The sequence below is a fragment of the Burkholderia sp. Ac-20365 genome, from assembly GCF_017104715.1.
Lineage (GTDB): Bacteria > Pseudomonadota > Gammaproteobacteria > Burkholderiales > Burkholderiaceae > Paraburkholderia.
On sequence record NZ_JAAGPI010000060.1, the window covers coordinates 1 to 41950 of the forward strand.

The following is a 41950-nucleotide window of genomic DNA, read 5'->3' on the forward strand; positions in this document are numbered from 1 at the left end:
GAGCGTGCGCAGCGCAACCGCGCGCACGTTGCAGGGCGCGGCCAGCAGCGCCAGCGGCAGCGGCTCGCCCGAGCGCGATTGCCATGCGGGCGTCGCGAGCCACGACAGCGGCTCCGTATAGAGCAACTGGCCGTCTTCGCGCGGCATATCGTCGGGTTCCGAGCGCACGACGACGGCATCGAGCCGCCTTTCGTCGAACTGCTGCAACAGCGTCGACGACAAACCCATATGCAGTTCCAGCACCAGCCCCGGATCGTGCGCATTGACGCGCGAGAGCAGCGCCGCGAGATCGGTGCCTGCCACATGCTCGCTCAAACCCAGCGCTAGCCGCCGCCGGTCGGCCGACAGCGTGCCGAGCGCGCGGTCGTGCGCGCTCAGTAACTCGCGCGCGCCATCGAGAAACGCCTGGCCATGTTCCGACAGCCGCACGACGCGCGGCGTGCGCTCCAGCAAAGGCTTGCCCACGTGCGCCTCGAGCCGTTTCAGTTTCAGGCTGACGGCGGATTGCGTGGTGTCGAGCGCGTCGGCGGCGCGCGTGAAGCTGCGCAGGTCGGCGACCAGCACGAACGCACGTACTGCATCGAGATCGAGCACTTTCATTTCAAATGTAAATGGATGATATATCCAGCTATGTCTGTTCAATATGATAGGCCGGATCTAATCTGAATGCACTTTCTGTTCATTCATAGGAGTTCGACATGCCTTTCACCCGCATCGCACTTCGCGCCGGCAAGTCCGCTGAATATCGCCAGGCGCTCACGCAAGGCATCCAGCGCGCGCTCGTTGCAGAATTCAATGTGCCCGAAGACGACGTCTTCATGGTCATCACCGAGCACGACGACAGCAACCTCGTCTATGACCGCAACTATCTCGGCAAACGCAGCGACGATCTCGTGCTGATCCAGCTGACCGTGACCAACAGCCGGAATCAGGAGCAGAAGAAGGCGCTCTATAAACGTATCGCCGATAACCTCGCTGAGAATCCAGGCGTGCGGCGCGAGGACGTGTTCATCAATCTCGTCGAAGTGCTGAAGGAGAACTGGTCGTTCGGCAACGGCGTCGCGCAGTACGCGCTCTGAGCTTGTCGGCCGCGAGGCTCGCGAGCGATTCGCGAAAGGTGCATCGCTATAATGGATTGCACCTTCCTTCGTTCTTCAGCCAACGCGCACGCGAGCCATGACACCTGATAACAACGGCACATCCCACGACTCTTTGCAATTTGGCGGTTCCGTCTGGTTCCAGTCCGGCGAGCGGGCGCTCGGCGGCGCGCAGCGCATCGCGTTGCTGGCGGCGATCGGCGAAACGGGGTCGATCACGAGTGGGGCGAAAGCGGTTGGCATCAGCTACAAGGCCGCATGGGATGCCGTCGACGCAATGAACAACCTCGCGGGCGAAACGCTCGTGATCCGCTCGACGGGCGGCAAGGGCGGCGGCGGCACGCGGCTCACACCGCGGGCGCTGACGCTGATCGAGACGTTCCGCGCCGTCGACCGCGAGCATCGGCTGTTTCTGGAGCGCGCGGGCGCGGCGATCGCCGGTTTCCCGGAAGACTGGCAACTGATCGGGCGCATCGGCATGAAGACGAGCGCGCGCAACCAGTGGTACGGCAAGGTCAGCGCGATCCAGCGCGGCACGGTCAACGACGAAATTTCGCTGGCGTTGCCAGGCGGACAAACGGTCGTCGCCGTCGTCACGCACGAAAGTACCGAAACGCTCGGTCTTGCCGTTGACGCGGAAGCTGTGGCGCTCGTGAAGGCATCATCGGTATTGCTCGTTGCCGATGACGGCGCGGCAGAGCGGTTGTCGACGCGCAACCGCCTGCGCGGCACGGTGTCGGCCGTGCAGCGCGGCGCGGTGAATGCCGAGGTGTCGCTGACGCTCGATGGCGGCGCGGTCGTAACGGCCGTGGTCACGAACGAAAGCGTCGATGAACTGGGAATCGCCGAAGGTCAGACGCTCGTGGCCGCGTTCAAGGCATCGAGCGTGATTCTGGGCGTGACGGCCTGAGACCTGAGCGCGATTTTGCCGCGCCTCTGCCGCGCTTCAGGAAACCGTGCGCGGATAGTCCTTGAATGGCGCGTTCTCGCGCACGCTGCCGTCGTACACCTGCACGACCTGATCGCCGAATGCGGCGACATCGTCGGGATCGTGCGTGATCAACAGCATGGGAATGTCCAGGCGCGTCTGCAGGTCCGACAGCTCTTGCCGCATGCGCGCGCGCAGCGCGTGATCGAGCGCGGAAAACGGCTCGTCGAGCAGCAGCAGCCGCGGATGCGCGACGAGCGCGCGCGCCAGCGCCACACGCTGTTTTTGCCCGCCCGACAACTGCGCCGGATGCTGACCGGCGACTGACTTCAGATCGAGCGCGTCGAGCCAATAGTCGATCTGCGGATGCGAAAAGCGCCGCCCCGGATTCAGCCAGCCTGTGTGCATCCCGAAACCGATGTTCTGCCGCACGTTCAGATGAGGAAACAGCGCGTAGTCCTGAAACAGATACGCGAGACGACGCGCCTGCGGCTTCTGGTCGATACCGCGCGTGCTGTCGAAAAGCGCGTCGCCGTGCAGCACGATCGAGCCTTCGTCGGGACGCAGCAGCCCGGCGATCGCCTGCAAGGTCAGACTTTTGCCCGCACCCGACGGCCCGAACAGCACCATCCGCTGCGCGCTCGCGGTGAACGACACGTCGAGCGTGAATTCGCGCTCGGCGGTGCGTAGCGTTTTGCGGATATCGACGGTGAGCGGCATGTCAGCGGGACGTCATCAGCGAGTGCTGCGGCACGAGGCGCCCCGCGAGCACGAGAATCACGACGCAGGTGACGGACGTCACGAGCACGAGGAAATTGGCCGTGTTGTCGTCGCCCGCCTGCACGGCGGCGTAGACGGCCACCGACAGCGTCTGCGTGCGGCCCGGCAGATTGCCCGCGATCATCAGCGTCGCGCCGAACTCGCCGAGCGCGCGAGCGAACGCGAGCAACGCGCCGGCGAGAATGCCGCGCGACGCGAGCGGCAGCGTCACGCGAAAGAAGATCGCCGTTTCGCTGATGCCGAGCGTGCGCGCGGCGCGCTCGAGTTGCGGCTCGACGGATTCGAACGCGGCCCGCGCGGATTTCAGCACGAGCGGAAACGCGACCACCATCGACGCGATCACCGCGCCCTGCCACGTGAACACCAGCTGGATATCGAAGCGCTCGAGCCAGGCGCCGAACACGCCGCGCCGGCCGAGCAGCACGAGCAGGTAATAGCCGAGCACGGTCGGCGGCATCACGAGCGGCAGCGTCAGCAGCGAATCGATCAGGTCGCGCGCGCCCGAGCGCCAGCGCGCCAGACCGTAGCCGGCCGCGACGCCGAACACGATGTTCAGCGCCGTCGCCCAGCCCGCGACCTTCAGCGACAGCATCAGCGGAATCCAGGCCTGTTCCATGATTTCAGCGTCGGGCGTTGTTGAGAGCGCAGCGGCTTAGTGCGCCGGCTTGAAGCCGTACTTCGCGAGCACAGCCTGGCCAGCCGGCGACAGCACGTAGGTGATGAACGACTGCGCGTCGGCCGCGTGCTTGCTGCCTTCGACCTGCGCGATCGGATAGCTGATCGGCGTGGTGGTGGGCACGGTGAGCGCGACCTTGACCTTGTCGGCCATCACGGCAGCGTCGGTGCCGAACACGAAGCCGGCGTCGACTTCGCCGCGCGCCACGTAATCGAGGCTCTGGCGCACGTTCGACGCGAGCACGCCCTTCGCGCTGACGGCATCCCACACGCCCGCTGCCTTCAGCGCGCCTTCCGTGTAGCGGCCGACCGGCACGGATGCCGGGTCACCGTAGGCGATGCGCTTGACGCTGGCTGCTGTCAGTTCGTTCAGATTCGACGGCGCGAGCTTGCTGTCCGTCGGCACGATCAGCACCAGCGAGTTCGCCGCAAAATCCTTGCGCGTGGACGGCACGATCACTTTTTGTTCGGCGGCCTTGTCCATCGCCTTCTGATCGGCGGAGGCGAACACGTCGGCGGGCGCGCCCTTGACGATCTGCTGCATCAGCACGTCGGACGCGCCGAAGTTGAACAGCACCTTGGTGCCCGGATGCTCCTTCTCGTACGCGTCGCCGACGGCCTTGAACGCGTTGGTCAGGCTGGCGGCCGCCGACACGACGAGTTCGTCGGCGCGCGCCTGCGCGCTGAAGGCAAACGAAATCGCGCTCGCGACGAGCAGGGCAGGTTTCAGAAAGCGGATCATCGACGGAAGGGACATGGGAAAGTGGCGCCGGGTCGGCTGGAAGGAAGTTGAAAACGCCATCGTAATATATGTAGGGTTACAGCGGTCGATATGTTGAACATGCTGCACGAAAGATGGCAGTTTTCGTGTGATTTATGCGTCGGAATCGGGCAAGGGCACAGCGACGTTGCGTGTTTTCTGCAACGGCGCGACAGGCGTGACAGGCGCGGCGGGGGAATCGGGTGTGATGGCGTCGCGTAGCGCCTTCCAGCGGGCGCGTACGAACGGATGGTCATGACCTGAGACTTTCAGCGCGATATGCGTGACCCAGCGCTGCGTCGGCAGATGAACGCGATGCAGGCCGAACGTGAGCACCATCAGGCTCAACACGACGGGCAGGACGGGCAGGCGTCCCGGCGGCGTCACGTTCCACGCGACGCGCACGAACACCAGCGCCGTCAACGCGCCGACGACACAGCCCGTGATCGCTTCAGACGGCGAATGCGCCTCGATGACCACGCGGGAAAAACCGACCAGCGCGCCGCCGAGCAGCGCGAGCGTCACGCCAGCGACGCGCACGGCGGGCGGCGCGGGCAGCAGCACCAGCAAGGCAGCGACGGGGAACACGGCGGTGGCGAGCATCGCGTGTCCGCTCAGACCCGTGAAATCCCAGACGCGCACGCCGACCCCCCAGCCGAGAAACGCGATCTTCGTCGCCGTCACCAGCGCGATAGCCACGCCGAGCAGTGCCAGCCAGCCGGCTGCGAGCCGCCACGAATAGCCGAAGGCGAGCCACAGCGCGATGGCGAAGGCGAGCGGCAGCGTGAGGCCGGCGCCGCCGAAGTTCGTGATCGTTAGCCAGAGGTGGTAGGGCAGGTAAGGCATGAGCAATTCGCTTTGACGACGTGTGCTGGGCGCGAACGAGCCTGCGGCCAGAGAATTCGGGACAGCGGACGACTGTGCCGGATCGGAAGTACATGATCGGTCCGCGCGTATTCTATAAGTATAGAGGGAGCCGTTCTGCCGCAGATCGTAAGGAAAAGCGCGAAAACTGCCAGACATTAGGACAATTCGGAAATGATCTGAAGTAAAGCGCGGGGCGACGGGCTTTTTCCTAAAACGGGCTTGATCAACGTCAGCATCGCACCAAGATTGATGTTATTGTGCATTGCACAAGTCTGCCGTCAGGCAGAAAGCATTGGTCCCTATTTGCGAGAAAATCCTATGCCAAAAAGCCTCACCAAGATCTGGCTAGGCGGCCTGAAACGCCTGTTTGCAATCCAGACGGAACACGCACGCGCGACGCTGAAGCGCACCGGCAAGCGGCCGGCGACCAAGAGCGCGACGCGGCCGGCGGCCACCGTCGCCAAACCGTCGGCGAAAGTCCGTAAAACCACCACACGCGACGTGCCGCAGCGCGGCGCGCGCGAATCGCGCGTACGCCCGCGCGCCGCTGCCTGGGCGAGCGGCTCGTGGACGCGCTCGTTCCATTCCGCGCCGGCCGCGCCCGGCAGCCTCGTCAATCATTTGCAATACGGGCTCTATCTGCCTGCGGGCAAGCCGGTCAAGCAGGCGCCGCTGGTCGTGATGCTGCACGGCTGTCAGCAGTCCATCGACGAATTTGCCGAAGGTACGCGCATGAACCTGCTGGCCGACCGCTACGGTTTTGCTGTCGTGTATCCGGAGCAGTCGAAGCATGCGCATTCGCATCGTTGCTGGCATTGGTATGACGATACGGACCGCGCGGGCCGCGCCGAAGCGCGTGCCGTCGTTTCGCTGGTCGACGCGCTCGTCGAGGCGCATGGCTTCGATCCCGAGCGTGTCTATGTCGCGGGGATTTCGGCGGGTGCCGGGCTGACGTCGCTGCTGGCGTTGCACTTCCCGGAGCATTTCGCCGCTGTCGCGCTGCATTCCGGTCCGGCGCTCGGCGAAGCGCATTCCGGCATCACCGCGATGGACGTGATGCGTCGCGGCACGCGCCAGGATCCCGTCGCGCTCGTCGACGCCGTGGCGGACGTCACCACCTATCCGGGCATGCCCGCGATCATCATTCAGGGCGAGGCCGACCACGTCGTCGCGTCGATCAACGCCGAGCAGTTGACCGAACAGTTTCTGCGGCTCAACGGCATCGTCGATGCGCAAGGCGTGCGCAAGGTCGGCGACGTCAAGGAAGACCGCAAGGCCACCGTGACGACCCGCGACTACACGCGCGGCGGGCGGCGAGTCGTGCGCCTGTGCCGTGTGCAGGGCCTCGGCCACGCATGGAGCGGCGGCGACGATGCGGTGCCGTTCCATTCGTCGAAGGGGCCGGATGCGTCCAGTTTATTGTGGGACTTTTTCCGGCATCAACGGCGAACCGAGGCTGCGCGCCCCGCCCGCCGTGCCACGGACGGCGCCCGGCAGCGCGCGAGTTGACAAATTGCCACACTTCGAATTTGGCGCTGGTGTAATCCTAGGGTTTTCCCTATAATAGGGGTTATCCCTAGGTGTCAGTCACCTAACGCCAAATCCGAGGTTCACCATGTATCTGATCAGCCGCTTCTTCCTGTTCCTGACCAAGTCCTACGACGCACGCGTCAAAGAAGAAAACGACGCCTTCCTGGCGGAAGCTACGGATCTGTACGACCTCGAGTTCCGCATGCGCAAGATCGACCGCGAAGCGCAACTGCGTCATCCGTCGTGGATGAGCCAGCACTGAGCAGCGTGCATGGGCCGGCGCGTCAGCCGGCCATCAACGCGCAGTAACGCGCTCAACGCGAGCGCAGAACGCCATAGCGTTCCAGCGTCTGCTGGCGCGCTTTCGCGTGGTCGACTACCGGCTGCGGATAATCTTTCCCCAGCACCACGCCCCATTCGTTCAGATCGTCGGGATCCGCCTGCCACGGCGCGTGAATCCATTTCGCGGGCACTTTCTCCAGCTCCGGCAGAAAGCGCTTGATGAACAGTCCCTGCGGATCGAATTTCTCCGATTGCGTCACCGGGTTGAATATCCGGAACCACGGCTGTGCGTCGCAGCCCGTCGATGCCGCCCATTGCCAGCCGCCGTTGTTCGCTGAAAAGTCGAAGTCGTTGAGCTTTTCCTCGAAATAGCGCTCGCCGCGCCGCCAGTCGATACCCAGATCTTTTGCGAGAAAACTCGCCGTCACCATCCGCAGACGGTTGTGCATGAAGCCCGTCTGGTTCAGTTGCAGCATCGCGGCGTCGACGAGCGGATAGCCGGTGCGGCCTTCGCACCAGGCCGCGAACAGCGCGTCGGCGTGTTTGCCCGTTTCCCAGCGAACCGAGTCGAACTCGCGCTTGAAAGACGCGTGCTTCGCGATGTGCGGATGATGCGCGAGGATCATGAAGTAGAAATCCCGCCAGACCAGTTCCGATAACCATGTGGCCGCGCCCTGGCCGTCGGGTTGCAGCGACATCTCGTGCGCGAGCCGCGCAAGCGTGCGGATCGACACCGTGCCGAAACGCAGATGCACCGACAGATGGCTCGTGCCGCGCGCAGCGGGAAAGTCGCGCCGGTCGGCGTAACTGTCGATGCGTGTCACGAAGTCTTCGAGCAGCTTTTGCGCGCCGCTCATCCCGGCCGGAATGTCGATCTCCGAGAGCTTGCCGGCCGCGAAGCCCATTTTTCCGAGCGTCGGCCATGCGTGGTCGAGCCTGGTCGGCGGCTTTGCGAGACTTTGCGCGTATTGTTCGACGGGATAGGGCTTCAGATCGAACGGCGTCAGTTTCCTGAGCCACGCATTCTTGTACGGCGTGAACACGGCGAAGGGCTTGCCTTGTCCGTTGAGCAGTTCGTCGCGCTCGAAAATCACCTGATCCTTGAACGTGAACAACTGACGTTTTTCTTCACCCAGCCGTTCGGCCACCGTCTCATCGCGTCCGATCGCGACGGGCTCGTAATCGTGGTTGGTGAAAACGGCTTCGACTTCGAGCTGCGCAGCGAGCTTCGGTATTTCATCGGCCGGATCGCCGTGCAGCACGATCAATCCGCCGCCGCCTTCCTTCAGCGACCTATCCAGTTCTTCAAGCGACGCAAGAATGAATTCGATCCGCCGATCCTGCACCTTGCCCTTCGTGTCATCGCGCTCGTGCGCCCAATCGATCAACGGTTGAAGAATGGTCGTATCGAACACGAACACGCACCACACGCGCTCGCAATGCTTGAGCGCGTAATACAGCGCCGCGTTGTCGCCGGTTCGCAGGTCGCGGCGAAACCAGACGAGTCCGTTCTGAAAGTGTGAGTCGAGCTGGTAGGCGCGGGTCATGGTTGGTCGAGTTGTTGTGCGTCAGCGGAAAAAAGCCACCGCCGATGATAGTGTCCACGAGGTGCAAACCCAATGCCCGCGTCATCAGGATCCGACGCAAAAATGAAGCAGCGCCCGCCTTTCGCACAAAAGGCGGGCGCTGCTCAACAAGCGTTGCTCAATTCAGATCAGGCGACCTTCACGCGCACATCCACATTGCCGCGCGTCGCGTTCGAGTACGGGCAAACCTGATGCGCTGCATCGACGAGGTCTTGCGCTGCCTTCGCATCGAGACCCGGCAGCGACACGCGCAGTTCGATATCCAGCGCGAAGCCGCCCTTGTCGTTCGGACCGACGCCGACGTCGGCCGTCACAGTCGTTTCAGCCGGCACGGCCTGCTTGCGCTGGCCGGCGACGAACTTCATCGCGCTCAGGAAACACGCCGAGTAGCCGGCCGCGAACAGTTGTTCCGGGTTCGTGCCTTGCGCGCCGTTGCCGCCGAGTTCGCGCGGCGCGGCCAGCTTCACGTCGAGCGCGTTGTCCGACGAGACTGCGCGACCATCGCGACCGCCATTGCTCGTTGCCGTTGCCTTGTACAGTACGTTCATGTTGACGCTCCTTGATCGATTCCAGTGATTGGGTCAGTGCTTGCCAGTGCTTCGCGTTGTCGCTGTCGAACTGGCATGGACAGAAATATATCGTGCAAATTATTAGCGTGCAAACTAAATTGCCTATCGATGCGATAGGCACAACTGTGCGTGTCGTCAGTAGCGTTCGAGATAGTCGTTCAGCGTGCCGCGCAATTGCTGCAGATCGCTGCGCAGGCGCATGAGAAATTCAGGCGTCTGCTGGGTCGCACAGAAAATTTCTTCCGGCACGTCGCGCGCCGAGCGCTTGAGCGCAACGCCGGATTTCGTCAGCCGGATGAAAACGAGCCGTTCATCTTCGGTGCCGCGCACGCGTTCGATAAAACCCTGTGATTCGAGCCGCTTGAGCAGCGGCGTGACGGTGGCCGAATCGAGATTCAGGCGCGCGGCGATATCCTTCACGGTGACGTCGTCGCTTTCCCATAGGATCAGCATGGTCAGATACTGCGGATACGTGAGGCCCAGCCGGTCGAGGATCGGCTTGTAGGCTTTCGTCATCGCGAGCGACGTCGAGTAGAGCGCGAAGCAGAGTTGCTCGTCGAGCGTAACGGGAAAGGCGGTGCGCTGGGTCATGGGCGTTCCCCTGGAAGCGAAGCGTGCGAATGGATTGCGTGCAAACTATTGTGCCGCAAAACCGCGGCGCGTTGCATCGATGCTTCGGGCGTGAGCGCAGAAAATCCGCGCCGCATGGGCGGCGCGGACTCGCAAGGGAAAATCGCTCAGGAAGACGGCGTGGAGGACGCCGGCGGCAGCGGCTGGTTGGGCGTTTGCACGCCGAAGCAGCCGCGATAGGTCGCGTAGAACGAGCAGTAGAGCATCGTGGTCACGATGATCGACGCGGGCATCAGGATCACCAGCGCGAGATCGCCGGCGCCAAGCGCCTGCAACAGCGCGGACAGGCCGATCGACACCGTGGTCGCGACGGCGAACCACAACGCGCCATACACGACGAACGCGCCGCGATTGCGCCAGCAACTGACGATGCTGAAGAACATCGCCTTGATGGTCGGCACATCGTGCCAGGCGGCGAGGACGGGCGCGAACCAGAACAGCATCGCGACGGGCACATAGAACGCGAGCGCCGTCACCACCGCAAGCAGAACGTCGCTATTGGCGGCGGCTTCTGCCTGCATCGACTCGCCGCTGATCATCAGATGCAGCAGTGTGCCGCCGTCCGCAAGCGCGGACCCCGTCAGCACGACGGCCATCGCGATGATGTACAGCACGCCGAGCAGCAGCAGGCGCTTTGCGACCTGACTGCCGTACGAGCGAAAGCCGTCGACGAGAATGGTGGGCAGCACTGGTTTGCCCGCAATCGTGTCGCGGCATGCCGCCATGAAGCCGACGGCAACGCCTGGAATCAGCATGAGCGGCAGCACGCCGCCGATGATAGGAATCAGCGAGATCGCCGTCATCGCGAGCAGATACGCGAAGAACAGCGTTAGAAACGCAAGCGGATTCCTGCGAAACAGCCAGATGCCTTGCCGGAACCACACATAGCCGGTTTTCGCCGGAACTTCGATCAGTTGCATGAGGTATGAATGCCTGGGAGTGCGGCGCCCGCGAGGCGCTCGCGAAGAATGCGCTCGAAATGGCCGGGGTCGTGCGGCTTGAGTAGTTCGGCGGCGCGCGGCATGTGGAAATCATACAGGCGCGACACCCAGAAGCGATACGCGCCCGCGCGCAACATGTCGCCCCAGTGCCGGTTTTCGGCGGGCGTGAACGGACGCACGGTCTGATAGGCGCGCAACATGGCTTCGACGCGAGCGTCGTCGAGCTTGCCTGTCGTGAGGTCGACGCACCAGTCGTTAACGGTCACGGCGACGTCGAACAGCCACTTGTCGCAGCCTGCGAAGTAAAAGTCAAAGAAGCCGCCGAGCGCGACATCATGGTGCGTGCCGGGCGCGGCATGCGCGAACAGCACGTTGTCGCGGAACAGATCGCAATGGCACGGGCCTTCGGGCAGCGACGCGTAGTCTTCCGATGCGAAGAACGCCGTTTGATGCGCGAGTTCTTCGGTAATCAGCGTGCGCTGCGCGTCCGTCAGAAACGGCACGACGCCCGGCACGGTTTCCTGCCACCACGGCAGGCTGCGCAGATTCGGCTGATGATGCGCGAAGTCGCGGCCCGCGAGATGCATGCGCGCGAGCATCTGGCCGACTTCGACACAGTGTGCGACGCCGGGCGCGAGTTCCGGTGCGCCGTCGAGCTTCGTGACGATGGTCGCAGGCTTGCCGTTGAGCATGCCGAACAGCGCGCCGTCGTCGCGCGGCATCGGGTCCGGCACGGGGACGCGGTGCGACGCCAGATGACGCATCAGATCGAGATAGAACGGCAGCTGCTGCGCCGTGAGCTTTTCGAAGATCGTGAGGACGTACTCGCCGCGGGTGGTCGTCAGAAAGAAATTGCTGTTCTCGATACCGGATGTAATGCCGCGAAATTCGACGACATCGCCGAGATCGTAGTGGCGCATCCAGTCTGCGAGTTGGGCTTCGGTGACAGCGGTGAAAACGGCCATGCGTGGGGCGTCGGATCAGGTTGATTGGCTGGCGCTACGCCAGTGCGAGGTCGGAGCAAGCGGGTTGAAAGCGTCGTGGCGGGCGCTGCGGGCAATGCATGCGGCGCCCGGCCCGTCAGACGCAAAACCGGCGCGCACCTGCAAAGGGAGCGCGCCGGTTGGGTCAATCAGTAATGCAGGTTCACGGACGGCAGGCGCGCGGGCGGCTTGCCCGATTCGTACACCCGGGGCGACGTGTCCGTCGGCGCGCTCATCTGGTAGCGCGTGCCGAAGTTCGAGCGCACGTCGATTTCGACGGGCTTGCCCTTGTCGCGGTATTCGGTGATTTCGGTGCCGTTGCCGCTGCGTTCGTAGAAGCTCGGCTGACGCGGCTGGTTGATCTCGACCTTCGAGCTGACTTCAGCCGCCGGGCGGTTGATCGCTCGGAGATCCGGCAGGCCGGCCCGTTCGTTGGCTGCGGCTTGAGCGTCTGCGGCTGCCTGCGCCTCTTGCGGCGACGGGGCAGGCTGGGCAGCCATCGCGGCGCTGCTGACGGCCAGCATCAGCGCAACGGCGACGGGGAAGAGCGGCTTCATGGTGTTTCTCCGATTAGGTGGCCCAATTCTAGCAAATCCACTGCTGCTCAAGGGCGCGAGCAACGGGCGATAGCCTTATTTTGCGCGCTTCGCCCGCGAACTGCAGAAAGCGCCGCATAGCGTGCGCGACGGCACGCAAACGCACGTCGGGCGGGCAGGTCTTCATGGAAAAGCACGGGTTCCGTGGTAATGTCGTTGCATCAATCGAGGCGAACGAAGATGAACTACGAGACCAATCAACGCGCGGTGCACATGCCCGCCAACGCGTTCCCGACCGAGGCTTTCGACGACGCAGCCGACGCCGTCACGCGCCTCTCCGCCATCTACGAAGCGAACACGTCGTTCCTGCGCGATGCATTCGCCCGCTATCGCCGCAACGAACCGTTCGACCGGCGCGTGCGCGCGTGCTATCCGTTCGTGCGCGTGCGCACCGAGACGAACACGCATGTCGATTCGCGCCGCTCGTATGGTTTTGTCGCAGGTCCAGGCGTGTTCGAAACAACGGTGACGCGGCCCGATCTGTTCGGCAATTACTATCGCGAGCAATTGCGGCTGCTGGTGAAGAACCATCATGTGTCGGTGGAAGTGGGCGTGTCCGATCAGCCTATTCCCATTCATTTCGCGTTCGCCGAAGGCATTCACCTGGAAGGCGATCTGGACCGCGAGCGTCTGCTCGCGATGCGCGACGTGTTCGACGCGCCCGATCTCGCGTTGCTCGACGACCGCATCGTCAACGGCACGTATGAGCCGCTGCCGGGCGAGCCGCATCCGCTCGCGCTGTTCACGGCGGCGCGCGTGGACTTTTCGCTGCATCGTCTGAAGCACTACACGGCGACCTCGCCGACGCATTGCCAGAACTACGTGCTGTATACGAACTACCAGTTCTATATCGACGAGTTCGTGAAGCTCGGCCGCACGATGATGACAAAGACCGACGACGCCGATCTGCGCGCGTATCGCAGCGAGTACACATCGTTCGTCGAACCGGGCGACGTGATCACGTACAACGCGAATCTCGGCGAGCAGGAAGACGAAGGCCACGCGCCGCCGCGCCTGCCGCAGATGCCCGCGTATCATCTGAAGCGCGCGGACGGCAGCGGCATCACGATGGTCAATATTGGCGTCGGGCCGTCGAACGCGAAGACCATTACCGATCACATCGCCGTGCTGCGTCCGCATGCGTGGATCATGCTGGGCCACTGCGCGGGGCTGCGCAACACGCAGCGTCTGGGCGACTACGTGCTCGCGCACGGCTATGTGCGCGAGGATCACGTGCTCGACGACGATCTGCCGCTGTGGGTGCCGATTCCTGCTTTGGCCGAAGTGCAGGTCGCGCTGGAGCGCGCGGTCGCGCAGGTCACGCAACTCGACGGCGCGGAACTCAAGCGCGTGATGCGCACGGGAACGGTGGCAAGCGTCGATAACCGTAACTGGGAACTGCGCGATCATCGCGAGCCGGTGCTGCGCCTGTCGCAAAGCCGCGCGATTGCGCTCGATATGGAAAGCGCGACTATCGCTGCGAATGGTTTCCGGTTCCGTGTGCCTTATGGCACGTTGCTATGCGTGTCGGACAAGCCGTTGCATGGCGAGCTGAAGCTGCCGGGCATGGCCGATCAGTTTTATCGTGCGCAGGTCGATCAGCATTTGCAGATCGGCGTGAAGGCGATGGAGATTTTGCGCACAAACGGTTTGCATAAGTTGCATAGCCGGAAGTTGCGCAGCTTTGCGGAAGTGGCGTTTCAGTAGGGGCTGATGATGGGGTTGCCTGGAGTGCCTGGTTTGTCGCTGGCATCCGCGTGATGTTAGTGGTTTATTGGCGTTGCCCCTGTGCGGGGCGGCACCTACTTTTCTTTGCCGCGGCAAAGAAAAGTAGGCAAAAGAAAGCCGCTGAACACCGCCAGTTCTTGTTCCCGCCTGAGGGCCCCCAACGGGTCCTCCGCTTCACACGGCGTCCTGCCTTTCACTGCCCGTTGCCAACGCTCTTATTGAGTGCCTCACCCGCTTCACACTCCCACGTCGCCGCGGGCGCGATCAAATCTCCCACGTTCTATAGCGGCAAACTGTGTGTAGGCTTTCGCGGCGTATGTGCTTAACTCCGGACTGAAAAGCGAGGTCGCGGCTGGAAAGGAAGATCGGTGTCGTAAGAGCGCCGACGTTTGAAGCACTACGCCCTACACACAGTTTGCCACCTGGGCGGCACAAACCATTCGCTGCCGCTGGCTGCGCTACGGGTGATTGAAGTGGGTGAGGCGCTTCGCCGAAGCGTTGGCAACGGGCGCGGATTGAGCGGTTGCCGTGTGAAGTAGAGGAACCGTCGGGGGCCCTCAGGCGGAGGTCAAGAACGGGCGGTGTTAGCCCGCTTTCTTTGCTTACTTTCTTTGCGGCGGCAAAGAAAGTAAGTGCCGCCCCGCACAGGGGCAACGCCTGAACCAGGCAAAGCAAAACGCGGATGCCAACAACAAACAAAGCGGACCACTTTAAACGTACCCCAACCCCACCAGCCCCACAACCGCACCACCACCCAGCAACCACAACGGATGAACACGCGTCTTGAATGCGAGCACCGCGCATGCACCGGTGATCACCCACGCAAGCCACGACGTATCCGAAGACTGCGCAATCAGCAGCGCGCTCGCCGCGACGAGCCCAGCTGTCACCGGCACCAGACCCTTTTGCGCGACCCGCCGCCACGGGCGGTCCTTGAAGCGGTTCCATGCATGCATCGCGAGTATCGTCACGATGGACGACGGCCCGAACTTCGCCAGCGACGTCACCAGCATCCCCGCCCAGCCGGCTACGTGCCAGCCGACCAGCGTCACGATCATCATGTTCGGACCGGGCGCCGCCTGTGCGAGCGCGAAGAGCGCGCTGAACTCACTGGCGGGCATCCAGTGATGCACTTCGACGACCTGGCGCTGCATCTCCGGCAGGATCGTATTGCCGCCGCCGAAAGCCAGCAGCGATAGCTGGCTGAAGATGACGGCGAGCGCGATCAGCGTTTCCATCATCTGGATGCCTCTTTCTGTTGTGCGACGGCCGCCGCCTCGGCTTTCGCAACGCGCGACGCGACGAATATGCTGAGCGGCGTCAGCACGAGCATCGTCGGTAGCAGCGGGAAGCGCAGCAGTGCAATCGCGACGAAGCCGAGCGCGGCGATGACAGCCGCGCGCGGATCGCGACGCAGCGGCAGCAGGATCTTGACGGCCATCGCGACGAGCAGGCCCGCCGCTGCCGCTGCAAGTCCGGCGAACAGATGCTTGATATGCGGATCGTTCTGCGTGTGTTCATACAGCACGCCAAGCGCGATCACGACCAGCGACGGCCCGGCGATCAGCCCGAGAATGCCCGCCAGCGCGCCGCGCAAACCGCGAAAACGCATGCCGAGCGCCACCGACAGATTGATCACATTGCCGCCCGGCAGAAACTGGCACAGGCCGAGCAGATCGGTGAACTCGGCCGCCGTCAGCCAGCGGTGCCGGTCGACGATGGTTCGCCGCGCGAGCGGCAGCGCGCCGCCGAACGACGTCAGGCCGAGGCCCAGAAAGCCCATGAAGATTTCGCGCGTGGTCGGAGCGGGCGCGTGTTCCGGCGCGTCGGGGTGCTGATCCATCGTTGTTCACTATCCAGTACAGGCGCAGTTCAAGCCGTGAAGGGTAGCGCGGTTTCCCGCCCGCTCAAAACGATTTCTCGGGCGTGCCTTTGTGACCTAGAATCACAAGGATGAACCGCAAGCTTCCCCCATTTCCCGCGCTACGCGCCTTCGAAGCCGCAGCCCGGCATGACAGCTTCACGGCCGCTGCCGCCGAGCTGCATGTGACGCACGGTGCAATCAGCCGTCAGGTGGCGGCGTTCGAGGCGTGGGTCGGCGTGCAGGTGTTTCATCGTAATGGCAAGCGCGTGAAGCTCACGGAAGACGGGCGGCGCTATCTGTCGAAAGTGCAGGCAGCGTTCGACAGCATCGCCGCCGCAACCGACCGGTTGCGCGACACGGGTGTCGTGCATGTGCTGCGCGTGAACGCGCTGCCCACGTTCGCGATGAAGTGGCTATTGCCGCGTCTCTCGCAGTTTCAGCGGATGGTGCCGAACGTCGAGCTCAGGCTCGCGACGTCGAATGCACCCATCGAGATGATCGACGGCTTCGACGTTGCCGTGCGTCGCGGGCCCGCGCATTGGCCGAATTGCGCGAGCGGCCAGTTTCTCGACGAGATCGAAATTCCCGTGTGCAGTCCGGCGCTGTTGCAACGTCTGCCGATCCACACCGCCGACGATCTCGCGCGTCACGTGCTATTGCATTCGGATACGCGGCCGGACGCGTGGCATCACTGGTTGCAGGCAGCGGGCGTCAAGGCGAAGTGCCGCAAGAAGCAGTCGTTCGACCATTTCTATCTGACGCTGCAAGCGGCTGTCGACGGCCTGGGCGTCGCGCTTGGACCGATGCCGCTGATCGACGACGAACTGGCGTCGGGGCGCCTCGTGGCGCCGCTGGAAGGACCGCGTATCGATGCGCGCGGTTACTGGTGGGTCGCGCGGCGCGAGGTCGCGAATGCGCCGCTCGTCGAGCAGTTTTGCCGATGGCTCGAAGCGCAGGCGAAGGAAACAAAGGAAGAGAACGCGCAAGAAAAGGCGCGTGGCAAGGCACGCGTGCGCTAACACAACGGCGGCAGTAGCGCGCATCGCGGACTCAGCTTCTTCAGCCAGGGTCCGCAACGCACTCGCGCCAGACGATCACAGATAGAACATCCGGTCTTCGTCCGATTTCGGATGCTGTTCGGGTTCTTCGCGCTCTTCGTAGAACGCGAGCACCGCTTCGAGCACCTGGTCCGGATCGTCGATCACCTGCATCAGGTTCATGTCGCCGGGATTGATGAGGCCCATCGGCACCAGTTGCGATTCGAACCAGCCGAGCAGGCCTTTCCAGAACTCCGCGCCGACCAGAATAATGGGCACGTGACGCGACTTCTTCGTCTGGATCAGCGTGAGCACTTCGGCGAGTTCGTCGAGCGTGCCGAATCCACCCGGCATGACGATCACGGCATCCGAGTTCTTCACGAACGTGACCTTGCGCGTGAAGAAGTGGCGGAAGCGCAGCGAGATGTCCTGCCACTGGTTGCCCGACTGCTCGTGCGGCAACTCGATGTTCAGGCCGACCGACGGCGCCTTGCCCGCATGGGCGCCTTTATTGGCCGCTTCCATGATGCCGGGACCGCCGCCGGAGATCACCGCAAAGCCCGCATCGGACAGTTTGCGCGCGATCTGCGTGGCGAGTTTGTAGTACGGCGAGGCCGGCTTCAGACGCGCCGAACCATAGATGCTCACGGCCGGGCGGATCTCCGACAGGTACTCGGTCGCCTCGATAAACTCTGCCATAATCGTGAACATCTGCCACGATGCGCGGGCCTTCTTGGCTGTTGCGCGCTCTTGATCTGCGAGCGATCGCAGACTCGGAATCACTTTTCTCTTAGTCATAATGCCTGAAGAACAGAACCTGGAAGGTAAGACCCTGCTATTGGTTGACGGTTCGAGTTATCTGTACCGGGCCTACCATGCGATGCCTGATCTGCGCGGTCCCGATAGTGCTCCAACGGGAGCGCTTTACGGGATCATCAACATGCTCCGTCGTATGCGCAAGGAGGTTACGGCAGAGTATAGCGCGTGCGTGTTCGATGCCAAAGGCAAGACGTTTCGCGACGACTGGTATCCGGAGTACAAGGCGAACCGTCCGTCGATGCCGTCCGATCTCTCGCAGCAGATCGAACCTATCCATGTCGCCGTGCGCGCGCTCGGCTGGCCGCTGCTGATGATCGAAGGCGTCGAGGCCGACGACGTGATCGGCACGCTCGCGAAGCGCGCCGAAGCGCGCGGCATGAACGTGATCGTATCCACTGGGGACAAGGATCTGGCGCAGCTCGTGACGGATCATGTCACCCTCATCAATACGATGACCAACGAGAAGCTCGACCGTGAAGGCGTCGTCGCGAAGTTCGGCGTGCCGCCCGAGCTTATCGTCGATTACCTGTCGCTGATCGGCGATACCGTCGACAACGTGCCCGGCGTCGAGAAGTGCGGCCCGAAAACCGCGATCAAATGGCTCACGCAATTTGAAACGCTTGATGGCATCGTCGCACACGCCGATGAAATCAAAGGTGCGGTAGGAGACAATCTGCGCCGCGCGCTCGATTTCCTGCCGATGGCACGCAAGCTCGTCACGGTCGAAACCGATTGCGATCTGACGGATCACGTGATCACGTTCGAAGAGACGCTCGCCACGCGGCCTGAATCGCGCGAAGAACTGCGCGACGTGTTCACGCGCAGCGGCTTCAAGACCTGGCTGCGCGAAGTCGAAGTCGCCGATGCCGTCGAAGGCCCGGAGACGGATGTGCCGCCCGCGCCGACCATCGACGGCGAGCGTGAGTACGACACCGTGCAGACGTGGGAACAGTTCGACGCGTGGCTCGAAAAAATCAACGCGGCTGCGATCACCTCGTTCGATACGGAAACCACTTCCCTAGATCCGATGACGGCGCAGATCGTCGGCATTTCGATTTCAGTCGAAGCGGGCAAGGCTGCGTATATTCCCGTCGCGCATCGCGGGCCGGATGCGCCCGTGCAACTGCCGCGCGACGACGTGCTCGCGAAGCTCAAGCCGTGGCTCGAAAGCAAGGACAAGAAAAAGGTCGGTCAGCATCTGAAGTACGACGAGCAGGTGCTCGCGAACTACGGCATCGTCATGGACGGCATCGAACACGACACGCTGTTGCAGTCGTACGTGCTCGAATCGCATCGCACGCATGACATGGACAGCCTCGCGCTGCGCCATCTTGGACTGAAGACGATCAAGTACGAAGACGTCGCGGGCAAGGGCGCTTCGCAGATCGGCTTCGACGAAGTGGCGCTCGACACGGCATCCGAATACGCAGCCGAAGACGCCGACATCACGTTGCGTCTGCATCAGGCGCTGTATCCGCAGGTCGCGGCGGAAGCGTCGCTCGATCACGTGTACCGCAACATCGAAGTGCCGACGTCGCGCGTGCTGCGCAAGATGGAACGCAACGGCGTGCTGATCGACACAGAAAAGCTGCGCGTGCAGAGCAACGAGATCGCGACGCGTCTTGTCGAGCTCGAGAGAGATGCTTATGAACTCGCGGGCGGCGAATTCAATCTGGGTTCGCCGAAGCAGATCGGGCAGATCTTCTTCGAGAAGCTCGAACTGCCTGTGATCAAGAAAACGCCGAGCGGCGCGCCTTCCACCGACGAAGAAGTGCTGCAAAAGCTCGCCGAAGACTATCCGCTGCCGAAGAAGATTCTCGAGCATCGCGGGCTGTCGAAGCTCAAGTCGACGTACACCGACAAGCTGCCGCGCATGGTCAACGCTAACACGGGCCGCGTGCATACGAACTATGCGCAGGCCGTCGCGGTGACGGGCCGGCTTGCATCGAACGATCCGAATCTGCAGAACATTCCCGTGCGTACGGGCGAAGGCCGCCGTATCCGCGAGGCGTTCATTGCGCCGCCGGGTCACAAGCTGGTGTCGGCGGATTACTCGCAGATCGAGTTGCGCATCATGGCGCATATCTCGGGCGACGAAGCGCTGCTGCGCGCGTTCAAGCAGGGTGAGGACATTCACCGCGCAACGGCATCCGAAGTGTTCAGCGTGACGCCGCTCGAAGTGTCGAACGATCAGCGGCGCATTGCGAAGGTCATCAACTTCGGTTTGATCTACGGGATGAGTTCGTTCGGGCTTGCATCGAATCTCGGCATTACGCGCGATGCTGCGAAGCTTTATATCGACCGTTACTTTGCGCGTTATCCGGGCGTCGCCGCCTATATGGAGAACACGCGTACGAGCGCGAAGATGAAGGGTTATGTCGAGACCGTGTTCGGCCGGCGCTTGTGGCTGCCGGAGATCAATGGCGGCAACGGTCCGCGCCGTCAGGCGGCGGAGCGCGCGGCCATCAACGCGCCAATGCAGGGTACGGCCGCCGATCTGATCAAGATGTCGATGATCGCCGTGCAGAACTGGATCGAACAGTCGGGCATCCGTACGCGCATGATCATGCAGGTGCACGATGAACTGATTCTCGAAGTGCCGGACGACGAACTATCCGATGTACGTAAGCGTCTGCCGGAACTGATGTGCGGCGTTGCGCAACTGAAGGTGCCGCTTGTCGCCGAAGTGGGCGCGGGCGCAAACTGGGAGGAAGCGCACTAGGCGCCGCACAGGCGCTACGGGCGGCCACGCTGACAGGTCAGTGAGGTTCGTGCCACACTGGCACAGCATTGTTGCCTCTTCGGGTCAATGGGATAACGTCGCTCGCATGTCACGGTTCGGTTTTTAAGGACTTGTGGCGTGTCCCATTGCTCACCGACAATCGACAGAACGCGATTAAAAGCGGCGCGTTCATACGACATGCGCCGCATCGACGCACAGCTTTATCGGTCAATACGGAGAGTTCTGATGCATCGTTTTGTCGTCGTAGGTGGAGGCGCGGGCGGCCTGGAGCTGGCAACACGGCTCGGCGACCGGTACGCGCGCAGGAAGAGCGGCGGCGAGCCACGCGCCCAGGTCACGCTGGTCGATCGTTATCCGACTCATATCTGGAAGCCGCTCCTTCACGAAGTGGCCGCGGGCAGTATGGACCCGTTCACGCAGGAACTCGAATATGCCGCGCAGGCGCGCTGGCATGGCTTCGAATTTCAGCAGGGCGAACTGGTGGGCCTCAACCGCACGGCGAAGTCCATCACGCTGGGCCGCGTGCTCGATGACGACGGCGCCGAACTGCTTCCCGAACGTGTTCTGGAATACGACACGCTGGTCATCGCGATCGGCAGTACGACGCATTTCTTCGGTGTGCAGGGCGCGCAGGAATATTCGATTGCGCTCGATACCGTTCAACAGGCCGAGCGTTTCCGCAAGCGGCTGATCGCGGCGTGCATGCGCGCCGAGCATCAGGTGCATGAGCCGGTCGAACCGAATTCCGGCGAGCCGCGCATTCAGGTGGCGATTGTCGGCGGCGGTGCAACGGGTGTCGAGCTCTCGGCGGAACTGCGCAATACGGCACAGGTGTTGTCCGCGTACGGGCTGCATAAGCTCGATCCGCGGCACGACGTCGGCATCGTGTTGATCGAAGCGGGGCCGCGTATTCTGCCGGCGCTTCAGGAACGCGTGTCGACGGCCACGGCTGAGCTGCTGCAAAAGCTCGGCGTGAAGTTGATGGTCGGCGAGACGGTGGCCGAAGTCGCGCCCGGCGTCGTGCGCACGGCGAGCGGCAAGAGCGTGCGCGCCGATCTGACGGTGTGGGCTGCGGGCATCAAGGCGCCGCCCGTGCTGGGCCGGCTCGACGGCCTGGCTGTGAACCGGCTCGGCCAGCTCGAAGTGCGGCCCACGCTGCAGACCACCAACGACGACAACGTCTTCGCGCTCGGCGATTGCGCCGCATGCGCGTGGCCCGGCAACGAGCGCAACGTGCCGCCGCGCGCGCAGGCCGCGCACCAGCAGGCGAGCTTTCTGCTGCGTGCGCTCGGCAACCGGCTCGAAGGCAAGCCGCTGCCTGAGTTCACCTATCGCGACTTCGGCTCGCTGGTGTCGCTCGGGCACTTCAGCGCCGTCGGCAATCTGATGGGCGGCGTGATCGGCGGCAACATGCTGATTGAAGGGCTCTTTGCGCGCTTCATGTACATGTCGCTGTACCGGCTGCATATCGCCGCGCTGCACGGCTACGCGCGGATGGTGCTCGACACCTTCGCGCACTGGCTGCGGCGCACCACGCTGCCGCGCGTCAAGCTGCACTGACAACCCACTGATCGATTTCGATGCTTCTGCAACAGGATGCGCTTTGCGCGTATCCTGTTGGCTCCTTGCCGTCCACCCATTCCAAACGAGGAGCACAGCATGTTGAAGCCAGAAGTCGACAGTCTCGTTCCACACGTTCCCTTCGACCGGCGCACCTTCATCAAGGCGGCGCTCGGCACTGGCTTCGCGGCATGCGTGCTGCCTGTGTCCGCGCAGACCATCCACACGGACAGCGACGGCCTCGAGGCGGGCGAAGTCGGCATCAAATCGGGCGATACGCTGGTGCCCGCCTATCGCGCGCAGCCGAAGGGCAAGACGCATTTGCCCGTGATCATCGTGGTTCACGAGATTTTCGGCGTGCACGAGCATATCGCCGACGTCTGCCGGCGCTTCGCGAAGCAGGGCTATCTGGCCATCGCGCCGGATCTGTACACGCGCCAGGGCGACCCCACGAAGTACCCGACGATGCAGCAGCTCAACGAGCAACTCGTCAGCAAGGTGCCCGACTCGCAGGTGCTCGCCGATCTCGACGCGACCTTCAAATGGGCGGGCGAGCATGGCGGCGACGTGAACAAGGTGGGTATCAACGGCTTCTGCTGGGGCGGGCGGATTACGTGGCTCTATGCAGAGCACAATCCGCGCGTGAAGGCGGCCGTGGCGTGGTACGGACGTGTGGCCGGCAATCAGACGCCGATGACACCGGCCAATCCGATCGATCGCGTGTCCGATCTGCAGGTGCCCGTGCTCGGACTATACGGGTTGCAGGATCAGAGCATCCCGCAAGACTCGCTCGAGAAGATGAAGCAGGCGATCGCACAAGGGCCGCAGGCGGGGCGCGGCTCGCAGTTCGTCGTGTATGACGATGCGGGGCATGCGTTCTTTGCGGACTATCGCCCGAGTTACAAGCAGGCCGATGCGGAAGACGGCTGGCGCCGCGCGCTTGCGTGGTTCAAGGAGCACGGCGTCGCCTGACGCGTGCTTGCGTCTGCGACGCCCGCGCGTGCCGGCGCCGCAGACAGACAACCGTTACGGATTCGGTCCCGTTGCAACAGGCCGCGACGAATCCGAACTCCATTCGCTCCACGATCCGCCATACAGCGCCGCGCCGTGCAGGCCGGCGATCTCCATCGCAAGCGCGTTGTGGCAGGCGGTGACGCCCGAACCGCATTGCAGCACGACATGCTCCGCGGACACACCCGCCGGAATCACCGCGTTGAACTCGTCGCGAAGCGTGTGCGCGGACTTGAACCGTCCATCCTCCGTCAGGTTGTCCTTGAAGAAGCGATTGCGTGCACCTGGAATATGGCCGCCCACGCGATCCAGCGTTTCGTTCTCGCCGCGATAGCGGTCGGCGGCGCGCGCGTCGATCACCACGCGCTCCTTCGTGCCGATGTTGCGTTCGACAGCCGCCGCATCGACGGTCACGGCAAGCGGAGCGCCTGCCTTGAAGTCACCGGCCACGCTGGGCGGCGTGTCCTGCGTCAGTGTCTGGCCGGCTGCTTCCCACGCCTGCAGACCGCCATCGAGCAGCGCGACGGAATCGTGGCCCAGCCAGCGCAGCAGCCACCACAGACGCGCGGCATACATGCCGCCTTGCGCGTCGTACGCGACCACTTGCTGGCCTTGCTTGAGGCCGAGCGCTGCCAGCCGCTCGACCAGCTTCTGACGATCCGGCAACGGATGACGCCCGTTGCTGCCCGTCTTCGCGCCGGACAGATCGCGATCCAGATGCAGATAGTGCGCTTGCGGAAGATGACCCGCCGCGTAGGCTTTTTCGCCCGCTTCGGTGTCGACGAGATCGAAACGGCAATCGGCGATGAACACGCTGCCAGGTGCGGCAGCGAGACGTTCGGCGAGATTGCCTGCGGAGATCAGCGTGGTGTAGTGAGTGTGTGGCATGACGGCTCCTGAGAGACTGGTTTCGGCAGCGCCGAACGATATCTCTAGTCTAAACAAAAATGACGGGCCGAAGCCCGTCATTCCTTGTATGAAGCCATTCATGCCGCGCGCGGCGGCGCGATGATCAGATCGTGCCGAGTTCGCGGCGCAGGAACTCGTGGAAGTGCTGCATGCCGTCTTCCATCGGGCTCTGATACGGACCGACCTGCGATTCGCCGCGTTCCAGCAGCGCGAGGCGGCCGGCGTCCATGCGTTCGGCGATCTCGTCGTCTTCGCGTGCCGTTTCCATGTAGGCGGCGCGCTCCGCTTCGACGAAATCACGCTCGAACAGCGCGATTTCTTCAGGGTAATAGAACTCGACGACGTTCGTGGTCTGCTGCGGACCGCGCGGAATCAGCCACGACACAACCAGCACGTGCGGATACCACTCGACCATGATGCCGGGGTAGTACACCATCCAGATCGCGCCGAATTCGGGCATCTTGCCGTCACGGAACCGCAGCACTTCATCGTGCCACTTGCGATACGTCGGGCTGCCCGGACGCGCGAGCTCGTTGTGCACGCCGACCGTCTGCACGCTGTACCAGTCGCCGAACTCCCACTTCAGATCGTCGCAATTGACGAAGCTGCCGAGGCCCGGATGGAACGGCACGACGTGATAGTCCTCCAGATAGACCTCGATAAAGGTCTTCCAGTTGTAGTTGCACTCGTGCACCTCGACGTGATCGAACATGTAGTCCGTGAAGTCGAAATGCTTTGCCGTGCCGAGCCTTGCGAGATCTTTCGCGACATCGCGGCCCTGCGATTCGAACAGCAGGCCATTCCAGCTTTGCAGCGGCGTGGCACCGAGGTTCAGACAGGGGTTGTCGGCGAAATGCGGCGCGCCGAGCAACTGGCCGTTCAGGTCGTACGTCCAGCGGTGCAGGGGGCAGACGATATTCTCCGTCTGGCCGCGGCCGTTCAGCATGATCGCCTGGCGGTGACGGCACACGTTCGACAGTAGTTCGATCTGCGACTGCTGGTTGCGAACGAGCACACGCCCCTCGCGTTCGCTGGGCAAGGCGAAATAGTTACCCGCTTCCGGCACCATGAGTTCGTGCCCGACGTAGCGAGGACCTTTCTTGAAAAGGGTTTCGAGTTCGCGCTGGTGAAGCGCGTGGTCAAAGTAAGCCGTGACTGGCAGCTGGCTGTGAATAGCCTTGAGCTGCAATGCATTGCTCAGATTGGACATTCCCACTCCCGATGAAGACGTGAAAGCAGTGAACAACCCAACCATCGAAGATTCGATTTAGGGAGCCCGCGATTATACCTGTTTCCCCCTCCTTGGGGCGCTTAAGTGCCTGATTTGGGTTAAAAATGTCGTGGAAGATCGCGATTTCGCCGCGCAAACGTTGGATTTATTTCTATCGTCCGAAGTGTTGCGCAAGCGTCGCGCCTGTATCCGTTGGTGTGCTCACAGGTCGAAAATGTTGCTTTTGCCGTAGAATGTCCGACTTGTTTTAATTTTGCGACGATTCATGGCGAAGACCGCTTCGACGGATACGGCTGGTTTGTCCCCCACCAGCGCCGAAGGTTCCGATAACACACCGCTGCCCGAGAGCTACGAGGCGGCGCTGGCGGAGCTGGAAGGGCTCGTCGGGCGTATGGAGGGCGGCAGCCTCAATCTGGAAGAGTCGCTGGCGGCTTACCGGCGCGGCGCCGTGCTCGTGGCGTTTTGCCAGCAGCAGCTAGAAAAGGTGGAGCAGCAGGTGCGCGTTCTCGATGGCGAGACGCTCAAGCCGCTTCCCGTGAACACAGCAGGTACAACCGCTGCCGACAGCGGAGACGATCTATGACCTTCGAACAATGGATGCGCTCGGTGCTGGACCGGGTAGAGAGCGCACTTGAACACTATTTGCCGACGGAATCGACTGAGCCCGCCGGGCTGCATGAAGCCATGCGCTATGCCGTGCTGGGCGGCGGCAAGCGGGTCCGCCCGTTGCTGTGTCATGCAGCAGGCGAACTGACGGGCGCGAAGGCGGAAAGCCTCGATGCGGCGTCGGCAGCGCTGGAGATGATCCACGTCTACTCGCTCGTGCACGACGACATGCCCTGCATGGACGACGACGATCTGCGCCGCGGCAAACCCACGGTACACGTCAAATATGACGAGGCGACGGCACTGCTGGTTGGTGACGCGCTGCAGTCGCAAGCTTTCGTTGCGCTGACATCGGATGTGCTGGAGCCCGCGAAACAGGCCGCGCTGGTGCGCGAACTGGCGCTCGCGAGCGGCTCGATCGGCATGGCAGGCGGTCAGGCAATCGATCTGGCGAGCGTGGGCCATACGCTGACGCGCCCGCAGCTCGAAACGATGCACCGTCTGAAGACGGGCGCGTTGCTGCGCGCAGCGGTCCGCATGGGCGCGCTGACGGGCGACACGCCGGATGCCAAAGCCTTGCAGGCGCTGGATGCCTATTCGGCCGCTGTGGGCCTCGCGTTTCAGGTTGTCGACGACATTCTCGACGTCACGACCGATTCCGCGACGCTCGGCAAGACGGCCGGAAAAGACGCGAAGGACGGCAAACCGACCTACGTGTCGATCATCGGGCTCGACGCTTCGCGCGCGCTGGCGGCACAACTGCGCAGCGATGCGCACGCAGCCCTCGCACCTTTTGGCGCCCGCGCACAGCGGCTCGCCGAGCTGGCTGACCTCGTGGTGAACCGGGTCAGCTGAAGTAGATGTAACGCGAAAGCCCGCCGCCCGCACAAGATGTCTCGGGTGTGCGCGAATGAAGTGCGGGCGCGTAAGTTTTCCTACAATGGAACGACGATGTACGACTTGCTGAAAACCATTGACGACCCCGCGGACCTGCGCCGCCTTGATCGCCGCCAGTTGCAACCGCTTGCCGACGAGTTGCGAGCCTTCGTGCTCGACAGCGTGTCGCAGACGGGCGGCCACCTGTCGTCCAACCTCGGCACGGTCGAACTGACGATCGCGCTGCACTACGTGTTCGACACGCCGCGCGACCGCATCGTCTGGGACGTGGGTCATCAGACCTACCCGCACAAAATCCTGACGGGCCGCCGCGACCAGATGCCTTCGCTGCGTCAGCTGGGCGGCATCTCGGGCTTCCCGAAACGCGACGAATCGCCGTACGACACGTTCGGAACGGCGCACTCGAGCACGTCGATTTCGGCGGCGCTCGGCATGGCGATTGGTGCGAAGCTGCAGGGCGATGACCGCTTTGCGATCGCTGTGATCGGCGACGGCGCGATGACGGCGGGCATGGCCTTCGAGGCGATGAACAACGCCGGCGTCGAAGACGACGTGCCGCTGCTCGTCATCCTGAACGACAACGACATGTCGATTTCGCCGCCGGTTGGCGCGCTCAATCGCCATCTCGCGCGCCTGATGTCGGGCCGTTTCTACGCAGCGGCGCGTGCCGGCGTCGAACGCGTGCTGCGCCATGCGCCGCCCGTGCTCGACCTCGCGCGCAAGCTCGAAGAACACGCGAAGGGCATGATCGTTCCGGCGACGCTGTTCGAAGAGTTCGGTTTCAACTACATCGGACCGATCGACGGCCATGACCTCGATTCGCTGATCCCGACGCTGCAGAACATCAAGGAACTGCGTGGCCCGCAATTCCTGCACGTCGTGACTAAGAAAGGTCAGGGCTACAAGCTGGCCGAAGCCGATCCCGTGCTGTACCACGGTCCCGGCAAGTTCAACCCGGCCGAAGGCATCAAGCCCTCGACGACGCCCGCCAAGAAGACCTACACGCAAGTGTTCGGCGAATGGCTGTGCGACGCGGCCGAGCTGGATTCGCGCGTGGTCGGCATTACGCCCGCGATGCGCGAAGGCTCGGGCATGGTCGAGTTCGAGAAGCGCTTCCCGGATCGCTACTACGACGTTGGCATCGCCGAACAGCACGCCGTGACGTTCGCGGGCGGTCTCGCGACGGAAGGCCTGAAGCCCGTCGTCGCGATCTACTCGACGTTCCTGCAACGCGGGTATGACCAGCTGATTCACGACGTCGCGCTGCAGAACCTGCCCGTTGTGTTCGCAATCGATCGCGCCGGTCTCGTTGGCGCGGACGGTGCGACGCACGCTGGCGCATACGATCTCGCGTTCCTGCGCTGCATCCCGAACATGACGGTGATGGCGGCATCGGACGAAAACGAATGCCGTCAGATGCTGTACACGGCGCTGCAACAGCCGAACCCGACGGCCGTGCGTTATCCGCGTGGTGCGGGCACGGGTGTCGCGACGGTCAAGCAGATGGCCGCGTTGCCGCTGGGCAAGGGCGAAGTGCGCCGCGAATCGACGCAGCCGGCTGGCAAGCGCATCGCGATCCTGGCGTTCGGCACGATGGTTGCGCCGGCGCTCGCGGCTGCTGAGCAACTGGACGCGACGGTTGCCAACATGCGTTTCGTGAAGCCGATCGACGCCGAACTCGTGCGCCAGCTGGCGGAAACGCACGACGCCATCGTCACGGTCGAAGAAGGCTGCGTCATGGGCGGCGCCGGTTCGGCGGCAGTGGAAGCCATGATGGAGAGTGGGGTTATCCGACCCGTACTACAATTGGGCCTTCCCGATCGCTTCATCGATCACGGCGACCCGGCCAAACTGCTCGCATCGTGCGGTCTCGACGCCGCTGGCATCGCGAAGTCCATCCGCGAGCGATTTGTGGAGCACGCGAGCGGCAAGTCGGTCAAGCGCGTCGCTTAACATAGCGGGCCGCCGGAAACGGAAGAACGGCCCGTTGCATCTACACCAATATGAATCGGCGGGTTGCGTACCCGCCGGGCTCCGCCGGCGCAAGCCGGCGGTTGTCATTTTGCGCGTCGATTCGCGCTGCAAGTTGAGGACAAGAACATGAACCAGATGAACCCCGCCTTCGTGATGCCTGACGTGCAAAGCACGCTCGACACCCGTCAGATCCCGATTCAAAGGGTTGGCGTGAAGGCGGTGCGTCATCCGCTCACGGTGCGTACGCCGGATGGCAGCGCGCAACCGACCGTCGGGACGTGGAATCTCGATGTGCATCTGCCTGCCGAGGTGAAGGGCACGCACATGTCGCGCTTCGTTGCGCTGCTTGAAGAGAACAAGACGCCGCTGGATTCATCGGTGTTTCGCACGATGTTGGCGTCGATGCTCGAGAAGCTCGAGGCGCCTGCGGGTCGTATCGAAGTGTCGTTCCCGTATTTCGTGAACAAGACAGCGCCGGTGTCGGGCGTGCAGAGTCTGCTGGACTACGAAGTGACGTTGATGGCGGATTCGCGCGATGGCGCGACGCGGCTTTTTCTCAAGGTGCTGGTGCCGGTGACGAGCCTGTGCCCGTGCTCGAAGAAGATCTCGCAGTATGGCGCGCATAACCAGCGCTCGCATGTGACGATCAATGCTGAACTGGCCGACGATGTTCCTGTCGAGGATCTTATTCGTATCGCTGAGGAAGAGGCTTCATGTGAGCTTTGGGGACTGCTCAAGCGCCCGGACGAGAAGTTTGTCACCGAGCGGGCTTATGAGAATCCCAAGTTCGTCGAGGATTTGGTGCGCGATGTCGCGCAGCGGCTCAATGCGGATAAGCGGATCGTTGGGTATGTGCTCGAGGCTGAGAACTTCGAGTCTATTCATAATCACTCGGCTTATGCTGTGATTGAGAAGCGGGTTTAAGGTTTTTTTTGTTGTCTTGCGACGCGGGGTTGGGTTGCTTTTGTTTGCGCTGGCATCCGCGTGATGTTAGTGGTTTATTAGCGTTGCCCCTGTGCGGGGCGGCACCTACTTTTCTTTGCCGCGGCAAAGAAAAGTAGGCAAAAGAAAGCCGCTGAACACCGCCAGTTCTCGTAATTGCCCACGGGCCCCCAACAGCCCCGTCCTGTCTGCGGCAGCACTCTTCTCGATGCCCGCTGCCAACGCTCTTATCGAGCGCCTCACCCGCTTCACACTCCGGCGTCGCTACACGCGGGACCCAATCGCTGACGTTCTATAGCGGCAAACTGTGTGTAGGCTGTCGCGGCGTATGCGCTTCACTCCGGACTGAAAAACACGATCGGTGTCGTAAGAGCGCTGACTTGTGCAGCACTACGACCTACACACAGTTTGCCACCTGGGCGGCCGCAATCATTCGCTGCCGTTGGCTGCGCTACGGGTGAGCGAAGTGGGTGAGGCGCCCATTCAAGGCGTTGGCAACGGGCATTGAATGGCAGAACGCCGTTTGAAGTGAAGGAACTGTTGGGGGCCCTCAGGCGGAGGTCAAGGACGGGCGGTGTTAGCCCGCTTTCTTTGCTTACTTTCTTTGCGGCGGCAACGAAAGTAAGTGCCGCCCCGCACAGGGGCGACGCCTGAAGCACGAAGGCATATCGCGGATGCCCGCGAAGCCTCAAGCCGCGGATGCCAGCGAAAAGCCGGAAAACCCGAACCAGCGTCGCAAGACAACAAAAACCCTCAAACCGTGAGCGACCCCAAATCCCACCGAGGCTTAACAGTAAAAGCATAGTCAGCAGTAGCCTGCGCGGGCCAGCGCTCCAACCTCAACGCCCCAGCGAGGGCGATCATCGCGCCGTTATCGGTACAGAGCGACAAATCCGGGTAATGCACATGAAACCCGCGCTTCTGCGCCGCAGCCGAAAGAGCCTCGCGCAGTTGCCGGTTAGCGCCGACACCGCCTGCAACAACAAGCCGCTTGAGCTTCGTCTTTTTAAGCGCCGCGAGCGACTTAACAGCTAGCACCTCGACGGCCGCGTCGACAAAACCTCGTGCCAGATCGGCCTTAGCCTGCTCACAGACATTGCTGCCAAGCTTCTTCATATGCGTCAGCACAGCCGTCTTCAACCCACTGAAGCTGAAATCGAGATCGCCTGAGTGCAGCATCGGACGCGGCAGCACGACAGTGCCCGGCGTGCCGAACTCCGCAAGCCGCGACACTTCCGGCCCGCCCGGATAGCCCAGCCCAAGCAACTTTGCAGTCTTGTCGAAGGCCTCACCAGCGGCATCATCGAGTGTTTCGCCGAGTGTCTCGTAGACACCCACATCCGTGACGCGCATCAACTGCGTATGCCCGCCCGACACCAGCAGCGCAACGAACGGAAACGGCGGCGGCTCGTCGACCAGCAACGGCGACAGCAAATGCCCTTCAAGGTGATGAATACCGATAGTCGGCTTGTCCCACGCCATGGCCAGCGAATTGGCAATGCTCGCGCCAACCAGCAGCGCGCCCGCCAGCCCCGGCCCCTGGGTATAGGCAATTGCGTCGATATCTCCGCGCGCGGCGCCTGAGCGCTCGAGCACTTCTTCAAGCAGCGGCAGCGCGCGCCGGATATGGTCGCGCGACGCCAGTTCCGGCACCACGCCGCCGTATTCGCGATGCATCGCGATCTGCGAATGCAGCGCATGCGCGAGCAGGCCGCGCTCCGTGTCGTAGAGCGCGAGGCCGGTTTCGTCGCAGGAGCTTTCTATGCCGAGAACTAGCATGATTATTGGACCGCCGGTCGAGCGCCTGAGATGCCGCCCGAAACATCAAAAAAGAAACCTGAAAGTATAGCAGCGCGGGCATTGCGCCGCCGGGCGCCGCAGGCCGCAGCAGGCGCGGCGGTTACAATGCAGCCCCATGGAATCCTTCGATATCGCCGTAATCGGCGCAGGCGCGGCGGGCATGATGTGCGCATCGGTGGCGGGACAGCTCGGCCGGCGCGTCGTGCTGATCGACCACGCGGCGCGCCTCGCCGAGAAAATCCGCATTTCGGGCGGCGGCCGCTGCAACTTCACCAATCTGTACGCCGGACCGGCCAACTATCTGTCGGCGAATCCGCATTTTTGCCGCTCCGCGCTCGCGCGCTACACGCCGCGCGACTTCATGGCGCTGCTCAAGCAGTACCGCGTGACCTGGCACGAGAAGCATAAAGGTCAGCTCTTCTGCGACCAGTCGAGCGACGCCGTCATCGATGTGCTCAAAAGCGAATGCGACGCCGGCAACATCGCGTGGCGCCGGCCGCTCGCTGTCGAGCAGGTGCGTCACGCCGACTCCGAAGGCTTTACGCTCGACACGCACGCCGGACCGATCCGCGCCCGCGCGCTGGTCATCGCGACGGGCGGCCTGTCGATCCCGAAGATCGGCGCTACCGATTTCGGCTACCGCGTCGCCAAGCAGTTCGGCCACAAGCTCATCGACACCCGCCCGGCGCTCGTGCCGCTCACCTTCGCGTCCACCGACTGGCAGCCGTTTTCGGAGCTGTCGGGCGTATCGCTGGAAGTGCATCTCGCGACGGGCGCGAAGAAAACGGGCGGCGAGTTCGTCGAAGACCTGCTGCTCACGCATCGCGGGCTGTCCGGACCGGGCGTGCTGCAGATTTCGAGCTACTGGCAGCCGGGCGAACCTGTGCACATCAATCTGCTGCCCGAGCGGGACGCCGTCGACGCGTTGATCGAGGCAAAGACCGCAACGAAGCGCCAGATCGGCAATCTGCTCGCCGAATGGGTGCCGGCGCGCCTCGCGCACGTCTGGCTGCAGACGCACGGCGTGCCCGCCGAGGCCCGTCTCGCCGATCTGCCCGACAAGGCGCTGCGGCGGGTCGGCGAGGCGCTGTCGCGCTGGACGCTCACACCCAACGGCACCGAAGGCTACAAGAAGGCTGAGGTGACGCGCGGCGGCGTCGATACGCGCGAGCTGTCGTCGGCGACGATGATGAGCGCGCGCGTGCCGGGCCTGTATTTCATCGGCGAGGCCGTCGATGTGACCGGCTGGCTCGGCGGCTACAACTTCCAGTGGGCATGGGCGTCGGGCGTGGCGGCCGGGCAGGCGGCAGCCGAGTTCGCGGCGGGCGTATAGCTATATAAACGCGGCGACAAACGCAGCCCAAACGCCGGGGAAAAACACGCAAATGCTTGAAAAATAAGGGCTTGACACCATTCTACGATTGTGCGAAACAGCTGCTATACTTTCCGTTCTTCGCCAAGCTCCGTTATTGAAAGATGACGACTATCCGCGTAAAAGAAAACGAGCCTTTTGAAGTCGCGATGCGCCGCTTCAAGCGCACGATCGAAAAGAACGGGTTGCTGACCGAACTACGTGCGCGCGAGTTTTACGAGAAGCCGACATCGGAACGCAAACGGAAGAAGGCAGCGGCGGTGAAGCGCCATTTCAAGCGCCTGCGCAGCCAGCAACTGCCCAAGAAGTTTTACTGATTCAACGTGAAGTCGCGGTTCTCGCCCAGTCTTCAGAGCGATAGCAGCGGCTCACACAAGGTGACGGCGCGGGAGCGTGCCGGCGCTTGCGGCAAATGGCGAGTCATGCCAGAACGGGGTAAAGGCCGTTCCGGCCAAAGCCCCGTAAGGCCGCATCCAGGTGCACGGATTTACCGCGTATTTGGCACGAACCCGCTTGAGGAACGATCCCAAGCGGGTTTTTGCGCTCTGCACCGCGTCTTCACCCGTTTTTCAAACCTCCACGCATTCAGGTGAACGATGAGTCTCAAAGCCCGTATCAACGACGACATGAAAGCAGCGATGCGCGCCCGCGAAACCGAGCGGCTCGGTACGATCCGTCTGCTGCTCGCTGCCATCAAGCAGCGTGAAGTCGACGATCGCGTGGAGCTGGATGACGCTGCCGTGACAGCCGTCGTCGACAAGATGATCAAGCAGCGCAAGGACTCGATCGCCCAGTTCGAAACGGCCGGGCGCACGGATCTCGTCGACAAGGAAAAGGCCGAGCTGGACGTGCTGAGCGCGTACATGCCCGAGCAGCTGTCTGACGCGGAGATCGCCGCGGAAGTGCAGGCGGCGGTCGCGCAGGTCGGCGCGGCCGGCCCGCAGGACATGGGCAAGGTGATGGGCGTGCTCAAACCGAAGCTGGCCGGGAAGGCCGACATGACGGCCGTGTCCGCGCAGGTCAAGGCCGCGCTGTCGAAATAAGCTGTAAGTTGCGATCCGCCATGCTCGCGCCTATCTACGGAACCGCGCGCATGGCCGGGTGCGTTGCGCACCCTTGCCTCATCCTTTTTAAGGCCGCGTCTGCACTGTGATTCCGCATTCCTTTCTGCAAGACCTGCTGAACCGCGTCGATATCGTCGACGTGGTCGGCAAGTATGTGCAACTGAAAAAGGGCGGCGCGAACTTCATGGGGCTCTGCCCGTTCCACAACGAAAAGAGTCCTTCGTTCACCGTTAGTCCGACTAAGCAGTTCTATCATTGTTTCGGTTGTGGCGCGCATGGCACGGCCATCGGCTTTCTGATGGAGCACGCGGGGCTTTCCTTTCCGGAAGCCGTCAACGACCTGGCGCAATCCGTCGGTCTGACCGTGCCCCAGGAGCCTTCGCCGATGCGCGGCGGCGGTTCGGGCGGCATGGGCGGCGAAGGCTACGCGCCGGCCGTCTCGAAGGCCGTCACGACGGCGTTGTCCGACGTCATGGCAACGGCCAGCGATTTCTACAAGGCGCAGCTGCGCGGCGCGCCGAACGCGATCCAGTACCTGAAAAAGCGCGGCCTCACGGGCGAGATCGCGAAGCGTTTCGGCCTCGGCTACGCGCCCGACGGCTGGCAGAACCTCGAAACGGCATTCCCCAACTATCGGGACGATGCACTCGTCGAGGCGGGTCTCGTAATCGTCAGCGAGAAAGCCGACGCGCAGGGTCAGAACCGCCGATACGACCGGTTCCGCGAGCGCGTCATGTTCCCGATCCGCAATGTGAAAGGCCAGGTGATCGGCTTTGGCGGGCGGGTGCTGGACGGCGGCGAGCCCAAGTATTTGAATTCGCCCGAAACGCCTTTATTTAACAAAGGCAGCGAGCTGTACGGCCTGTTCGAGGCGCGGCTTGCGATCCGCGAGCAGAAGTACGTGCTGGTCGTCGAAGGGTATATGGATGTGGTGGCGCTCGCCCAGTTGGGCTTCGAGAACGCCGTGGCGACGCTCGGCACCGCCTGTACGCCTATTCATGTGCAGAAACTGATGCGCCAGACGGACACTGTCGTTTTCAGTTTCGACGGTGACTCGGCGGGGCGGCGCGCCGCGCGGCGGGCGCTGGACGCGTGTCTGCCGCATGCCGCCGACAACCGCACGATCCGCTTCCTGTTCCTGCCGTCCGAGCACGATCCCGACAGCTACGTGCGGGAATTCGGCACGGAAGCGTTCGCGGAACAGGTGCGCCGCGCGATGCCGCTGTCGCAGTTTCTGCTGAACGAAGTGCTCGCGGGCAAGGAACTGGACCAGCCGGAAGGCCGCGCGCGGGCTTTGTTCGACGCCAAGCCGCTGCTGCAGATGCTGCCCGCCAACGCGTTGCGCGCGCAGATCATGCATATGTTCGCGGACCGGTTAGACGTACCGTTCGAGGAAGTCGCCGCGCTGTGCGAGGTCGACGCGCGGATCGCCGCTGTAGCACGCAGCGCGCCTGCCCGCAAAGATCGCCGCAGCGTGACGGGGATCGAGCAGCGGGCGCTGCGCAATCTGGTGATGCATCCGCGTATCGTCGCCGTGCTGGACGAAGAGGAAGAGCAGGCGCTGCTGGCCGTCACGCGGCACGGCGAGCTGTTCGAGGAAGTGACGACGCACGCCCGCGGGCTGGGCGACACGGCCGAGTTTCAGTTGTTGTCGGATCTGTTGCGAAACGGGGCTAACGCCCCCACGTTCGAGGAAATCTTCCGGGAAATTCTGGACTATGATGAAAACGTTCGGGACCTGCTGTTGAAGAATCCCGAAGATGCGACGGTCGCCGAAGAGCGCCTCGAGCACGAGCGTCTCGCCGGGGAAGAATTGAAAGCGGCCATTCTGAAGATGCGCTATGACGCGTATAGCGAGCGGCTGGACCAGTTATCGCGTCAGTCGAGACACACTCCGGAGGAGCTTCTGGAGTATCAGGAACTAAGCAGGACGTGCGCTGACCTGAAGCGTCTGCGCGGGCAGTGAAAGGGATGCGCTGAAAGCCCGAATGCTATAATTAAAAGATTTCAGCGGTTTTGTTTTTCTCCAGGCAAAGGCGATAAAAGGCGATTGCAATGGTAAAGACTACAGGCGGAAAAAAGGCGACAGGCAGCGGCTCGGACGAGCCGAAAACGACCAGCAGGGTCAGCTCAGCCAGTTCAACTTCTTCCGCCCGGAAAACGTCTGCCGAAACCGCCAGTTCGCCAGTTGCCCGGAAAAAAGCCTCGACCTCTTCGGCCGCGCGAGCGGCGTCGGTGACATCGAAGTCGGTGACATCGGTTGCGAAGCGGCAGGGAGTCAGAAGCGAAAGGGAAGCGGATGTCGCGCAGGACGATGCGGCTCCCCGCGAGTCTTTGGTATCAACGGTTCAACCGGCTGTTGTCCAGCAGCCGGCAGTCGAGACTACAGCCGGTATGGCGAACTCCATGACGAAAAAGCTGAACGAAGTATCCGTCGATGACGACGCATCCCAGAGCGAAGAAACTGCAGCTCCCGCTCAGGGCAAGGTCGAAAAGGTCAAGGCACGCGACCGCCGCGCGAAGGAAAAAGCGCTGCTCAAGGACGCGTTTTCGTCTTCGCAGCCTGGCACCGTCGAAGAGCTTGAAGAGCGTCGCTCGAAGCTGCGCGCGCTGATCAAGCTCGGCAAGGAGCGTGGCTTCCTGACCTACGGCGAAATCAACGACCACCTCCCGGACAACTTCACGGAAACCGAGGCGATCGAAGGCATCATCAGCACGTTCAACGACATGGGTGTTGCCGTCTACGAACAGGCGCCCGATGCCGAAACGCTGCTCCTGAACGACAACGCCCCCAACGCTTCGTCGGACGACGAAGTCGAAGAGGAAGCGGAAGTCGCCCTTTCCACCGTCGATTCCGAATTCGGCCGCACGACCGACCCGGTGCGTATGTACATGCGCGAAATGGGTACGGTTGAGCTGCTCACGCGCGAAGGCGAAATCGAAATCGCGAAGCGGATCGAAGACGGCCTGAAGCACATGGTGATGGCCATCTCCGCGTGCCCGACCACGATCGCCGACATCCTCGCGATGGCCGAGCGTGTCGCGAACGAAGAAATTCGCATCGACGAACTCGTCGACGGCCTGATCGACGCCAATGCCGAGGACACGGACGGCTTCTCCGAACAGGAAGCCGAGGCGATCGAGAACGAGCAGGAAGAGGAAGAAGAGTCGGACGAGGAAGAAGAGGAAGACGACGATGGCGCCGCGCAAGCGACGGCCAACGCCGCTCAACTCGAGGAACTCAAGCGCATGTCGCTCGAAAAATTCGCGCTGATCAGCGAATGGTTCGACAAGATGCGCCGCGCGTTCGAGAAGGAAGGCTACAAATCGAAGTCTTACCTGAAGGCGCAGGAAACGATTCAGGAAGAGCTGATGTCGATCCGCTTCACCGCGCGTACTGTCGAGCGTTTGTGCGACACGCTGCGCGCGCAGGTGGACGAAGTGCGTCAGGTCGAGCGTCAGATCCTGCATACGGTGGTCGACAAGTGCGGCATGCCGCGTTCCGAGTTCATCGCGCGTTTCCCGGGCAATGAGACGGATCTCGAATGGGCCGACAAGATCGTCGCCGAAAGCCATCAGTACAGCGCGATCCTGTCGCGTAACGTGCCGGCTATCCGCGAACAGCAGCAACGTCTGCTCGATCTGCAGGCGCGCGTCGTGCTGCCGCTGAAGGACCTGAAGGAAACCAATCGCCAGATGGCGGCGGGTGAACTGAAGGCGCGTCAGGCGAAGCGCGAAATGACGGAAGCGAACCTGCGTCTCGTGATCTCGATTGCGAAGAAGTACACGAACCGCGGCTTGCAGTTCCTGGATCTGATCCAGGAAGGCAACATCGGTTTGATGAAGGCGGTGGACAAGTTCGAATATCGCCGCGGCTACAAGTTCTCGACGTACGCGACGTGGTGGATCCGTCAGGCCATCACGCGTTCGATCGCGGACCAGGCGCGCACCATTCGTATCCCGGTTCACATGATCGAAACGATCAACAAGATGAACCGCATCTCGCGTCAGATCCTGCAGGAAACCGGCCTCGAGCCGGATCCGGCAACGTTGGCCGAGAAGATGGAAATGCCGGAAGACAAGATCCGCAAGATCATGAAGATCGCGAAGGAACCGATCTCGATGGAAACGCCGATCGGTGACGACGACGATTCCCATCTTGGCGACTTCATCGAGGATAACAACACGGTTGCGCCGTCGGATGCCGCGCTGCACGCCAGCATGCGCGATGTCGTGAAGGACGTGCTCGATTCGCTGACGCCGCGCGAAGCGAAGGTGCTGCGCATGCGTTTCGGTATCGAGATGAGCACGGACCACACGCTCGAAGAAGTGGGCAAGCAGTTCGATGTGACGCGTGAGCGCATCCGTCAGATCGAGGCGAAGGCGCTGCGCAAGCTGCGTCACCCGAGCCGTTCGGACAAGCTGAAGTCGTTCCTCGAAGGAAACTGATCGAGCCTGCTCGTCGGCACATAGCAGTACATCAGGGCTTCCCGATCGTTTTGTTCAGCGAAGCGATCCCGGAAGCCCTGTTTTTCGTGTAGTATGTCGGCCAATCGACAAACAGGCCCGGCCTTCAGACCGGGTCTTTTTGTTGGTTCTCTTTGCTGTTCTCTATCGCTTCCGTCTTACGTCGCGAAGCATCGTTGGGCCGGACGCCGTGCTGGTTGCAGGCAGCGGACTCATAATCCGCCTCCGAAAGGACACCGTGGGTTCGACTCCCACCCGGCCCACCAAATCCCATCAAGTCTTGAAGTTTTTCGCTGTATTTCCGCCAGTCGAACAGCGGGATACATATTGCCTCTACGCATAGCCTGCGATCAAAATGGCAGCGTGACGAGCCGTCGCCGCCTGGTTACGCATCGCGGTTCGGCTTATTGACGACTACATCACTGGCGCCGTCCTGCAATGTCTCAATCCGCGTATCTCGCAGAATTCCTCACGCTGGCAGAAGTACTTTCGCTGACCGACGCAAAGACCTTCGCGCGAGGCAAAGTCTATTTTCATGACGGTATGGTTTCGCGCCTCGACGAGGAAGACGATACCGTGCGTGCCAACGTGCGCGGCACTCAGCCGTATCAAGTCAAACTGAGCGCTCGACACGGCGAGCTTTCGTTCTACTGCGATTGTCCCGTTGGCCAGTCAGCGGTGTTCTGCAAGCACGCGGTTGCCGTCGCGCTATCCTGGCTGGAAAATTCCGGCGCGGAGGTTTTCCAGCCCGATGAGACCGAGCCAAAGAAGCCGCGCAAGAAGCGCAAGACCTACGCGGAACAGGTGCAGGAATATGTCGCGTCGCTGGGTGCCGACGCGCTTCGAAGCTGGCTGATGGAGGCGGTTGAACGTGACGTCGCGCTACGCGACAAGCTGCTGCTGGCGGCACGTGCGGCAAGTTCGAACGATCTGCCGGGCATGAGGATCGCCGTGCGGCAGACGGCGCGTGTGAAGCGCGTGATTCACGACTGGCGGGAAGCCGCAGAATACGCGGATGGCCTGATGTCGTTGTGTGACGTACTGAGGGAGCGTCTGAACGGCTCTCATGCGGCCGATGTCGTCGAACTCGCCGAGCTTGCGCTTGCCGAGGCGGAAAGCGGCCTCGAGCGAATCGACGATTCGAGCGGCGACGTGATGCCTGCCATCCAGGAACTCGCGGCCGTCCATCTGGAAGCGTGTGAGCGGACTCGCCCCGAACCCGAGGAACTCGCCCGGCGGCTTTTTCGTTTCCTGTTAGAAAGCCCGTGGGGCACATTTAATGGCGCGTTTCCACGCTATGCCGAGGCGCTGGGCGGGACGGGACAACATGTGTATCGCGAATTGTGCAACGACGCCTGGAACCGGCTCCCACCGCCTCAGGCAGGCAAGCGGGCCGACTACACGTCCGACGTCCAATACTCCAAACTCCGTCGCGCGATGACCGCGCTGGCGGAGTTCGACGGCGACGTCGATGCGCTGATTCGCATCGAATCGAAAGACCTGTCGAATCCGCATCAATTCCTGAAAGTCGCCGCGCTTTGCGAGGAGCATGGCCGTCTGGATGAAGGGCTCGCCTGGGCGGAGAAGGGCATCGAAGCATCCGGAAAAACTGTCCATTCAGATTTGCTGACGTTTTGCGTCGATGGATATGTGAGCCGCCGGGAGTTCGACAAGGCCGATGAATACGCATGGCGACGCTTCATGTCGTATCCGGGTGCCGCGACATTCAAAGTCTTGATGACGGCTGCGAAGGCGACGGGCTCATACGACAGGACCCGGGAACGCGCGCTCGACCATATGTGGGCCATGGTCGGCGAGGAGGAAGCGGGGGGAAAGACGCGCGATCCGTGGGCCGCGACAACGCGTACCGAGCTGGTCGAGCTGTATCTGGATGCACGCGACAATGAAGCCGCATGGCACGCATTCACGGGTGGCCCGATCGCGGCCCAGATTTGTCAACCGATGGCCGCCGTGCGCGGGCGGACGCACCCGCGCGATGCGTTGGTCGTCTACCAGCGCCTGCTCCCCGGCACGGTAGAAAGAGGGACGTCAGCTGCCCAGTACAAGGACGCGTTCGAGATCGTGAAGGCGATCGGCAAGCTGTGGGCTAGACTCGGTGAACATGCGCAGTTCGAAGCCGAGCTGAATGCGATCCGGCAGACCTATCGTGCGAAGCGCAAATTCATCGCCTTGCTCGACACCTTGAAGTGAGTACACGGCGAACACGTTCACGCTGACCAAGCCCATCGCGATCCAGCAAGCACATAGATGCAAGCCCCCAGTGCCACCGTCCCCATCTCCCTCGTCAACGGCTTCCTCGCTGCTGCCGGCGCTCAGCCCGACGTCACACAGCGCTATCTAGAACAGGCGGGCATCACGCCAAAACTGCGCAGCGCCCCCGGCGCACGCGTCACCGAAGAACAGTTCTCCACGCTCTACCGCACGCTCGCCATCGAACTCGACGACGAGATGCCCGGCGTCTTCAGCCGGCCTTTCCGCAGCGGCACGCTGAAGTTTCTCTGCCTCAGTCTGCTCGACGCGCGCAACCTCGAAACCGCGCTGCATCGCTTCGGCCAGTTCTTCCATATCGTGCTCGACGACTTCCGTCTCGAATCGCGCCGCGACGATCTGATGGCGCAAGTCGAACTGCGGCCAAACCCGGCCTACGGAAACATCGGGCCGCTCGGCCAGGAGCTGATGCTCAAGCTCGCGCACGGGGTGTCGTCGTGGCTGATCGGTCAGAAAATCCCGCTCTTGCAGGTCGATTTGGCGTGCCCGCAGCCGCCGCACGCATTCGATCATCGCTACTTCTTCTCCGGGCCTGTGCGTTTCGGCTGCGATGCAACGCTGATGCGTTTCAGCGCGGCCTTCCTGGATATGCCCATCCGCCAGAGCAAACGTAACCTGCCCAAGTTTCTCGCCCGATCGCCGGGCGAATGGATTTTCGAGTCGTTCAGCGAGCAACTCGTCAGCCATCGCGTGCGACAGTACCTCGCGGGCGTTCTGCCCGATCTGCCCACCATCGACGAAGCCGCGAAGAATCTGCATTGTTCGGTGCGAACGCTATGCAGGCGTCTGTCGGCCGAAGAAACGACCTTCCAGCTGCTCAAGGACGAACTGCGGCGCGACGTCGCGATCCAGCGGCTCATCGACACGCATGACCCCATCGCGATGATCGCCGGCGATATCGGATTCGACGATCCAAGCGCGTTCCATCGGGCGTTTCGCCACTGGACGGGCAGCACGCCCGGCACGTATCGGCGGCCCGTTCAGGCTGGGTAAACCCCGGGTGGGGTGGGTCGCACCCCCGTTCGATGTGGCCAGATTTGTCAGTACCCGGGCCGGTTTGGACAGCCGGTTCGCCGGATATGCCGGTAGGATGGCCTCGTAGCATCACCGCCGGTCCTCATTCCTTTCGAGCGTCGTGGCAGTGATCCATTGAACGCCAGATTGGAAGATCGACCATGAGTTACATCGCCCCCGTCAAAGACATGCTCTTCGTGCTCGAGGAGTTGAGCGGCATCGACGACATCGCGAAGCTGCCCGGCTTCGAGGAAGCGGGTCTGGAAACGGCACAGGCCGTGCTCGAAGAATCCGCGAAGCTGTGCGGCGAGGTGCTGGCGCCGCTGAACGTCGAAGGCGACAGGAATCCAAGCAGCTGGAAAGACGGTCATGTCACGGCGACGCCCGGTTTCGCCGATG

The 41950-nt window shown here is 62.6% G+C and carries 38 protein-coding genes and 1 tRNA gene; 22 read left to right on the top strand and 17 right to left on the bottom strand.

Features of this window, described 5'->3' with window-relative positions:
• Nucleotides 1-600, bottom strand: a 600-nt coding sequence (locus tag G3O01_RS42185) for a LysR family transcriptional regulator (RefSeq protein ID WP_205813412.1), incomplete at its 3' end; no start/stop codon positions are given.
• Between the two features lie 98 nt (nucleotides 601-698).
• On the opposite strand from G3O01_RS42185, the gene G3O01_RS42190 reads away from it, so the two are divergent.
• Together G3O01_RS42190 and G3O01_RS42195 are read left to right on the top strand one after the other, a co-directional pair.
• A complete protein-coding gene (locus G3O01_RS42190) occupies nucleotides 699-1079 on the top strand; it encodes a tautomerase family protein (RefSeq protein WP_205813413.1) in 381 nt (126 codons plus the stop codon).
• Nucleotides 1080-1176: 97 nt separating this feature from the next.
• On the top strand, nucleotides 1177-2007 hold the full coding sequence (locus G3O01_RS42195; protein ID WP_205813414.1) for a TOBE domain-containing protein: 831 nt from the start codon (nucleotides 1177-1179) through the stop codon (nucleotides 2005-2007).
• 36 nt (nucleotides 2008-2043) lie between these two features.
• On the opposite strand, the gene G3O01_RS42200 is transcribed toward G3O01_RS42195, so the two are convergent.
• From G3O01_RS42200 to G3O01_RS42215, 4 genes are all read right to left on the bottom strand, one after another.
• Nucleotides 2044-2745 carry an ATP-binding cassette domain-containing protein gene (locus tag G3O01_RS42200; protein ID WP_205813415.1) on the bottom strand — a complete coding sequence of 234 codons (702 nt, stop codon included), beginning with the start codon at nucleotides 2743-2745 and terminating at the stop codon, nucleotides 2044-2046.
• 1 nt (nucleotide 2746) lies between these two features.
• Nucleotides 2747-3421 (bottom strand): molybdate ABC transporter permease subunit, encoded by a 675-nt coding sequence (gene modB, locus G3O01_RS42205; RefSeq protein WP_205813416.1) that lies wholly within the window; start codon nucleotides 3419-3421, stop codon nucleotides 2747-2749.
• A 36-nt stretch (nucleotides 3422-3457) separates the two neighbouring features.
• On the bottom strand, nucleotides 3458-4237 hold the full coding sequence (gene modA / locus G3O01_RS42210) for a molybdate ABC transporter substrate-binding protein (RefSeq protein WP_205813417.1): 780 nt from the start codon (nucleotides 4235-4237) through the stop codon (nucleotides 3458-3460).
• Between the two features lie 117 nt (nucleotides 4238-4354).
• The gene (locus G3O01_RS42215) at nucleotides 4355-5086 is read right to left on the bottom strand and encodes a phosphatase PAP2 family protein (RefSeq protein WP_205813418.1); all 732 of its coding nucleotides are present in this window, start codon (nucleotides 5084-5086) and stop codon (nucleotides 4355-4357) included.
• 339 nt (nucleotides 5087-5425) lie between these two features.
• Here G3O01_RS42215 and G3O01_RS42220 point away from each other — a divergent pair, with 339 nt between their 5' ends.
• Together G3O01_RS42220 and G3O01_RS42225 are read left to right on the top strand one after the other, a co-directional pair.
• Complete coding sequence (locus tag G3O01_RS42220) at nucleotides 5426-6616, top strand: PHB depolymerase family esterase (RefSeq protein WP_205813419.1); 1191 nt, start codon at nucleotides 5426-5428, stop codon at nucleotides 6614-6616.
• 106 nt (nucleotides 6617-6722) lie between these two features.
• Entirely contained in the window at nucleotides 6723-6899 is a 177-nt protein-coding gene (locus tag G3O01_RS42225) for a DUF3563 family protein (RefSeq protein ID WP_205813420.1), read from the top strand.
• A gap of 52 nt (nucleotides 6900-6951) precedes the next feature.
• On the opposite strand, the gene G3O01_RS42230 is transcribed toward G3O01_RS42225, so the two are convergent.
• The 6 genes from G3O01_RS42230 to G3O01_RS42255 form a co-directional block, all read right to left on the bottom strand.
• Nucleotides 6952-8466, bottom strand: coding sequence for a deoxyribodipyrimidine photo-lyase (locus G3O01_RS42230; RefSeq protein WP_205813421.1), 1515 nt, complete (start codon nucleotides 8464-8466; stop codon nucleotides 6952-6954).
• A gap of 167 nt (nucleotides 8467-8633) precedes the next feature.
• Nucleotides 8634-9053: an organic hydroperoxide resistance protein gene (locus G3O01_RS42235; protein ID WP_205813422.1), complete on the bottom strand. Its 420-nt coding sequence runs from the start codon at nucleotides 9051-9053 to the stop codon at nucleotides 8634-8636.
• Between the two features lie 156 nt (nucleotides 9054-9209).
• A complete protein-coding gene (locus G3O01_RS42240; RefSeq protein ID WP_091786206.1) occupies nucleotides 9210-9665 on the bottom strand; it encodes a MarR family transcriptional regulator in 456 nt (151 codons plus the stop codon).
• A 146-nt stretch (nucleotides 9666-9811) separates the two neighbouring features.
• Nucleotides 9812-10624, bottom strand: coding sequence for a BPSS1780 family membrane protein (locus G3O01_RS42245; protein ID WP_205813423.1), 813 nt, complete (start codon nucleotides 10622-10624; stop codon nucleotides 9812-9814).
• A complete protein-coding gene (locus G3O01_RS42250) occupies nucleotides 10615-11610 on the bottom strand; it encodes a homoserine kinase (RefSeq protein ID WP_205813424.1) in 996 nt (331 codons plus the stop codon). Before G3O01_RS42250 ends, G3O01_RS42245 begins: the two co-directional genes overlap by 10 nt.
• A gap of 167 nt (nucleotides 11611-11777) precedes the next feature.
• Nucleotides 11778-12185, bottom strand: coding sequence for a hypothetical protein (locus G3O01_RS42255; protein ID WP_205813425.1), 408 nt, complete (start codon nucleotides 12183-12185; stop codon nucleotides 11778-11780).
• A gap of 219 nt (nucleotides 12186-12404) precedes the next feature.
• On the opposite strand from G3O01_RS42255, the gene G3O01_RS42260 reads away from it, so the two are divergent.
• A complete protein-coding gene (locus G3O01_RS42260; RefSeq protein WP_205813426.1) occupies nucleotides 12405-13931 on the top strand; it encodes an AMP nucleosidase in 1527 nt (508 codons plus the stop codon).
• Nucleotides 13932-14662: 731 nt separating this feature from the next.
• On the opposite strand, the gene G3O01_RS42265 is transcribed toward G3O01_RS42260, so the two are convergent.
• Nucleotides 14663-15193 (bottom strand): chromate transporter, encoded by a 531-nt coding sequence (locus G3O01_RS42265; RefSeq protein ID WP_205813427.1) that lies wholly within the window; start codon nucleotides 15191-15193, stop codon nucleotides 14663-14665.
• Nucleotides 15190-15795 carry a chromate transporter gene (locus G3O01_RS42270; protein ID WP_205813428.1) on the bottom strand — a complete coding sequence of 202 codons (606 nt, stop codon included), beginning with the start codon at nucleotides 15793-15795 and terminating at the stop codon, nucleotides 15190-15192. The genes G3O01_RS42265 and G3O01_RS42270 overlap by 4 nt, the downstream gene beginning before the upstream one ends.
• A gap of 110 nt (nucleotides 15796-15905) precedes the next feature.
• Here G3O01_RS42270 and G3O01_RS42275 point away from each other — a divergent pair, with 110 nt between their 5' ends.
• On the top strand, nucleotides 15906-16835 hold the full coding sequence (locus tag G3O01_RS42275; protein ID WP_205813429.1) for a transcriptional regulator GcvA: 930 nt from the start codon (nucleotides 15906-15908) through the stop codon (nucleotides 16833-16835).
• A gap of 75 nt (nucleotides 16836-16910) precedes the next feature.
• On the opposite strand, the gene G3O01_RS42280 is transcribed toward G3O01_RS42275, so the two are convergent.
• Nucleotides 16911-17651, bottom strand: a complete 741-nt coding sequence (locus tag G3O01_RS42280) for a TIGR00730 family Rossman fold protein (protein ID WP_109480714.1) — start codon at nucleotides 17649-17651, stop codon at nucleotides 16911-16913.
• A gap of 1 nt (nucleotide 17652) precedes the next feature.
• Between G3O01_RS42280 and polA the strand changes: the two genes are divergently transcribed.
• The 3 genes from polA to G3O01_RS42295 all read left to right on the top strand — a co-directional run bounded on the left by polA (nucleotide 17653) and on the right by G3O01_RS42295 (nucleotide 22947).
• Nucleotides 17653-20394 carry a DNA polymerase I gene (gene polA, locus G3O01_RS42285; RefSeq protein ID WP_205813430.1) on the top strand — a complete coding sequence of 914 codons (2742 nt, stop codon included), beginning with the start codon at nucleotides 17653-17655 and terminating at the stop codon, nucleotides 20392-20394.
• Between the two features lie 246 nt (nucleotides 20395-20640).
• Nucleotides 20641-21975, top strand: a complete 1335-nt coding sequence (locus G3O01_RS42290; RefSeq protein WP_205813431.1) for an NAD(P)/FAD-dependent oxidoreductase — start codon at nucleotides 20641-20643, stop codon at nucleotides 21973-21975.
• A gap of 99 nt (nucleotides 21976-22074) precedes the next feature.
• Nucleotides 22075-22947 (top strand): dienelactone hydrolase family protein, encoded by an 873-nt coding sequence (locus G3O01_RS42295; RefSeq protein WP_205813432.1) that lies wholly within the window; start codon nucleotides 22075-22077, stop codon nucleotides 22945-22947.
• A 54-nt stretch (nucleotides 22948-23001) separates the two neighbouring features.
• Here the strand turns inward: G3O01_RS42295 and G3O01_RS42300 are convergent, their stop codons facing one another.
• Nucleotides 23002-23874 (bottom strand): sulfurtransferase, encoded by an 873-nt coding sequence (locus tag G3O01_RS42300; RefSeq protein ID WP_205813433.1) that lies wholly within the window; start codon nucleotides 23872-23874, stop codon nucleotides 23002-23004.
• 124 nt (nucleotides 23875-23998) lie between these two features.
• Entirely contained in the window at nucleotides 23999-25105 is a 1107-nt protein-coding gene (locus tag G3O01_RS42305; protein WP_205813434.1) for an aromatic ring-hydroxylating dioxygenase subunit alpha, read from the bottom strand.
• 286 nt (nucleotides 25106-25391) lie between these two features.
• Between G3O01_RS42305 and G3O01_RS42310 the strand changes: the two genes are divergently transcribed.
• From G3O01_RS42310 to folE2, 4 genes are all read left to right on the top strand, one after another.
• Nucleotides 25392-25709, top strand: a complete 318-nt coding sequence (locus tag G3O01_RS42310; protein ID WP_205813435.1) for an exodeoxyribonuclease VII small subunit — start codon at nucleotides 25392-25394, stop codon at nucleotides 25707-25709.
• Entirely contained in the window at nucleotides 25706-26587 is an 882-nt protein-coding gene (locus tag G3O01_RS42315) for a farnesyl diphosphate synthase (protein ID WP_205813436.1), read from the top strand. The genes G3O01_RS42310 and G3O01_RS42315 overlap by 4 nt, the downstream gene beginning before the upstream one ends.
• Before the next feature lie 96 nt (nucleotides 26588-26683).
• The gene (gene dxs / locus G3O01_RS42320) at nucleotides 26684-28582 is read left to right on the top strand and encodes a 1-deoxy-D-xylulose-5-phosphate synthase (protein ID WP_205813437.1); all 1899 of its coding nucleotides are present in this window, start codon (nucleotides 26684-26686) and stop codon (nucleotides 28580-28582) included.
• 147 nt (nucleotides 28583-28729) lie between these two features.
• Complete coding sequence (gene folE2, locus G3O01_RS42325) at nucleotides 28730-29527, top strand: GTP cyclohydrolase FolE2 (RefSeq protein WP_205813438.1); 798 nt, start codon at nucleotides 28730-28732, stop codon at nucleotides 29525-29527.
• A gap of 771 nt (nucleotides 29528-30298) precedes the next feature.
• Here the strand turns inward: folE2 and tsaD are convergent.
• Nucleotides 30299-31324 carry a tRNA (adenosine(37)-N6)-threonylcarbamoyltransferase complex transferase subunit TsaD gene (tsaD, locus tag G3O01_RS42330; protein ID WP_205813439.1) on the bottom strand — a complete coding sequence of 342 codons (1026 nt, stop codon included), beginning with the start codon at nucleotides 31322-31324 and terminating at the stop codon, nucleotides 30299-30301.
• A gap of 136 nt (nucleotides 31325-31460) precedes the next feature.
• Between tsaD and G3O01_RS42335 the strand changes: the two genes are divergently transcribed.
• The 9 genes from G3O01_RS42335 to G3O01_RS42375 form a co-directional block, all read left to right on the top strand.
• On the top strand, nucleotides 31461-32678 hold the full coding sequence (locus G3O01_RS42335; RefSeq protein ID WP_205813440.1) for an NAD(P)/FAD-dependent oxidoreductase: 1218 nt from the start codon (nucleotides 31461-31463) through the stop codon (nucleotides 32676-32678).
• A gap of 143 nt (nucleotides 32679-32821) precedes the next feature.
• Nucleotides 32822-33034 carry a 30S ribosomal protein S21 gene (gene rpsU / locus G3O01_RS42340; RefSeq protein WP_012403240.1) on the top strand — a complete coding sequence of 71 codons (213 nt, stop codon included), beginning with the start codon at nucleotides 32822-32824 and terminating at the stop codon, nucleotides 33032-33034.
• A gap of 279 nt (nucleotides 33035-33313) precedes the next feature.
• Nucleotides 33314-33760 carry a GatB/YqeY domain-containing protein gene (locus G3O01_RS42345; RefSeq protein ID WP_205813441.1) on the top strand — a complete coding sequence of 149 codons (447 nt, stop codon included), beginning with the start codon at nucleotides 33314-33316 and terminating at the stop codon, nucleotides 33758-33760.
• 106 nt (nucleotides 33761-33866) lie between these two features.
• A complete protein-coding gene (gene dnaG, locus G3O01_RS42350; RefSeq protein WP_205813442.1) occupies nucleotides 33867-35747 on the top strand; it encodes a DNA primase in 1881 nt (626 codons plus the stop codon).
• Between the two features lie 89 nt (nucleotides 35748-35836).
• Nucleotides 35837-38230: an RNA polymerase sigma factor RpoD gene (gene rpoD / locus G3O01_RS42355; protein ID WP_205813443.1), complete on the top strand. Its 2394-nt coding sequence runs from the start codon at nucleotides 35837-35839 to the stop codon at nucleotides 38228-38230.
• A gap of 196 nt (nucleotides 38231-38426) precedes the next feature.
• A tRNA-Ile gene (locus tag G3O01_RS42360) sits at nucleotides 38427-38514 on the top strand.
• A gap of 172 nt (nucleotides 38515-38686) precedes the next feature.
• Nucleotides 38687-40459: a DUF6880 family protein gene (locus G3O01_RS42365; RefSeq protein WP_205813444.1), complete on the top strand. Its 1773-nt coding sequence runs from the start codon at nucleotides 38687-38689 to the stop codon at nucleotides 40457-40459.
• Between the two features lie 57 nt (nucleotides 40460-40516).
• Nucleotides 40517-41530 (top strand): AraC family transcriptional regulator, encoded by a 1014-nt coding sequence (locus G3O01_RS42370; RefSeq protein ID WP_205813445.1) that lies wholly within the window; start codon nucleotides 40517-40519, stop codon nucleotides 41528-41530.
• Between the two features lie 182 nt (nucleotides 41531-41712).
• On the top strand, nucleotides 41713-41950 hold a 238-nt coding region (locus G3O01_RS42375; RefSeq protein ID WP_205813446.1), incomplete at its 3' end, for an acyl-CoA dehydrogenase N-terminal domain-containing protein.

Coding starts and splice junctions, on each gene's coding strand:
- G3O01_RS42280 (WP_109480714.1), bottom strand. CDS start 17,651: ATGACTAAGAGAAAAGTGATTCCGAGTCTGCGATCGCTCGCAGATCAA.
- G3O01_RS42270 (WP_205813428.1), bottom strand. CDS start 15,795: ATGGATCAGCACCCCGACGCGCCGGAACACGCGCCCGCTCCGACCACG.
- G3O01_RS42235 (WP_205813422.1), bottom strand. CDS start 9,053: ATGAACGTACTGTACAAGGCAACGGCAACGAGCAATGGCGGTCGCGAT.
- G3O01_RS42240 (WP_091786206.1), bottom strand. CDS start 9,665: ATGACCCAGCGCACCGCCTTTCCCGTTACGCTCGACGAGCAACTCTGC.
- dxs (WP_205813437.1), top strand. CDS start 26,684: ATGTACGACTTGCTGAAAACCATTGACGACCCCGCGGACCTGCGCCGC.
- G3O01_RS42255 (WP_205813425.1), bottom strand. CDS start 12,185: ATGAAGCCGCTCTTCCCCGTCGCCGTTGCGCTGATGCTGGCCGTCAGC.
- G3O01_RS42365 (WP_205813444.1), top strand. CDS start 38,687: ATGTCTCAATCCGCGTATCTCGCAGAATTCCTCACGCTGGCAGAAGTA.
- G3O01_RS42260 (WP_205813426.1), top strand. CDS start 12,405: ATGAACTACGAGACCAATCAACGCGCGGTGCACATGCCCGCCAACGCG.
- G3O01_RS42300 (WP_205813433.1), bottom strand. CDS start 23,874: ATGCCACACACTCACTACACCACGCTGATCTCCGCAGGCAATCTCGCC.
- polA (WP_205813430.1), top strand. CDS start 17,653: ATGCCTGAAGAACAGAACCTGGAAGGTAAGACCCTGCTATTGGTTGAC.
- G3O01_RS42250 (WP_205813424.1), bottom strand. CDS start 11,610: ATGGCCGTTTTCACCGCTGTCACCGAAGCCCAACTCGCAGACTGGATG.
- G3O01_RS42275 (WP_205813429.1), top strand. CDS start 15,906: ATGAACCGCAAGCTTCCCCCATTTCCCGCGCTACGCGCCTTCGAAGCC.
- tsaD (WP_205813439.1), bottom strand. CDS start 31,324: ATGCTAGTTCTCGGCATAGAAAGCTCCTGCGACGAAACCGGCCTCGCG.
- G3O01_RS42335 (WP_205813440.1), top strand. CDS start 31,461: ATGGAATCCTTCGATATCGCCGTAATCGGCGCAGGCGCGGCGGGCATG.
- G3O01_RS42245 (WP_205813423.1), bottom strand. CDS start 10,624: ATGCAACTGATCGAAGTTCCGGCGAAAACCGGCTATGTGTGGTTCCGG.
- G3O01_RS42215 (WP_205813418.1), bottom strand. CDS start 5,086: ATGCCTTACCTGCCCTACCACCTCTGGCTAACGATCACGAACTTCGGC.
- G3O01_RS42220 (WP_205813419.1), top strand. CDS start 5,426: ATGCCAAAAAGCCTCACCAAGATCTGGCTAGGCGGCCTGAAACGCCTG.
- G3O01_RS42265 (WP_205813427.1), bottom strand. CDS start 15,193: ATGATGGAAACGCTGATCGCGCTCGCCGTCATCTTCAGCCAGCTATCG.
- G3O01_RS42345 (WP_205813441.1), top strand. CDS start 33,314: ATGAGTCTCAAAGCCCGTATCAACGACGACATGAAAGCAGCGATGCGC.
- modA (WP_205813417.1), bottom strand. CDS start 4,237: ATGTCCCTTCCGTCGATGATCCGCTTTCTGAAACCTGCCCTGCTCGTC.
- G3O01_RS42310 (WP_205813435.1), top strand. CDS start 25,392: ATGGCGAAGACCGCTTCGACGGATACGGCTGGTTTGTCCCCCACCAGC.
- G3O01_RS42225 (WP_205813420.1), top strand. CDS start 6,723: ATGTATCTGATCAGCCGCTTCTTCCTGTTCCTGACCAAGTCCTACGAC.
- modB (WP_205813416.1), bottom strand. CDS start 3,421: ATGGAACAGGCCTGGATTCCGCTGATGCTGTCGCTGAAGGTCGCGGGC.
- rpoD (WP_205813443.1), top strand. CDS start 35,837: ATGGTAAAGACTACAGGCGGAAAAAAGGCGACAGGCAGCGGCTCGGAC.
- G3O01_RS42315 (WP_205813436.1), top strand. CDS start 25,706: ATGACCTTCGAACAATGGATGCGCTCGGTGCTGGACCGGGTAGAGAGC.
- folE2 (WP_205813438.1), top strand. CDS start 28,730: ATGAACCAGATGAACCCCGCCTTCGTGATGCCTGACGTGCAAAGCACG.
- G3O01_RS42290 (WP_205813431.1), top strand. CDS start 20,641: ATGCATCGTTTTGTCGTCGTAGGTGGAGGCGCGGGCGGCCTGGAGCTG.
- G3O01_RS42305 (WP_205813434.1), bottom strand. CDS start 25,105: ATGTCCAATCTGAGCAATGCATTGCAGCTCAAGGCTATTCACAGCCAG.
- G3O01_RS42230 (WP_205813421.1), bottom strand. CDS start 8,466: ATGACCCGCGCCTACCAGCTCGACTCACACTTTCAGAACGGACTCGTC.
- G3O01_RS42295 (WP_205813432.1), top strand. CDS start 22,075: ATGTTGAAGCCAGAAGTCGACAGTCTCGTTCCACACGTTCCCTTCGAC.
- G3O01_RS42370 (WP_205813445.1), top strand. CDS start 40,517: ATGCAAGCCCCCAGTGCCACCGTCCCCATCTCCCTCGTCAACGGCTTC.
- G3O01_RS42200 (WP_205813415.1), bottom strand. CDS start 2,745: ATGCCGCTCACCGTCGATATCCGCAAAACGCTACGCACCGCCGAGCGC.
- G3O01_RS42190 (WP_205813413.1), top strand. CDS start 699: ATGCCTTTCACCCGCATCGCACTTCGCGCCGGCAAGTCCGCTGAATAT.
- G3O01_RS42195 (WP_205813414.1), top strand. CDS start 1,177: ATGACACCTGATAACAACGGCACATCCCACGACTCTTTGCAATTTGGC.
- rpsU (WP_012403240.1), top strand. CDS start 32,822: ATGACGACTATCCGCGTAAAAGAAAACGAGCCTTTTGAAGTCGCGATG.